Origin of the sequence: Paenibacillus lycopersici (assembly GCF_010119935.1) — a bacterium.
Classification (GTDB): Bacteria; Bacillota; Bacilli; order Paenibacillales; family Paenibacillaceae; genus Paenibacillus_Z; species Paenibacillus_Z lycopersici.
The window spans coordinates 1,585,858-1,643,528 of the sequence record NZ_CP048209.1 but is presented as its reverse complement, the minus strand read 5'-3'; the positions used below and the strand labels follow the sequence as shown (position 1 = coordinate 1,643,528).

Sequence of the window (57,671 nt, the reverse complement as noted above, 5' to 3'; positions counted from 1 at the left end):
CAAGGGCAAAGTGATCCAGACGCCCGCGACCGCCAAGAAAACGGACGATGACGCGGTCAACCGGAGCAATGCCAAGTCGCTCGTCATCGCGGTGGACCCGCCGAAGCCGACGCTCAAAATCGGCACTTACGCCGACATCAAGCTGTTCCTCGACAAGCGCGACGACGTGCTGATGGTTCCGCGGCAGGCGCTGAAGTCGATGTTCGGCCGCAATTACGTCGAGACGATCGAGAACAACCGCGTCAAGGAAGTCGACGTCGAGGCAGGCCTGAAGACGAATGACAGCGTTGAAATCATCAAAGGGCTTACGGAAGGGCAGAACGTCGTCATCGACAATTAGCCCATTGCGCCGACCGGGATATGTAATAAAGCGGCCGTTCGGAACGAGAGACCTCGTTCCGAACGGCCGCTTTGCTGTCATGCAAGGCCGCTCATGCTTCGCGATTAAGGAAGGCGCCGCCCGAAAGCATCGCTTCGGCGTCCACGACGGCACGGCGAAACAGTTCGTCGGCAAGCGCGATGCGATCGGCGATCTCGCGGACCGTTCTTACGCCGTACAAGTTCTCCAGCCGGGCCGTCACCTCGTCCGGAAAGTCTCTCGTCGCATGAACGAGAAAGCAGTCGGCCTGAAGCGGCGTATGGACGATTCGCAGCACGTCCACCAGCGGATTCAACACGTATTTGTGATAATAGATCAACGATTCGAGGAAGAGGCCGCGCTTCGTATATTTCTCGGCGCGGCTCTTCTGACCGAACACCGCCTTAGCTTCCGCTACCGTGCCGAGCAGCTGTGCGCGCAGCTCTTCGGGGTCGACGGAGCGGAAGCACACGATCTCCGCTTTATCGACCAGAACAACCGGCACGACGGTGCGGTCCTCCTCGATGAAGGAAACCGGGAAGCTTTCGCTCTGAATCGTCGCATCGATCAAGAGACTTTCCGGCGTCTGCCGCAGGTGATACACCTTATAGCGGTTATTGACCGGGCGGCCGGGCTGCTCGTAATCCAGATCTACGTCGCCTAATTGCTTCAGGCAGGCATCGAGCCGCGCCATGGCTTCATCCTCGCATCCGGCTCTGGCATAGCACACCAGATCGATATCCGAATACTCGTCAACGCTGCCCGTGCCGTCCGAGCCTTCCAGCCAGAGCGCCAGAATGGAATCCTCGCTTCCCATGCTCGCGGCAATATGCGAAATGATCGTTTCGCGGGTGATGGTCATTCATCGTTCCTCCTTAGGTCGGACGAGAATTATCGTGCAAGAGCAGAAGCGCCCGAGCGGGCCGGATGATGCATGCCGGCCCTCCCGGGCGCTTCTGCCGTTAACGGGACGCGGTGCCGTTCAGCGTGAAGCGGAACGCATACGGCCGGTTCGCATGCAGCACGTATTGCGGATGCGTCCGCGCGCCCCAGCTGTCGTCGCCGCCGACGCCCATTTGCTTATGGTTGATGCGCACGACCGTTTTGCCGCTTGCCGGCAGCTTGTAGACATGGTCATGGGCTTCCAGCTCGAACGGCGTGTACGGCAGCGCGTTCAGCTCGATCAGCGGCTCGCCGGCGATCAACAGCGATGCGCCCGCGGCGTTGCCGACCGACGCGCTGCGCACGGCGACCTTGTTGCCGCATTCCTGCGGGCGGAGATACGGCACGAACTGCTCCGCGACCGTACCGCTGTAGCGCCCGAGCTTCGCGCCGTGCTGGCGGTCCCAATACGACTCATGCGGTCCTTTGCCGTACCACTCCAGCCGGTCGAACGAGCCGTCCATCGTGAGCATCATGCCGATTTCCGGAATTTCCGGAAGGCCTTCGCCCGGCGTCAGCTGCATCGCCACCTCGACGGCGCCGCCGTTCAGGATGCCGTACGCGACGGCGCATGACGATTCCGCCGTCGTCGGCAGCGCAAACTCGGCATGGACGATCACGCGGTCCTGCAGCTGCTCCCAGCTCAAGGCCCGGAGCGAGCGCTCTTCGCCCGCGGAACGCCAGGTCGCGCAGCGCACATGGTGCTGGTTGCCGCGGTCGTTGTCCGTGTACGCCCGCCAGAAATTCGGCGCCAGGGCGCCCTGGATCAGCTCGGTGCCGCCGACGTTGTACGAGACGAGGCCGCCGTTGCCCTTATCGATCGCGACGGAGAATGCCGCGCCGCGTACGAGCAGCCTGCCCTCTTCTTCGATCAGCTCGATCGGCGCATGCGACTGCGCCGCACGTCCCGCCGCAGCCGCAAGCGCGGCACTCGGAAGGACGAACTGCTGGAACGCGACTTCATGGCCGGCATCCGCCCAAGGCGCCGCTTCTGTCGTATGCAGGCTTACCGTCAGGACAGCTTCGCCGTCGCCTTGCCGCCGCTCCGGCAGCGGAATCGCGGCCTCGGCCGTTTCGCCGGGCGCGGCCGACACGCGGAGGCTGCCTGCGGCGCTCGCCACTCCGTCGAGCGCGACCGACCACTGCAGCGCGAACGCGTCCAAATCCGTAAAGAGGTAGTTGTTCTTCACGCTCACGACGCCTTGCCGCAGATCGACGGCCGCGATCGCCGCGTTCTGGTAGCACCGCTTCACCTCCAGCAGCTTCGGCGACACCGAACGGTCGGCGAAGATAAGACCGTTGCCGCAGAAATTGCCGTCATGCGGCTGCTCGCCGAAATCGCCGCCGTACGCCATATAGGAGACGCCGTCCGCGTTCGTCGTCCAGATCGCCTGATCGACCCAATCCCAGATGAAGCCGCCCTGGATGAGCGGGAACTTGTCGAACAGCTCCGTGTAATGATGCAGGCCGCCGTTGGAATTGCCCATCGCATGGCTGTATTCGCACAGAATGAACGGTTTCTTCGACAGCGGATTGGCCCCGTACTCCTGCACCTTCGAAGGCGGCGAGTACATCTGGCTCTCGACGTCCGACGCGGCATCGGAAGCCCGCCACTGCTGGACGCCTTCGTAGTGCACGATCCGCGACGGGTCCGCTTCCTGCAGGAAATCGTGCATGCGGATAAAGTTGTCTCCGCCGAACGATTCGTTGCCGAGCGACCACATGAGGATCGACGGATGGTTCTTGTCGCGCTGCAGCATGGAGTTGGCGCGGTCCAGCACGTTGGCCGTCCATTCCGGATGGCTGCCGGGAACCGTCTTATGCGGCAGCTCCTGCGAGCCGTAATCCCAGCTGCCGTGCGTCTCCAGGTTCGTTTCGTCGATCACGTACAAGCCGTACTCGTCGCACAGCTCGTACCAGAGCGGATGGTTCGGGTAATGCGAGGTCCGCACCGCGTTGATGTTATGGCTCTTCATCAGCTTGACGTCCGTCAGCATGTCTTCATAGCCGAGCGCCCGGCCCGTATGGCAGGAGAACTCGTGGCGGTTGACGCCCTTGAACACGATCCGCTTGCCGTTGATCAGCATCAGCTTGTCCTTGATCTCGAACTTGCGGAAGCCGATCCGCGCGCTGACCGCTTCCAGCAGCCGATCCGATTCGTCCTTCAGGCTGATGACGAGCGTGTACAGATTCGGCTGCTCGGCGCTCCATTTCAGCGGATTGTCGACGGCTGCCGATGCTTCGATGTCCAGCTCGCCGCTGCCGCTTCCCAGGCTCGCGCGAACGATAATCGGCTGCGGAAGCGATGCCCGGCCGTCCTTGTCGTACAGCTGGGCTTCCAGGGTCACCGTGCCCAGCCGGCGCTCCCAATAGTTCATGATCGTCGCGCTCAGCTTCAGCTCCGCGTTCCGGTAATCCGCGTCCAGCTCCGTCGTCGCGAAGAAATCGTACACATGCGCTTGCGGCGCCGTATACAGGTACACGTCGCGGAAGATCCCGCTCATCCGCCAGAAATCCTGGTCTTCCAGCCAGCTGGCGTCGCACCAGCGGTAGACCTCCACGGCAAGCTTGTTCTCTCCCGCGCGCAGGTACGGCGTCAGATCGAATTCCGCCGGCGTGAACGTATCCTCGCTGTAGCCGGCAAGCTCGCCGTTCACCCAGACGTAGAACGCGGACTCGACGCCCTGGAAGCTGATGAACACCGGCTGTCCCGCCCAGCCCTCCGGGACGGTAAACTGGCGGACATAGGAGCCGACAGGGTTGTATGTCGTAGGCGCGAACGGCTGCACGAGGCTCTCCGACGCTTCCCACGGGTAACGGATATTCGTATATTGCGGATAATCGTAGCCCTCCAGCTGCCAATGCGCCGGCACTTTGATTTCCGCCCAATCGGTATGGTCGTAGCCGTCTTGATAGAAGTCGACGATCCGTTTCGACGGATTCTCGGCAAAAGCGAATTTCCACATGCCGTTCAGCGACAGATAGCTGCGGGATGCGGCGCGATCGCCTTGAATCGCTTCTTCGACGGAGTCGAACGGCATCAGCGTCGCATGCGCTTTCATACGGTTGAGCTCGAAGATGTCCGGGTTGTTGTTCCATTCCGGGTAGCCGTTGGCCGGCGGCGTGTACGTGAATTTCGCCTTCACAGGAAGCACCTCTTTTATCGGGGGATGAACGTTCATTTCATAGCGTAAACGAGCCCCGGTAAGGCGTAAATATAAAAAAACGGCAGCAAGTAGCTAAAAACGGCCTTCCTGCCGAATGGAAAAAGCCGGACGAGGATTGGCATCCTGTCCGGCCTCGGCCTTGCTGTATATATGCCGTATTCCTTGCCGCCCGCGCGAAACCTATTCGAAACGCAGCGCTTCGATCGGCCGCAGGCTGGAAGCCTTGTTCGCCGGGAAGAGGCCGAACACGACGCCGATGAAGACGGAGAAGCCGAACGCCAAGCCCATGATCGGGATGGACAGGACGACGGTCATGCTCGCGAACTTCTCGACCAGCTCCGCGGCCCCGATCCCGATCCCGATCCCGAGCACGCCGCCCAGTCCGCTGAGCGCGATCGATTCGATCAGGAACTGGATCATGATGTCGCGCTTCTTCGCGCCGATCGCTTTGCGAATGCCGATCTCCCGCGTCCGCTCCGTGACCGACACGAGCATGATGTTCATGATGCCGATGCCGCCGACGAGCAGGGAAATCGCCGCCACGCCGCCGAGCGCCAGCGACAGCGTATCCGAGATGCTGCTGAAAGAATCCAGCAGATCCTGCTGGTTGAATACCCGGTAGCTGTTCGTATCGCCGCGGAATTTCTTGCCGAGCGCGGTTTCGAGCTCCGTCGTGACCGCGTCCATTTTTTTGCTATCCGCGACCTGGACGTTGATCGACTTGACCCCTTTCGACTTGAACAGCCGTTCGGAGGTCGTAATCGGAATGATCACGATTTCGTCGTTGGAGCCCGTCAGCGAGCTGCCTTTCGTCGCCAGCACGCCGACGACTTTGTAGCGGACGCCGTTAATGAGGAACGACTGGCCGACGGCATCCGCCGTCCCGAACAGATCCGTCGCCGTCGTCGAACCGAGCACCGCGATCTTCTGGTAATAATCCAGGTCGATCTGCGCCACGAACCGCCCTTCGGCGATGCTGTAATCCTTGACGTCAAGGTAATCGGCCGTCGTGCCGACGACGCTTACGCTCGTGCTTTCGCTGCCGTTCTTCACGGTCGCGTTCGATTGATTGTAAGGCGCGGCGAATTCGATGTCCGGCGTGTTCGTAATCTCCTCGGCTTCCTTATAGTCGAGCGTCGTCTTGGAGCCGCGGCCCGTAATGCTGACGGTCAGCAGGTTCGTGCCGAGACTTTGCACCTGGTCGGTGACGGATTTCGTCGTGCCCTGTCCGACGCCGACAAGCGCGATAACCGCCGCGACGCCGATGATAATGCCGAGCATGGTAAGCAGGGACCGCATTTTGTTCGCGAGTATGCTTTTAGCCGCCATTTTGAAGGCTTGACTGAGGTTCACGTCGCTCACCGCCTTCTTCGCTGATTTGGCCGTCCTGGATCCGAATGACCCGCTTGGCCTGCTTGGAAATGGCGATATCGTGCGTAATGAGCACGATCGTATGCCCCTGTCCGTTCAAGTCTTTCATGAGCTGCATCACTTCGGCGCCCGTGCGCGTGTCGAGCGCGCCGGTCGGCTCGTCCGCGAGCAGGATCGGCGGATTACCGGCAAGCGCCCGCGCGATGGCCACGCGCTGCTGTTGTCCCCCGGACAGCTCGCTCGGCTTGTGGCGCACGCGCCCTTCGAGGCCGACCTTCGCCAGCGCCTCGATCGCCTGCTGCTTGCGCAGCTTCGCCGGAACGCCGCGGTAGATGAGCGGCAATTCCACGTTCTCCAGCGCCGACAGCTTGCTGAGCAAGTTGAAGCCCTGGAAAATAAACCCGATCTTGCGATTGCGGATTTCCGCCAGCCGGCCTTCGCGAAGCCGGCTCACTTCCTCGCCGTCGAGCCAGTATTTGCCCGAGCTCGGACCGTCGAGGCAGCCGATGACGTTCATAAGCGTCGATTTGCCCGAGCCGGACGGCCCGATAATGGCCAGGAAATCGCCATGATCGACGCGAAGCGTAATCTCGTTCAGCGCATGAACGGTTTCGCCGCCCATCTTGTACAGCTTCGACAGCGTTTCGATTCGGATCAGCGGTTCACGATTGGCTTCCATTACCGTGTACCTCCGCCGAATCCGCCTCCGCCGCTGCCTCCGGTGCTGCGCGCCCCGGACGTGGTGGTACGTTGGCCGCCGCCTCCGAAGCCTCCGCCTCCGCCGCCAAAACCGCCTGCCGGAGCGACGAACCCGCCGCCTCCGCCAAGGGCGCCGCCGAAGCCTGCGCCGCCGAAGCCGCCAGCCTGTTGTTTGGTCGAAGTAGCGGATACGACCGTCGGAAGAATGACGCTCTCGCCTTCCGTCAAGCCGGAAAGCACTTCAATATAGTCTTCGTTATGCGTGCCGACCGTAATCATGACCGGCGTTCCGGCGCCGAAACGGTTGTTCGCTCCGCCGCCGCGCGCCCCGGAGCCGCTCCGTCCGGTGTAGCCGCCCGAGCCGCCTTGGCCGCCGCCGAAACCGCCGCCGTAGCCGCCTCGGCCTTGTCCGGCTCCTTGACTTTGACCGCCGCCTTGCGCGCTAGGCGTCCCTTGGCCTTGGGTTCCTTGGCCCGGCGCGCCTTGCGCTCCCGATTGCCCGCTGCCCTGCGTTCCTTGCGTGCCTTGGGTTCCTTGCGCGCCTTGGGTACCTTGAGTGCCTTGACCGCCGCCATAGCCGCCGTAACCGCCGCGGCCTTGCGCGCCTTGCCCCCCTGCAGCACCCGTGCCGCCCGTCGCGGACGGTACGAATACCATGTAACGGCCGCCGATCGACTGAACCGCATCGATCGGAAGCATCAGCGTGTTCTCCTTCTTCTCGACCTCGATGGTAGCCTCGGCCGACATGCCGCTCTTCAAGCCGTCGACTTTGTCCAGCGCGACCGTGACGTCGAACGATGCCACGCCGTTGCTCGACGTGCCTTCGTCCGCGATTTTGACGACCTTGCCGGTGTACGCTTTGTCGGAGAGGGCCTCGACGGAAATCGCCGCGGTCTGGCCCTTCTTCACTTTCGCGATGTCGAGCTCGTCGATGCCGACGACCATTTCGAGCTGCGCGTAGTTCGAGATGCTCATCAGCTCCGTGGACGGATTGAGCGTATCGCCCTCAGCCACGCTGAGCGATGTAATCGTGCCGTCGATCGGCGCGGTAATCGTATCGCCGGCTTCCGCTTCCTGCAGGTCGGAGATGTTCTCGCGCGTCTGGTCGATTTGCAGCTGCAGCTTCTTCAGGCTCAGCTTGACGTTGTCCACGCTGGCGTCATCCGCCGCGGTTTTCAGCTTGTTTTGCGTATCCTGCAAATCCAGCAGCTGGCTTTCCAGGTTCAGCTTTTCGGATTTGATCTTATCGCTGTTGTCTTCGCCTTCGATCGTGAGGAGCACGTCGCCCTTCTTCACGACGGCGCCTTCGGTCACGTTCACTTTGTCGACCGTGCCTTGCGACGAAGCCTTGACCGTCGCCGTATCGATCGGCGCCAAGCTGCCCGTGCCGCTGACGCTGACCTCGATCGTGCCTTTCGTCACGCGGGTCGTCTGCACCACTGGCGCTGCCGCCGTTTCCTTCGTGTCCCGCTTCAAATAATAAACGACGCCTGCCGCAACGATCAGCACGCCGAGTCCAAGCAGCCACCATTTCTTCATTGTCCGTTACCCGCCTTTCCAGCATCGCCCGTGCTGCCTGCATTCCCCGCGCTGCCCTGGGCGTCGGCGCCGCCGGCTGCCCGGTTAGGCATCCCGCCCATTTCCGCAGGATTGAATTGCAGACGAATGTACGTCGCCGTTGTATTGTCCGTCCCGACCCACACCATCAGAATATCGCCCGCCTTCAAGTCGGACGCCTTCAGCGCGTCGGTCGTCATGCCGTTCTGTCCGCGACCGAATTTGACGATCGCGGTATCCGCATTAACAGGAACGGTCACCTGCTCGTCGGCAAACTGCATCTGATTCATGAAGCCGCCGCCGCCGAACCGGCCGCCTTGCCGGCCGCCGCCTTGGCCGGCTGCGCCATCCGCGCCGCCTGAGCCGTTCGCAGCTCCGCCGTTCGCTCCGCCTTCCGGCGGCTGCCAATTGCCCTTCTGCCCGCCGCCGCCGTCGCCTTGATTGCCCTTCGGACGCTGTCCGCCCTGCCTTCCGCCCCCGAAGGACGGCATGTCGGCCGGCGACATCGTCGATTTCTGCACGATTATGGCGTCTTCGGACACCTTCACCACTTTGGCAAAATAATCCGCCGTCCGGTCGGGCTGCTGCGGCCCGCTGCCGCTGCCGGCATCCTGCGACGCGGCTTGCCCGCCCGCATTCGCGGCTTGTCCGCCGTTCGCGGACTGCGCGTCGTTCTTATCGCCGCAGCCGGTAAGCATGACCGAAATGAGCATCGCGGCGGCCATTAATTTTATGCTTGAGCGTTCCATAAGATCCGTGATCCACCCTTCTGATTGATCTGTCCGCTACCACAATACCAAACCTAAATGAACTCTATATGAAGATGACGTTCGCGTATCGATCAAACACTAATAAGCGGATACCGTATGGTATCCGCTTCGCTTGGTCTCCGCTTACCAGGCCGTTGAAAAGGCGTTCGGGCCGAGGCCCGCGGCTGACAACGTTACCGCTGGTATAACGTACTTCGTGAGACGCGTACCTCCTCCACGAACAGACATAGGCAGACGGACAGAGGATCCGCTATTTGATCGATGTCGGCGCTTTGGAGGCAGCGATCGGACAGAGGATGCGTTATTGGCTCCTGAATGCAGCCAAAACCCGTCTTTCGGCAGAAATAGCGCATCTCCTGTCCGGCAGCGTGCGAAAAAACGATGAATACGAGCAAATAAAGGATCTCATGTCCGTTACTCATGGGCGTTCTCGACATGCTGGAAAAACCGGCAGAAGCCTAGGCTTCTGCCGGTTTGTTCGAAAGCTATCGTCCACGGTGAATGCTGCTTCTCCCGACATCCGTCGGCGAACGCCAAGCAATCGTCCTCGACGAATGCTGCAATCCCCTTCCGGGCCTTGCAAACCAATCGTCCTCGACGAATGCTGCAATGCCCTTCCAGGCCTTGCAAACCAATCGTCCTCGACGAATGCTGCAATCCCCTTCCGGGCCTTGTAAACCAATCGTCCTATACAATCGTGAATTCCGGATGCGCGCGGTCGAAATGCGGATTCTCGCCGCATACCATGAGGCCCATGCCCCAGTCGAAGTGTTCCTTCGTCGTCGGGAAGTCCGTCGCGCTGCGGTATTGGAACAGCACGTTGCGGCGGTTGCGCTCGCTGCGGTTCTGCGGCGAGCCGTGGATCGTCAAGTAGTTGAAGAAGAGCACGTCGCCCGCTTCCGCGATGCATGGCACGCCGTCGGATACCGGATATTCCTTCGCGTTCAGATAGTGTCTGCCCACGTGCGGCAGCATCCCTTCCTTATGGGAACCCGGCATGACGTGCAGGCAGCCGTTCTCGACGTTCGCGTCGTCGAGGTGCACGCTCGCCGCGAGCATCGTGTGCTTCTCGTGCGGGAAGTACGGCGCATCCTGATGCATCGGGAACGCTGCGCCGTTTTCCGGCGGCTTCACGAGCATTTTGGAATGGTGAAGCTGGACGTTCGGCCCGATCAGCTGCGACAGCACCGCCGCCATGTTCGGATGCATCAGCGCGCGAAGGAAAGAGGCATCGTGGTAATGCACGTCATGGAAGCCTTTGAGCACCAGCTTCTTCAATTCTTCCGGCGGCAGGAAGTCGCCTTGCCATTGCGCGTTATGGTCGCGGTTCACTTTCGCCGCGCGGTCGATGATGGCGCCGACAGCCGTGCGCATCTCTTCCACCTCTTGTTTATTGAATACGCCTTTCACGAGCAGATAGCCCTGTTCATTGTAAAAATCGACGTCTTGTGGTTTAATCATCACTGTATCCTCCTGTGTGGGAATCGCTTTCTTATGGCTTTATTATAGATGATTCAAGGGTTTATGATCTTTAGCCGAAGAAGCCACCTTTTTGTCTTCTAAGGACATTGTATAGGCTGGAGGTAGAGGCATCATGTACTTATGGAGTGAAACCGATACGTGGCTCAACCAATACGCCCTGCGGCTCGCGACGGCCGACGCGGCATTCACCGTTCATTATTGGGGCGTGGCCGAGCATATGTCCTCGAATTTCCTGCACAAGCATTCCTTCTTCGAAATTTGCTACGTGCTCGGCGGGAACGGGACGTATCTGGACGACGGCAAGCTGTACCCGCTGTCCAAGGGGACGCTGTTCTGCTCGCGGCCGGGCATTACGCACTATATCGAATGCAATCCCGAGCTCGCGCTCCTCTTCGTCGCATTCGAGCTTGAAGAGGGCGCCAGCTCCGAATCCGTGCGCGGCGCCTTCCAGGCGCTGGCCGAGACCCGGAAGGTCGTCATCCAGGACGGCGACGATCTGGCCGCGGCCCAGCTGTGGCGCGCGCTGCTCCGCAGATCCGGCGACAACGCTTCGCTGCCGGAGTCGGTGCTGACGCAGCTCGCGGTTTCGCTGCTCCTGTCGTTCCCGTCCGTGTTCAGCAAGCCGCTGCAAGCGGAATGGACCGCGCCGCGCCGCAGCGCTTCCGCGCTGCTCAGGCAGGCGAAGCTGTTCGTCACCGACAACCTGAACGACCACGATCTATCGCTGGAGAAGGTGGCGGCGCAGATCAGCGTCTCGCCGCGCCATCTCTCGCGCCTGTTCGCTTCCGGCGTCTTCGAGTCGTACACCGACTACGTCCGCAAGCAGCGCATCCGCCGGGCCGCCGACATGCTTCGGTACACCGAAAGCTCGATCAAGGAGATCGCCGAAGCGACGGGCTTCGGCTCGGTTCACTATTTCACCCGCACGTTCAGCAGCCTGATGAAGGTGTCGCCGGCCCGTTTCCGCGAGGATGCGCGGATCCATGATTGATCCGGCCGCGCTCCGGATCGCAGCTGCGCAATAATCGGATAAAAAAAGACACAACCCCGTCTTCTTCGATATGGTAAATTGGAATCCATAAGGTAAGGAATACGCGAAGGAGGCGGCAATGAATGGCTGTCGATATCGAATCCGTCGGCAATCCTGCCGGCTACAAGCCAGAATTCGTTCCCAAAGCGCTCCAAGCCATGGAAGACGCCAGAACGAATGCCGCCGAAGCCGCGGAGGGCGAAGCTGCAAGAGGAGCCATGCATGCAAACGGAGAGGGACGGGATGGGATGAACGGACAAGCGGCAACAACAGCCCATATTACGGGCGCGGCGATCGTCTTGCTGGTCGCGGACTTGCAAGCGTCTTCGGATTTCTATCGACGCCTGGGCTTTACCTATGAGGAAATCGGCGGACCCGATGTTTCGCATGTCCATGTGTCGCGGGGCAGCCTGACGTTCATTCTGCATCCTGCCAAGCGGCGGGCGGATGTCCGTCCGGCGTCCGCGCTCGAAGGCGGGCTTTATTTCGACGCCTACGCCTATACCGATGCCGTCGATCTGCTGGCGGAGCAGTGCAGGGCGCTGGGCGTGGAAATCGTGAACGGCCCGCACTACTCGGAGCATTGGAGCGAGTTCACGATGAGAGACATCGACGGCTACCGGATCACTTTCGGCGGAGGCGTCAGTACGGCATCCGGCTAGGCCGGACATGCCTTTCAAGCCGTCCAGCCGGTTAAACCGCTCTGGCCGCTTAGACCGGCTAGGCCGTACAGGGCGTTCTGGCCCCTCAGGCCGCCCAGGCCGCCCAAGCCGCTCAAGGCCGACGAGGCCACCCAGGCCAGCTAGGCCTTCCAGCCCGCCCCTCAGGCCCCTCAGGCCAAGCTAACAACGGGACAAGCGATCTCGCCTTCCGCCTGCCAACGATCAAGAGCCTTCCCATCCATGTGCTGCATGGATGGGAAGGCTCTTCGTTGTCGATTCCGCCTGCGCGGACATGGCGACGGTGGCGGCCAGTTTCTCCGGCTGCTGCCGGCAGCCGGCTCTCCTCGGCGCTCCGCCTTCCCTCGGACAAGCCGCAATCAGGCGCGATGCAAGTGCCTATCCTGCATCAACATAGAAAGCAGCTATCGACACTATGCTCGATAACTGCCTGCGCCGCCCGCATAAGGCCGCGAGTGACGTTCACGACGATCCTTACCCGTGCTTTTCCTTATAGTCCTTCGGCGTCACGCCGACGATTTTCTTGAACAGCTTATTGAAATATACCGGATCGTTATAGCCGACGAGATGCGAAATTTCGTAGTTCTTCAAATGCGGGTGATCCGTCAGGAACTGCTTCGCCTTGTCAATGCGCGTCTGAATGAGGTAGTCCGTGATCGTCATCGACGTCTTCGCCTTGAACAGGCGGCTGATGTAGCTCGCGTTCATCCCGATCGTATCCGCAAGCCGCTCCAACTCGAAGTTCTTATCGAACTCGCGGTCCAGAATCGCCTTGATCTCGTCGATGATATAATGCTCGTGCTCCGCGCCCGGCGCCGTTTCCTCCGGCTCTTCGGCGGCCGCCTGAGCCTGCCCCCGTTCCTGACGCAGCCGGTTCAGCGTGTCGAACAAGGCGCTCTTGTCGACCGGCTTCAGCAAGTATTCCCGCACGCCGTAGCGGAGCGCCGTACGGGCATATTCGAAGTCGCTGAACCCGCTCAGCACGACGATCGAGACATCGCCGTATTTCTCCCGCACGATCTCGATCAGCTTCAGCCCGTCCATCATCGGCATCTTGATATCCGTAATGATGACGTCCGGCCGCCGGTCGTCATGCTTGGTCAGGAAGGCCAGCGCCTCCTGGCCGTTGCCGAAGGCGCCGAGCATTTCAATCGTCGGATCCATCTTCGTAATGATTTTCTCCAGCCCCAGCCGAATAAACTGCTCGTCGTCGACGATCATGATTCGCATGCCGCTTCACCGCCCGGTCTTTCAGAATACGTTCATTTAGTATACCGCGCTTTCCTTATTTTACGGCTCCGCTGGTGACGCCGGCGAAAATATACTTCTGGAGGAACAAATAAATGACGGCCGTCGGAATCATAATCATAATGATGGCTGCGGAGACGCTCTGCCAATCGCCGCTGTTGACGCCGAAGAACCGCATGAGCGACGTCGACACGACGACCAGCTCCGGCTTCGGCATGTACAGGAACGGCGTATACATATCGTTATAGATGCTGATCGTCTTCAAGATAATGATCGTTGCCGTTGCCGGCGCAAGCAGCGGGAAGATGACCTGCCAATAGATGCGGAACAGCGACGCGCCTTCGATCATCGCGCATTCGTCGAGATCGTAAGGAATGTTGCGGATAAACTGCAGGTAAATGTAAATCTGGAGAATGTCCGCCCCGATGTACAACAGAATAGGGCCGCCGAGCGTGTTCGTCAAATGCAGGTGCTGGATCGTCTTGTAGTTGACGACCTGCGTCGTAATGGACGGGATGACGGTCGCCATCAGGAACAAGCCGACGAGCAGCCCTTTCCCTTTGAAGCTGAACCGTCCGACCGCATAGCAGAACGCCGAACCAAGCATGATATTGAAGATAAGCGTAACCGCCACGATGATAAGCGTGTTGCCGAATGCCCGGCTCATGTTCGCCTGCTCGAAGGCATGGCCGAAGTTGGCCAGGTGCAGGAACGAATCGGGCAGCGACATCGTCGATTTCGTATTGAATTCATCCTTCGTTTTGAAGGCGTTCACGATAATGATGTACGGCGGGAACACGACAAGGAACGAAGCGAAGAGCAGCGACAAGTATTTGACGGTAGTCCATACCGGATTTCGCGCGACCATGCTTTAGTCCCCCTTTCTGCTGAAGATCAGCCGCTGAATCGAGAGCACGATGACGACGAACAGCAGCAGCACGACGCTCATGGCCGAAGCCAGGCCGTAATTGTTGAACTGGAACGCCGTTTCGAGAATTTTCATGACGTACGTTTCGCTGGCGCCGGCCGGTCCGCCGTTCGTCAGGACGAACGGAAGGTCGAACACTTCGAGCGCGCCCGTTACCGTCAGGAAGAAATTCAGCTCGATGATCTTGTAGATGTTCGGCAGCGTAATGTACAGGAACTGCTTCCAGCCCGTCGCGCCGTCGATGCTTGCCGCCTCGTACAGATCGGCCGGAATGGATTGCAGCGCCGCCAGATAGATAACCATGTTGAAGCCCATGAACTTCCAGAAGCCGATGGAGGCCAGCGTATAATTGACGAAATGCTCGCTGCCGAGCCAGCTCGTGTCGCCGCCGAGGCCGATCGCGTGCAGCAGCAGGTTCAGCGAGCCGTTCGTGGTGTCGAAGACATAGCCGAACAAGTACGATACCGCGACGCCGTTCAGGATGTATGGTAAAAAGAGCAGCAGCCGGAAGAACAGTTTCCCCTTCAGCTTGCCGTTCAAGACGATTGCGAAGTAAATGGCCGCGATGTTCTGGACGATGCCCACCGCGAAATAAGCGAAGTTATGCGTGAAGACGCCGAAGAGCTCGGAATTCGAGAAGACTTCCCGATAATTGTCCCAGCCGATCCAGCTTTTATCCGGGCTCATGCCGTCCCAGCTGGTGAAGCTCAAGTGAATCAGTTCCACGGTCGGATAATACGAGAAGGTCAGAAGCAGAATTAACGGGATGATCGTAAAGCCGAGAATTATGATCAATCGCTGTTTCTTGAACGATAAGTTGCTTAGCACGGTGCATCATTCCTTTCGGGCGCCTGACGGAACCGAGCGCCCCCGCCTTGCTTGGCGGGAGCGCTCGTCGCCTGTCATCGGGCGAGAGTGGCTGGATTATTTAACGATTTCTTTTCTCGCTTTCGCCCATTGGCCGTTCACTTTGTCGAATACTTTCTGCGGGTCCTTGGCAAGCACGAACTCCTGCACGAGGCCGTCCATGTCGATTTGCGCTTTGTTCTGAATGCTGAGCGCCGTGTCGTCGGTCGGCAGCGCTTCGACGAACGTCGGGTTGTAGCCGTTGAACTCGTTCAGCTGCGCCAGCTTCGGCTCTTTGCTCTTCAGCGTCGGAATGAAGCCCGCGAAGTCGTCGTAGCCGGACTCTTCGATCATCCATTTGATGAACGCTTTCGACGCGGCGACGTTGCCGTCCTTGTTCACGCCGTAGAACCAGTCCGGGTTAAGCGGCGCTTTGGCCTGGCCGGAGTTGTCCGCAGGGAACGGGAAGAAGCCTACGTCCTCGGATTTCGCGCCTGCGTCCACGACTTGGTTGATGACCCAGTTGCCGAGCAGGTACATGCCGAATTTGCCTTGCGCGACGTCTTTCTTCGACTGCTCCCAGTTCGTCGAATTGACGTCTTTCTCGAGGAAGCCTTTCGTGTACAGCTCCTTCAGGATGCTGAACGATTTGCCGTACGTGTTGTCCAGCGTGAACGGGGTATCCGAGTCTTTGCGGTTGTTCGACGTATCGGCTTTGCCGCTGATAATCGCCGTCACGTCGTTGTACCACGCGCCGAGCGGCCATTTGTCCTTGAAGTTGGACGCGAGCGGCACGATGCCGGCGTCTTTCAGCTTCTGGCACGCGGCCAGGAACTCGTCGTACGTCTTCGGAACGGCCGTAATGCCGGCTTTCTCGAACGCCTGCTTGTTGTAGACGATGCCGACCGTGCTGTTGCCGGACGAAATGCCGTACGATTTGCCGTCGAACGATTTGAAGTCTTTGAAATAGATGTCGCCGTCGAACTTGATATCGTCAAGCGGTGCGAAGTATTTCGGGAAGTCGGAGTTCGGGATCAGCGTGCTCAGCAGGACGACGTCCGGGAAGCTGCCCGACGCGATGCGGATTTTCTCGTTCTTGTCGTAGTCCGTGATCGCTTCGAATTGCAGGTCGACCTTCGGGTACTTCTCTTCGAAACGCTTCTCGTAGTCCTTGTATTCCTTGTCCACCATGTCCGTGCGGTTCGTCAGGAATACGACCTTGCCGCTGATGTCCGCGTCTGCGCCGTCGCTCGCCGTGGCGCCGTCGTTCGCTGCCGCGCTGTCGTTGCCGGACGCCGCGTTATTCGTCGCCGCGCTGCCGCCGGCGTTATTGGACGCGCCGTTGTTATCGCTTCCATTATTGCTGCCGCAGGCAGCCAGGGATGTAACCGTGAGGAGTGAAACCAATGCGTATGCGATTGCTTTTTTCATTTCTTCTTCCCCCTGTTTCTTATGATTGCGCTTACTGTTTGCGCTTACAGGGTTAATAGTAACGCTTTCTCCCCGAGGGAAAAATGGTTTCAATTGTGATTTGTAGTCTTCAATTTACCTCCTTTCGCGATGTTATAAGGCCGCAAGAGCGGATCTGCATCGGGATTAAAGCTTGGGCCTTTGGCACAGCTTAGATGGTGACAATCAATAGCGGCCCCGAAAATTTCGCGATTGGCGCATATGGCTGTTGACATAAAGTCGACTTTACGTTGTAATCTTGAAACCGCGAGGTGAGGACAGCTTGTATCGAATTTCCGAAGTATCCGAACGAACCGGCCTGCCGATCCCGACGATTCGTTATTACGAACAGCTGGGATTAATCGACGAGCCCGCCAAAAACGCCCGAGGGTATAAAGATTACGATGAAGTAACCGTGGAATATCTGACCTTCATCAGCAACTTGAAAGATACGGACATGCCGCTTGAGCGCATCAAAGCCTATGTGGATGCTTATCGGGCCGGCGACTACGCGCGCTGCCATGACATGCTTCGGGAGCATGCGGAGACAATGGAGCTCGAGCTGATCAAGCGGCAGCGGATTCTGGAGAAGGTTCGATACAAGGTAACCCACTTCAGCACACTTAAAGGCGGCGGTATATAATGCAAAAGCCTATTCCATCCGGGTATTCGGCTAGAACGACAGTGGACGATATAATGAAAGATGTCGATTTGACGGGGAAAACGATCATCGTCACGGGGGGATCCGCAGGCCTCGGACTAGCGTCTGCCAAGGCGCTTGCCGGCGCGGGAGCGAAAGTGATCGTGCCCGCTCGGAATCTCGCAAAAGCGCGCCAGGCACTCGCCGGCACTAACATAGAACTCTATCCCGAAGAGATGGATTTGAGCAAACGGGAGACGATCGAGGCATTCGGCAAGTGGTTCCAAGCGCGGCACGATAAGCTCGATATTCTGATTAACAGCGCGGGTATCATGGCCGTTCCGCTCTCCAGGGACGAGCGGGGCAACGAAATGCAGCTATCGGCCAATTACTGGGGCCATTATCGCTTGATCCAGCTGCTTCTGCCACAGCTGAAGAAGGCGAACGGGGCCCGGGTCGTAAACTTGTCTTCCCGCGCCCACCGCTATGCGGCCTTTCGGTTCGAAGATCCGCATTTCAATCATTCCGCGTACGACAAATGGGCGGCATACGGACAAGCCAAGACGGCTGTCTCGCTGCTGAGCGTCGCCATAGACGAGCTCTACAAGCAAGATCGCATTCGATCGTTCGCCGTTCATCCCGGCAGTATCGTCACCGGCCTGTCCCATGCGTTGTCGGAGGAAGAGCTGGCCGCCTTCGGAGCGATCAAATCGAACGGGGAGCGCGGCTACGAGCAATATGACAACGATAGGAAGACGGTCGCGGAAGGCGCGGCCACGATCGTATGGTGCGCGGTCAGCCCTCAACTGGAGGGGTACGGCGGCGTTTATTGCGAGAATTGCGACATCGCGCCGATCCACGTCGACGAGGCTATGGCCGAAGGCGTTGAAACGTGGGCAATCGATAAGCGTGCCGCGCTTAAGCTATGGGAAGAAACGCCGCGCTTGTTTGCATGATCGGATAGCAGGAACGGACGGCAGGAGCGGACAGCAGGTTAGGCTATCAGGTTAGGCCGGCAAGATCGGTTGGCAGGGTAAGGTAACTTGGAGTTCAAGAATTCTACGCGGTCTATACGCGGTCTATAAGTAAAGCGGTCAAAGCGATAAGAGGGCAACCGGCGTTTTCCAGCCGACTGCCCTCTTATCTGTGTTCGATGACCAAGTTTCATGAGCTTAACATCGCTCAGCGAGCCGTTCGCATAGAGCCATGAAGCTTTCTTCCGCCGTATGATGCGCGGTGTCAATGACGATGCGGTCCCGATCCCAAGCCTCGTAATGCCGGTTCACGACCTGCTCCCACGTCGGCAGCGCCAGGTTGGCAATATCGACCGTACGCGTTTCGATGCGCCGCCTGTGTTCGCGTTCGTCGGAGCAGACCACTTCGATTTCCGCGAATCGCGCTTCAACGGACTCCGCCGCGCTGCGCCAGGCTTGGCGCGTGATCGGAATGGGATTGACCGTGTCGGCAACCACGTCCAGACCGAGCCGGAGCTGCTGCGATGCCAATGCGTAACATACGAGGTAGCCTTCGGGTCCGTTGACCGTCATCTCGGCATCCCGCATCGCCTGCTCCACGACGTCGACCCGAAGATAAGCGGCCTTTAGCCTCTTGGCCAATGCCGAAGATAACGTAGACTTGCCCGTGCCTGGCAGCCCGCCGAATATATAGAGCATGTTCCCTCGACTCCCTTCCTGCGATCGGCAGCCGAATTACGGCTTGCCTGCTATTTGCTTGCCTGCTATTTGGACATGGCGTTCAAACCGAGCACCTCGTGCCGGGCTTGCTTCCACAGCTCGTTGTAGGTCTGGAACGCCGTCTTCAGATCCTTCGCGACCGCCCATTTCTGGATTTCGTCCCCGGTCCAGAACGTAATCTGCACCTTCGCCGAGATGTTCAGGAAATCGTCGGACGGCGGGCGACGCTCGATGTATATCGGCGTGTACGCCTCGAACTGGCGGATTTGCGGCATGGACGACGTCTTCGTCTCGTCGACCGGAAGGAAGCCGGAATCGTTCACGTAGCCGGATTCGTTCACGAAGAAGTCCACCCACGCTTCGGCCAGCTGCTTATGCTCGCTGAATTTGCTGACGCCGAGAAAATAGTCCGGGCTAAGCTGCGCATAGCGCTTCCCCCGCTTGTTGTCGTACGGAAACGGAATGAAGCCGATATCCTCCGACTTCGCGCCGGCCTCGATCACCTGGTTGATTACCCAGTTGCCGATGAAATACATCCCCGCATGCCCGCTTGCGACCTCGCTCTTCGACAGCTCCCAATTGTTCGTGATCAGGTCTTTCTCCGTATACCCCTTATTGATCAGCGTCCGCAGAATGCCGATGGCCTGGCCCCACGTATTGTCGACCTGCCACGGCTGATCGCTCTGCGTCATCTGATTGAGGTAATTCGGGTTCCCGGTCATGAAGCCGACCAGGTTCTCGCCCCAGGAAGACAACGGCCACTGCGCGCCGTAGTTCACGTAGACCGGAATAATGCCGGCCTGCTTCAGCTTCGCGCACGCTTCGTAGAACTCGTCCAGCGTCTCCGGCAGCGCGGTAATGCCGGCCTTCCGGAACGCGGCCTTGTTGTAGACGAGCCCTTCCGTCGAAGCGCCCGTCGAAATGCCGTACCGCACGCCGCGGTACGCCTTGAAATCGGCGAACCGGATATGCCGGAACATGCCGTCCGAGAGCGGCTCGAAATAATTGACGAGATCCTCGTTCGTGAGGTTGTTCGGCAGCAGCAGCGCATCGCCCATGCTGCGGGTCGACAGCCTCGCCATGATCTCGCTGGCGTAGTTCGTCAAGCCTTCGAACTCCACGTCCGTGCCGGGATGCTTCGCCTCGAACGTATCCGCGTAACGCTGCAGGACGCCGTTCTCGATCAGATCGACCCGGTTCGTCAGCACGGTCAGCACCGTATTCGCCGCCGGCGCGGGCTGGCTCGGCGCGGGCTTCTTCTGCGGCGCGCCGCCGCCGGCGGAAGCGCAGCCCGCCAGCAGAAGCGCGCTCGTCAGCAATAGCGCGCTCGTCAGCGCCGTCCCCGTGACGCCGGCCGCGCCCGGCTTTCGTTTGTTGCGCATCGCATTCCTCATTCGTTCCGTCCTCCCCAAGCAGGCAGCGATAGCGTAACCTGCGTTCCGATTCCAAGCTCGCTTGCGACGGTCAAGCCGAAATTCGCCCCGTAGTGCAGCCGGATGCGTTCGTTCACGTTTCGCAGCCCCATGCCCGATCGCTTGAACGGCGCATAATTGGTGCCCGCTTCCTCATGCGCCCCGCTGAAGGAAAGACTCAGCCGTTCCAGCGTGTCCTCGTCCATGCCGATGCCGTCATCCGTCATGCGGATGAAGACGGCCTGCTCCGTCTCCCATGCCGCGACGGTCAACGCCATCCGCGGCTTGTTGTCGTCCATGCCGTGATAGATCGCGTTCTCGACGATCGGCTGCAGCACGAGCTTGAGCAGCTCGTACGCCTCCAGCGTATCCGGTACGTCGACGGTCAGCGCGAATCGTCCCGGATAGCGGTAATTAAGCAGCTCCACGTAATAACGGACATGGTTCAGCTCGCTGCCGAGCGTCACCTTCTCGTTCAGGTCGCTGATGCTGTAGCGGAGCAGCTTGCCGAGAATCGCCAGCATGTCGGCGGCGTCCGTATCGTCGTTCAGCTCGGCGGCCATGCGGATCGATTCCAGCGTGTTGTACATGAAATGCGGATTGATCTGGCTCTGCAGCGCATGCAGCTCCGCTTCCTTCTTCTTCGTCTCCATGCCGTATATATCTTGAATCAAGTCGTCGATCCGCACGATCATCCGGTTGAACTGGTTGCCGAGCTGACCGATCTCGTCCCTGCGCTTCACCTGAAACTTCACGCTGAAATCGCCGTCCTGCACCCGTCTCATCAGCCGCATCATGGAGCGGAGCGGCTTCGTCAGGGCGAACGAGAAGAAGATCGAGATCAGAAGCGCGATGCCGATCGTCAGGAACGTCAGGATCCAGGTCACGTTCCGGATGACCGCCGTGTTCCGCGTCAATTCCTTGACCGGTATGGACGTCATGACCGTCCATTTCGTATTGGCCGACGTCGTGTAGATGTACAGATGCTGCACGCCGTCCTCCGTCATGTAGAAGCTGCCTTCCCCGCCGCCCGCGCGCTGCACCATCGGCATGCCGACGATGTTCGTCGCCAGCAGCTTCTTGTCGCTGTCGTAGATGACGTTGCCCCGCGAATCGTAGATGAACGATTTGCCGCGCGTCACCTTGTCCAGCTTGGCGATCTGGTCTTCGATGACGCTGATGTTGGCATCCACCGCGATCAGGCCGATGTCGTGCAGCGAATTGTCGATGACTTTGCGCACGACCGTGAAGGCGTAGCGCGTGCTCTTCAGGTTGCTCGTATACTTCTGCGTGCCGATGAGCAGCGCTTCGCCGCTCGTGCGGGCGGCTTTCTCCATCCATGTCTGGTAGCTGTCCTTGACATTCATCCGGATGCCGCCCGATTTCGCCGAGTAATACCCGTTGCCGTATTTATCGAAAATATAAACCGAGGTCGCCCCCCGCTTAATATTGTTGATGAACGAAATATTCCCTTCGATGCCGCGCTGGATCGTCAGCAGCAGATCGAAGTTGTCGTTCTGCGCATGCTGCTCGTGATACTTGTTAGACGCGAGCAGATTCGACTTGATCTCGTCCTGATACGCCGGAATCGAGGAGATGCGGCTCATGTCGTCGATATAATCGTCGAGGTTATCGAGCATGTTGCCCAGCGTCGTCGTCGAATAGGCGATCGTGTTCCGTTCGATCGAATGCGCGTAGTTCCGGTAGGAGACGGCGCCGATGAACGTCAGTGGAAGCGTTATCAGAAGCAGGAAGACGAGCAGCAGCTTGCGTTCCATCCGCATATCGCGAAATACGGACCATAGCTGACCGATCTTGATGACGGACTTCACGTTCTTCTCCCCTTCGCTGCATGCCTTATCTTCATGAAGATGATTATAGCATGCATATATATCCTCGTTTCAACTCGCCGTTCGGGGACCTCCCGCACGATCAAAAAAAGCGCGCCAACCGGCCGGCCGGTTCGCACGCTTCATGACGTTTACGGGTAACTCTCGATCTGTCGCGCCGATAGTTCGCGTCCCGCCGCTTCCGATCCGCTCGATCAGAAGAAGCTGAACAGCAGCAGGGAATAGATCAGCAGCGTCTTGCCCCACCGCTTCTTCATGAAATCCTTGCCGCGATGAATGCGCGACTTCACGGTATTGACGGGAATGTTGTTCGCCAGCCCGATGTCTTCCATCGACATGTCGAGGACGTAGCGCTGGTAGACGACGTTCTTGTACTTCTCGGGCAGCCTCTCGATCAGGTCGGCCATCGTGGAGGCGAGCTCGCGCTCGATCACCTGGCTTTCCGGCGTCAGCGAGGCGTGCGGAATGACTTCATGCAGCGACAGCTGCTGGTCGGAGTTCGCCGTCACGGGCTGATCCAGCGGCAGCGGCGGCGTCTTGCGGCGGCGCAGCAAATCGAGGCAGACGTTCTTCCCGATGTGGAAAATCCACGTGGAGAACCGTTTGTTCTCGTCGAAGCGATTCAAATTCAAATACACCTTCAGGAACGTTTCCTGCACGACGTCCTCGCATTCCGTCTTGCTGCGGAGGATGCGATGGGCCATATGAAACAGTTTATCCTTGTAGAGCTCGACCAGCTTATTGAAGGCCGATTCGTCGCCTTGCCTTGACAACATCACTAATTGCGCCTCGTTCACCGCGATTCTCCTTTGCCGCCCGTCATCCTTCTACCTTCTATTATAACAGGAAAAAAAAGAAACGCATCTGTAAAAGCATGCGTTTTTTGTGACTGTTTGCGCGAAAGTCTATATAAGGCGGTTATGCATGGGATGTACTGCGAATGGACGTTGTATATGCCGAAACCGCCGGCGGTCGGTCAGCCTTAGCGCCGGCGATCGGCGAACGCGTAACGGACGCTCGGAAGGGCGAGCGCGATAAGAGCGCGCTGACCTTGGATGAGCGCGATCAGCGCGTGATGGCCTTGGGCGAGCGCGCGCTCAATGCGTGAAGGCCTTCGGCGAGCGCGCGATCAATGCGCGTCTGCCTTCGGCGAGCGCGCAATCAGTGCGTGTCTTCCTTGGGCGAGCGCGCGATCAATGCGTGACGGCCTTCGGCGAGCGCGCGATCAGTGCGTGTCTGCCTTGGGCGACCGCGCGATCAATGCGTGACGGCCTTCGGCGACCGCGCAATCAGTGCGTGTCTGCCTTGGGCGAGCGCGCGATCAATGCGTGACGGCCTTCGGCGACCGCGCGATCAATGCGTGTCTGCCTTGGGCGAGCGCGCGATCAGTGCGTGTCTGCCTTGGGCGACCGCGATCAATGCGTGACGGCCTTCGGCGACCGCGCGCTCACGATCCGCGCGCCGTACCCGCTTGCCTTGTACGCCTGCATCGGGTCGGCCGGCAGTCCGGCTTCCTCGCGCACCGCCTGCAGCAGTGGCGTGACGTTCTGCTCGAACGCTTCGCGCACGGCGGCTTCGGCTTCCAGCACATCGCCCGCGCGCTGCGCTTCGGCCAGCGCGTCCCAGTTGATGAGCAGCGCCTTCGCGTACTGCGTCTGCACGTTCATGACGGAGCGGATCATCGCCGGCACCTTCGCTTCGATGTTGTGGCTCTGGTCGATCATGTAGGCGATCCGTTCGGCCGTCCGCTTGACCGCCGGATGCGCGCGGTCGCGTTCCGCAAGCGCGATCTGGGAGAAAATCAAGAACAGCTCGTACGGATTCGCCGACCCGACGATGAGGTCGTCGTCGGCGTATTTGCGCGCGTTGAAGTGGAAGCCGCCGAGCCGTCCTTCGTCGAGCAGGTAGGCCACGATATGCTCGATGTTCGTCCCTTGCGGATGATGCCCCGTATCGACGAGCACTTCCGCCTGCGGGCCGAGCTTGAGCGCCGTGTTGTAGGCCATGCCCCAATCCGCCAGATCGGTATGATAGAACGCCGGTTCGAAGAACTTATATTCGATCAGCATCCGCATATGCGGATCGAGCCCCGCGTACAGCTCCCGCAGCGACTCCTCCATCCATCCTTTCCGCTGGCGGAAGTCGGCTTGGCCGGGGTAGTTCGTGCCGTCCGCGAACCAGAGGCTGAGGGCGTCGGAGCCCGTCGCCCGGGCGATGTCGACGCATTCCAGCAGATGCTCCACCGCCCGTCGGCGGACGGCGGGATCGTGATGGGTGACGCTGCCGAGCATGTACGCGTCCTCCTGGAACAAGTTGGGATTGACGGCGCCGATGCCGATGCCGAGCGATCTTGCGTCGGCGGCCAGCTTGCCGTAATCGTCCGTATGGTCCCATGGGATGTGAATCGCGACGTTCGGGCAGGCGCCCGTCAGCCGGTGCACCATCGCCGCGTCTTCCAGTTTCTCCGTCACGGTCCGGGCCGCGCCGGCTTTCTTGAAGGTTTGAAACCGCGTGCCTTGATCGGCGTAGCCCCAGGAGGGCGTCTCGATCTTGAGCGCGTTCAAGCTTGCTTTCACCTGCGCGATATCGATGCCCCGTTCCCGCTGCTCCCGCTCGAACCAGGCGTATGCGCTGTCCGTCATGCATGATTCCCCGCTTTCCTTAAGATAAGGTTGTGTTGCAAGGTACGTATGCGTTTACCAATTAGGCAATCGATTTAGGCAATCGAGGACGTAATCGAGGCGCGGAACTTCTCGGTCAATTCCAGCAGGTCCGCGTCCTTCTTGAAGATGCTCGACGTGCCCGCGACGAAAATATCCGCGCCCGCCGCCTGCATCTTGACCGCGTTCTCGTACGAAATGTTGCCGTCGACCTCGATCTCCACCCCGCCGTAGCCCATTTCCGCCAGATGACGCTTCATATTGGCGATCTTGCGGAGGGTAGCCGGCACGAGCTTCTGCCCGGCGAAGCCGGGGTTGACGGTCATGACGAGCACGACGTCGAGATCGTCGAGGATATCGTCGACGGTATAGATCGGCGTCGCCGGATTGAGCGCCACCGACGGCCTTGCCCCACGCGACCGGATCTCCTGCAGCGTCCGCTGCAAGTGGACGGACGCCTCTTGATGCACGGACACGATGTCGCCGGGCTGAATCGGGAACAAGTGCAAATGATCCTCCGGCCGCTCCACCATCAGATGCAGATCGATCGGAATCGCGGTCATTTCGCGCAGCGTCCGGACGAAATCCGGACCGAGCGTGAAGTTCGGCACGAAGCGGCCGTCCATGATGTCGATGTGCAAATACTCGACTCCGGCCTGCTCGAACGCGCCGATCGTCTGCTCCAGCCGCCGGAAGTCCGCGCACATCATCGAAGGAGAGATTTTGCCTGCCATGCGCTGTTCGCCTCCTTATGGCCTACGGCTTGACGATGACCCGCATGCCGACATGGCTTTCCGCCGTGCGGATCGCTTCCTGAATGTCGTCTAGCGGGAACGTGTGCGAGATGTATTTCTTCATGTCGATTGCGCCGGATGCGATCAGGTCGATCGCCTTCTGATGATGCGACGGCAGCGAGCCGTGGGCGCCGTGCACGAACAGCTCCTTGTAGTGGATGATGTTCGTGTCCAGCGTCACGAGCGATTTGCCCTTCGGCAGGCCGCCGAAGAAGTTGACGCGCGCGCGATTCTTCGCCATGTGGATGGCATCGACCTGCGCTTCCGGCGACGGGTTCGACGTGATGACGACGTCCGCGCCGAGGCCGCCGGTCTCTTCGAGCACGCGCTCGATCGCGTTCTCTTCGTTCGAGCAGATATAGGCGTGCGCGCCGAACTGCTTCGCCAGCTCGAGGCGCGGGCGCGAGCGCTGGACGAGGATGACCTTGGTCGCGCCCATCATTTTGGCGACCTCGACGAGCATGCAGCCGATCGGGCCGGCGCCGATAACGACGACGGTGTCGCCGAGCCGGATATTCGACAGCTCCAGCGCGTTGATGACGCAGGCGAGCGGTTCGGCGAGCGCGGCTTCCTCGTGGGAGACGTGGTCAGGGATGTTGTGAATCGGCCCGAAGTTGACCATCATTTTGTTCAGCAGCACATAGTCCGCGAAGCTGCCGGCGAACTGGTAGCCCATCGCGTAGTTGATCTGGCAGTTGTTGCCGATGCCGGCTTCGCAGAAGACGCATTCGCCGCACGGGACGTCGGCGCCGAGCGACACGCGGTCGCCGACCTTGAACTTGGTCACGTTCGCGCCGACCGCGACGATCCGGCCGGACGATTCGTGGCCGAGAATCTGCGGCAATTCCACACGGCTGTTGCCGTGGTGGTAGATTCGGATGTCGGAGCCGCAGATGCCGACGGCTTCGACTTTCATGAGCATGCTGTCGTCGTCGATGGACGGCAGCTGGACTTCTTCGACGACCATGTGGTCGAGTGCGTGCAGTACGGCCGCTTTCATATCGCCTAGCCCTCCTTTTTAATCATCCGGCATTTGGTGTGTCCTGCGGACGTTGCGGGTCTCCGCTCGCTGGCGTAGATCGGATTTCCTTCATTTGATTATGTAGAGGCGGAAATCCGACTACAAAGGCGACCGTTTAAGGCGATTGGTTTGCGTTCGCTGTCGGATGACAGGGAATGCAGCACTCACCTTCGATGTTCCGATTTCGCAACCCCTCGGGGCACTTCTTGCCGGATGCTTAAACCTTATCAAACATGGGGGAACTCCATCGTTTGGATTTCGATTCCGTATTTATTCGAGCCTGTCGGCTTTGGCCTATGGCCTGGCATGCCTGAACCCTTAAAACCGTTGAACCTGTGAACCCGTGAATTCATGAACCCGTGAACCCGGAACCTCTGAACCCATGAAAACCGTGAAATCCGTGAGCCCGTGAAACCTGTGGACCCGCGAACCCGTGAACCCCGTGAGCCCATGAAACATGTGAACCCATGAAACCTTTGAAGCCATGAAACCTCTAACCCATGAAACCTCTGAACCCATGAAACCTGTGGACCCGCGAACCCGTGAAACCGTGAAACCCGTGAGCCCATGAAACCTCTGAACCTGTGAACCCATGAACCCTTTGAACCCATGAAACCTCTGAACCCATGAAACCCAGGAACTCGTGAACCTGTGAACCTGTGAACCCGTGAATCCAGGAACCATGATCCTGTGAACCATGATCGCGTGAAGCCTACGAACCATTCATCGCCTCTTCTCCGTACTTCGGTCTGGCTTCGCTGACCTAGGGGTCTGCCGACGATAGGATTCGTGGCCTTTGAGTGCAGACTATCGAAGCTAACGAATCTGGTTCACGCTATTCACGCCTTATGGGTGCATTCTGCAGCGTAACGAATCTCAGGCACGCTATTCGGCAGATTTCCCCTAATGGCTTGCCGTTGGCACCAAGATAGCACGTGTCAGATTCGTTAGCTTGCGTGAGGCGAGCTTTTCGTTCGTTTAAGGCGTATACGGTTCGTAAGGCTTCTTCCTCTACGCATATCCCCGTTTAGCGTGGATAATGCTGGATCACCCGGTTGGCACGCAGCAGGAAGTTGACGAACACCACTCTCTGTTGCACTCTAGCCCATTCCCAGTCTGGCGTCTGGCTTCGCTGATTTCGGTTCCTTGCCGACTGCGATTTCTCGCCGATTCTGATTCCTCGATGACTCCGGTCCCTTGCCGACTTCGGCTATTTGCTGTCTCCGGTTCCTTGCCGACTTCGGCTCCTTGCTGACTCCGGTTCCTCGATGACTTCGGCTCTTTGCTGTCTCCGGTTCTTTGCCGACTCCGGTCCCTTGCCGACTTCGGCTATTTACTGTCTCCGGTTCCTTGCCGACTTCGGCTCCTTGCTGACTCCGGTTCCTTGCCGACTTCGGCTCCTTGCTGACTCCGGTTCCTCATGTCTCCGGTTCCTTGCCGACTTCGGCTCCTTGCTGACTCCGGTTCCTCGATGACTTCGGCTCTTTGCTGTCTCCGGTTCCTTACTGACTTCGGCCCCTTGCCGACTCCGGTTCCTCATGTCTCCGGTTCCTCGCCGACTCCGGTCCCTTGCCGACTTCGGCTCTTTGCCGACTTCGGCTCTTTGCTGTCTCCGGCCCCTTGCCGACTCCGGTCCCTTGCCGACTCCGGTTCCTCGCCGACTTCGGTTCCTTGTTGACTCCTATTCCTCGTCTACTCCGGTTCCTCGCCGACTTCGGCTCTTTGCTGACTCCAATTCCTCGTTGACTCCGGTTCCTTGCTGACTTCTATTCCTCGTCTACTCTGGTTCCACGATGACTCCGGTTCCTTGCCGACTTCGGCTCCTCGATGACTCCGCTTTCTCGCCGACTCTGGTTCCTCGATGAATCCAGTTCCTTACTGACTTCGGCTCCTTGCTGACTCCGGTTCCTCGATGAATCCGGTTCCTTGCTGACTCCGGTTCCTTGCCGACTCCGGTTCCTTGCTGACTCCGGTTCCTTGCCGACTCCGGTTCCTCGATGAGTGCGTTCGCAAAGTCTGATTTCCTTAATAAGTAACCCGCCTGTGCGAACAGCCCTTTCTTCTACACCTTATTCCCCGACGGCAGCACCATGACCTTATTGAAGAACTGCTTCCGGTCGCGCATCATGCGGAGCGCTTCGAACGCTTCGTCGAGCGAGCAGCGGTGGCTGATCAGCGGCTTCAGGTCTAGCCTGCCGGAGGCCATGCTGTCGACGACGAGCTGCCATTCGCTGCGCGGCGATGCGGCGTACGCCGAGTTCCAGGTGCCGCGGACGGTCAGCTGCTTGCGAAGCATCTCCCAGTATCCATCCTGGGAGAGCGCCATGCCGCCCGCCGGATTGCCCATCAGCACGACGCGGCCGAGCTTGCGGACGGCGCGCAGGCAGTTCTCCCACGACGCCGAGATGCCGGCGCCTTCGATGGCGACGTCCGCGCCGGCGCCGCCGGTCAGGCCTGCCGCCCAGTCGGCGACGCTGCCCTGGAGCGGATTGAACGTATCCGCGAAGCCGAGCGCATTCGCGAATGCCAGCTTCGTCTCGTCCACGTCAGCCAGCATGACGCGCGACGCGCCCCATGCGCGGGACCAGTATGCGAGCATGAGCCCGATCGGGCCAGCGCCGCTGATCAGCACGCTGTCACCGATGTCGAGACCCGCCTGCCGTAGCGCATGGACGGCGACCGCCGCCGGCTCGGTCATCGCGAGCTCCTCGAAGCTGAGCGAATCCGGTGCGAGCACGAGGTTCCACACCGGCGCGGCGATGTATTCGGCGAACGCGCCATCGCGCCGCGAGCCCATGTAATCGTAGTTGTCGCAGAGGGCGAATTCGCCGATCTCGCAGTACGGACAGCTGCGGCACGGCAAAAGCGGGAAGACGGCCGCTTTGCGGTTCAGCAGCGCCGGGTCGACGCCTGTGCCGAGCTCGACGATGCGCCCCGCGAATTCATGGCCGGGCACCGTCGGGAACCGGTACGTGCCTTTCGTGAATACGCGCGGGATGTCGGAGCCGCATACGCCGCAGGCGCCGATGCGCAGCAGCACCTCGCCCGCGTCCGGAATGGGCCTGTCGATGTCCGCGATGCGCAAGTCGCCGAGCCCGTAGAGCACGTTTGCTTTCATCCTCGACACACCTGCCTTGCTTGCGGCTGAACGGTTTTCGGACTATTCGCGGTCCGCAGCGCTTTCAGCCCGATGGAATGACTTGCTTTCATCCTCGCCACACCTGCCTTGCCTGCGGCTGAACGGCTTTCGGACTATTCGTGGTCCGCAGCGCTTTCAGCCCGATGGAATGACTTGCTTTCATCCTCGCCACACCTGCCTTGCCTGCGGCTGAACGGCTTTCGGACTATTCGTGGTCCGCAGCGCTTTCAGCCCGATGGAATGACTTGCTTTCATCCTCGCCACACCTGCCTTGCCTGCGGCTGAACGGCTTTCGGACTATTCGTGGTCCGCAGCGCTTTCAGCCCGATGGAATGACTTGCTTTCATCCTCGCCACACCTGCCTAGCCCGCGGCTGAACGGTTTTCGGACTATTCGCGGTCCGCAGCGCTTTCAGCCCGATGGAAGGAGTTGCTTTCATCCTCGCCACACCTGCCTTGCCTGCGGCTGAACGTCTTTCGGACCACACGTGATCCGCAGCGCTTTCAGCCCGATGGAAGGAGTCGCTTTCATTGCGCTCACCCGCCTTATTTCCGAACGAATTGCCGCCAGTAGTCGACGGATGCTTTGTGATCCTCGATGATGCGGAATTCCGTCGACCACGCCTCGCGGTGCGAAAGCTCGAAGACCAGTTCGGCTTCCTCCGCCCCCGACGCTTCAATCGCCTCCAGCAGCGGCTCGCCGTGAATGATGCCGAGGGCGTTGTACTCTTCGGTGAACGGCCAGTGGCGGCTGTGGTTCATCTCCGTCTGCTGGATATGGATGATCGGCGACACCTTGCCCAGCTCGCGCACCCAGCGGTACGGGTCGCGGTCATTGGGATGCGGCGCATGCCCGACGTCGAGCACGAGCTTGAACGGAATGCCCGCGCCTTCGTTCAGCCGTTCCAGCAGCTCCTTCGCGTCCTCGACCGTATTGGCCATCTCGCGCGGGATGGACATCGGCTCGAAGGTTAGGTACGCCATGCCCTTGTCCTTCGCATACCAGCTCAGCTCGCGCCAATGCTTCAGCGCTTCGCCGATGATGAATTCGCGGCGCGCCGGATCGTCGTAGTCGGCGAACGTCAAGATGCCGAAATGGCTCCCCGTCGATTGCGCGCCCATCGCGGCCGACATGTCGACGAACCGTTTGAACCAGTCCAGCCACGTGCGGCGCGTATCCGCGTCGGGATGCATGAAATGATTCACCCGCGTGAACGAGCTCGTGAACGTGCTTGTGATCTGCAGGCCGTATTTCGCCGTATTTTCCTGAATCTGCTCCAATTGCCGCTGGATGATCGCTTCCGGCAGGAACGCGTTCAGCAAATCCGCGACGAACTGGACATACGTCAGTCCCAGCTCCTCCGCCACGATGCGGGCCCACACATGCGGCTCCACGTACTTGTTGACGGCAAACCCCAAATTGATGCCAAGTTTCAAATCGACGGCCATTCCGCTCATCTCTCCTTGTGGACAAACCAATTGAACTCCTAATACATAATCTAATACTATTATGTGTCAGTGACACATTCAATTCATTTTTTCGAACGTCCTCGCAGAAACGCAAAAAAGCCCGGCACGCGGCCGGACTCATTAGGAACGGGCTGTCCTATTATGTTAAAATCAACCTAATTCACTTCATACCGCAAGGAGGTCCCTATGCTTCATCCTTCGATTAAGAGCAGAGCCATTATCGTTCTGGCAAGCGGCTTGTTGTTTCTGGCCGTCTCGCTGTCAACCGCCTATGTCCTTGAAACGAACAAGAACAGCCAGCATCTCAACTGGATGATGTCGGTGGATATCGCGCTGTTCGTCATGACGATTCTCAATGCGGCGACGCTGCTCGCGAAACTGAAGCGGCGGTAATCGGTTCCGGCAGCGAACCGTATATCTTGCAGAAAAGCAGGTACGCCATTGAGCTATGACGTCATGTTTTTCAAGCTTCCGTCCGGCATGATGGCCGATCTCGATCTTCTGGGAGAGGAAGAAGAGGACGGAACGTCGGCATACCGGGATCAGCTGGATCCGCTCGGTGCCCCGGAGGAGATCGCCGCCCGGTTGCAGTCGATTTTCCCTGAAGCGGATTTCTCGGACTTCGAAGCATCTCGCGAAGGCTATTTGTTCACGGACGACTACGCCGTCACGTTCTTCCTGCCGGAAGCGGCCGATATCCGCGTCCTATACCTGTCGATTTCGGGCAGCGAGGAGGCCTTCGCGGTCATCCGGATGCTGCATGATCGCACCGGCTGGCGCGCCGCCGACGAAGAAGAAATCGATTTCGGCGCCGATCCCTCCGAAAGACTCCGCTATTGGACGAGCACGCTGCGCATGCTGCGCGAACATAGCCGGGCGAAGAAGAAATGGTGGCAGTTCTGGAAATAACCCCGCATGCATGCAGGCTTGCCCGGTCGGAGCGGCGAATCTGGCGTTCGCGAGGGCTGCAACGCCTGAGGCGGCCAGCGGCGCGAGCGCGGGATTACGCAAGTACGTAAGCACGCAACGCATGCCCACGAATCAACAACCTCCGCCAAACGACCGGCAGTGCCAGCCAGCAAATTCCAAGCGTTCCCCTCGCTTATTCCCCCGTTACCGCCGCTGCAGCTCTCTCGCAATGACGCTTTCCCGCACGATCAGCTTCGTCGGCAGCTTCACGGACGGGATATCCGTGCCTGGAGGCGCGTCGATCATGCGCATCAGCAGGTCGATGCACGCTCGTCCCAGCTCGCCGGCCGGTTTCCGGACGCTCGTCAGCGGCACCGGCAGCAAGCCGTTCATGCGGGAATCGGTGAAGCCCGCGACGGACAGCCGCTTCGGCACCTCGATGCCGAGACGGTGCGCGGTCTTCATCACTTCAAGCGCCACGTAATCGTTGGAGCAGAATACCGCCGTCATTGCGGCCGCTCCGCGTATGAACGCTTCAAGATCGGCTTCCGCGTTGCTGTAATCCGAATAGATCAGCGCCCGGTCCAGGGACAAGCCCGCGTCCAGATGCGCCTGCATATAACCCTGATAGCGCTCCTCGCGGCTCATGACGCCGGCCATCTCCTCGGAGACGAAGCCGATTTGCGCATGTCCCGCTTCGATTAGATACCGCGTCAATTCGTAAGCGCCGCCGTAATGGTCATGGCATACGTTCGCGAGATTGAGCTCCCGGAATGCCCGGTCGATAATAACGATCGGGTAATGCGCCAGATGGAGGCGCAGCACTTGATGGCCGCAAGCCCGCCTGTCGCCAGGGAACAGGATGATGCCGCTGATGGCCTTGTCCTCCGACAGCTCGCGCAGCAGCGCTTCTTCCCGCTCGTGATCGTCCCCGGCAACGCGGATCAGAAGCTCGCAGCCCGCCGATTGCGCAGCCGGCAGCGCGGCGGTAATGATCTGGCCGACGAAATCGTCGATTGCCGGCACGACCATCGCGACCATCCGCCCCTGCCGCCGCTCCGGCGGCTCGCCGCCTTCCCCGCGCTCGGCCAGGAACGTCCCCCGGCGCGGCATCCGATAGACGACGCCCTCCTTCGCCAGCGCCAGCAGCGCCTCCTTGCTCGTCCGGCGGCTGACCCCGAACATGTCGGCCAGTTCCCCTTCCGAAGGCACCGGGTCATGCGGCCGCAGTCCGCGCTCCTCGATCAGCTCCATGATTTTGAGCCGCATCTGCTCGTAGAGCGCGAACGGCCCTTTGACGAGCTTCTCCTGCGTGCCTGATTTGCCTTGATTCCGTAGCTTCTCTGTCTGTTCGTTCCCGTTCAATGCCTGAAGCCCCCTTGCTGCAGTTCCCATGTATCAGTGATTCGTATAGTGTATAACTGAAACGGGCGATTATCAATAGGAACGGCGGGTATGAGGTTGACAGCCGTCATGCGCCATCGCACTTCGCGCAGGGAGCTGCGCGAAGTGCCGAAATGATCGGACGCTTCCCCTGCCAGGCGCGCCGCATGCATTCCTGGCCAGCGTCATGCAAAAGCTCCCCGCATCACGACAGGTGCGGGGCAGGGGACGCTTGGCTCGCGGAACGTTTGGCTCGCGGGGGCGTGCTTGGCTCGCGGGCCGCCGGCACTCCGCGCCATGACGAGACAAGTAGTAGAAGACCGATTGATTGTCAGGCTACCCGCTTGTCCAGGCTCGGACAGGAGATCCGCTATTTCGGCAAAATTGGCCTCTTTTCCATATTGGACGGACACAGGATTCGCTATTGCCTGGAATTAAATGTGATATGAGACTTTCAAGGCAAATAACGGATTCTGTGTCCGCCGCCATATCTGCGACCGACCGCCCCCTCTCTCTCCGTCCTTCTCCGCATACGATCCGTAACCGCTGCCCGACCTTATTCGCTTTCGCTTCGTCGATCGTCTTCCTTACCTGTGCCCAATTTGGTATTGCCGCTAGTAATGAAGTTGACAGCCGTCATGTGCCGTCACGCTTCGCGCAGGGAGCTGCGCGAAGTGCCGAACGAAAAAGGCGGCATGCAATCCAGAATGCCGGATTCTTGCCGCTTTTTGCTTTTTTTACATTGCCAAACGTTAACCTCAGGAAACCTTCTGAATCTTGAACGTGAACGACCATTTGGCGGTATTGCCCGAATAGCGGCCGCGGTTCTCGACGACGTTTACGGTCAACGTCTTGTCCGTCGTTTTCGTGATGGAGGACGCCTTGACGGAGGCATTGGCTTGACCGTTATCCGGGTACTTATCCTGCTCTTGCGCCTCTGCTTTCAGCTTGATGACGTCGGTCGGCTTGACGGTTAAGGTCACGGAGCTGCCTTCCGCGATTTCCTTGCCGTTGACGTACCCGCCCGTCCACCATTCGTTGCCGACATGATTGTTCGCCACGAGATCCGCGCTGGCAAACGTAATTCGGATCTTGCTCGTCTGGCTCGTCTTGGACGCCGCCGCGGCAGGCTGCGCCGCCAGCAGCAGGAGGAGCAGGAGCAGGAACATGCTTCTTGCCTTCTTCATATAAACCACTGCCTTCCCCGATCGTATGTATACCGGATAATCCGCTCTCATTATAGTCTAGTTTCCTATTTGCGGCAGCAAATCAATTTCGACGTTATTCGAAGCTTCGCCCGACCGGGACTAGCCGCTTCCGCGATTCAGCAGCCGTCAGACGAGGCAGCAACAGGATGCATCCGACCGGGATCCGGCCGCTTCCGCTATTCCCCAGCCGTCAGACGAGGCAGCCTGATCATGACGCGTCCAGCCTTCTGCGAACTGCCGAGGCCTGCGCTTCAGACGCTATACTTTGGCTAAGTAGGTATACTTCCGATCCGTACATAACCCTATTTTCACTACTTCTCAACCCCGGCCGGCTGATTCATAATGGGACATGCACACAGATCACGCTTGCAGCATACGTGGTTGATTTCAAAAAACCATTCATGGAGGGCTCTATGACGAAACCAATTCCGCTTCAAACACGGGGCATCCCCGCAAGCCGGCTCGTGCTCGGCTGCATGCGCCTCGGCGGCGACTGGGACGCCCGAAATCCCATCACGGCTGAACATTATAAGGAAGGTCAAGAAGCGCTGGAAGCGGCGCTCGAAATCGGCATCAACATGTTCGATCATGCGGATATCTACACGCGCGGCAAGGCGGAACGCGTCTTCAGCCAAGTGATGAAGGAACGTCCGTCGCTGCGGGAGTCGATCATTCTGCAATCCAAATGCGGCATCCGCATGGCGGATGAAGGCGAGCCGGCTCGCTACGATTTCTCGGAATCGCATATTTTGCGCAGCGTCGACGGCATCCTGGAGCGTCTCGGTATCGAGTATCTGGACATTCTGCTGCTGCACCGTCCGGATCCGCTCGTCGACCCCGAGGAAGTGGCAAGCGCCATCGGCAAGCTGAAATCGTCCGGCAAAGTGCGTCATTTCGGCGTATCCAACATGAGCCAAGGGCAGATCCGCCTGCTGTCCGCCTACGCCGACGAGCCGTTCATCGTCAATCAGCTGGAGATGAGCCTGCTCAAAACCGGCTTCGTCGATACGGGCGTCACGGTGAACCAGGAGGCGGCGCGCGCCAACGTGTTCCCGGAAGGCACGCTGGAATACTGCCGCCTCGAGAACATTCAGCTGCAATCGTGGGGACCGCTCGCGCAGGGCTGGCTTTCCGGCCGTTCGCTGGACGGCCAGAGCGAAGCCGTCGTCAAGACGGCGAAGCTCGTCGCCGACTACGCCGAGCGGCTGCACACGACGCCGGAAGCCATCGTGCTCGCCTGGCTCATGATGCACCCGGCCGGCATTCAGCCGGTGATCGGCACGATCAATCCGGCGCGGATCCGCGCTTGCAAGGACGCCGAATCCATCAAGCTGACGCGCGAGGATTGGGCGTGGCTGTACAACGCTTCGAAGGGCAAGTAGGCCGATCGATGCGAGCAAACGGCGCTTTGCACCAACAGGCAGCTCGGGACGCGGCTTCGCGCCTCAGGCTGCCTGTTGCCTATCCGTGCTTGGCACCGAGGAGAAGATTCAGCCTGTACAAGCCCTTCACGCGGCACGTATACAGGGAATAAATTCTAGATCAGGTGGGATGGGGAAACCGCTATGAGAAAATCATTGCTCGTCTTCGCAAGTCTGCTCCTCGCATGGTTGTGCCTGCAGGTGCCTTCAGCCAAGGCCGCGCCAACGCCCTCGACGCAAGCGTCGCTGTACATCGACGGAGTCAAGGCCGACTTCCGAACGATCCCCTACAAAGGGAAGAACGAGAACATGATTTCGCTGCGCGCGGCAGCCTCCGCATTGAAGCTTGCATTGACCTGGATGCCCGCCAGCAAGGAGTATCAGAGCGCCGATGCCAGTCACACGATGCGATTCAAGGCCAATGCTGCCGTCGCCCAGGTTGACGGCAAGGCCAAGACGATGACCGCCCCGGCGCAAGTCGTGGACGGGACGCTGTACGTCCCGCTGCGTTTTATCGTGGAGGCCGGCGGCGGGAAGCTTCAGGCGGGCAGCAGCCAGGCAGGCCCGATCTATTGGGCGAACTCCGGGCGTCAAGTGGCGTTGTCTTCGGCTGTCATGCGGGATCGAACGGATATCGCAAGAGCGCTGTTGCATGACTGGAGAGCGCTGACGATCCCGATGGGACTGGACGGCATACAGCCGTACGAAATGGCGAAGAGCGTCGCTATGCTTCAGCTCTTCCTTCAAGCCGGATTTCCCATCGATTATCAGGAGGCGCATTACGAAGGCATCGTCTATAGCGAAAGCGGAGATACGCTGCTGCATTGCGAAGCCCGATTCGGCCGCTACGAGCTGGTCGAATATTTGCTGGATCAAGGCGCGGACGCCAATTTGCTCTCCCTTGGCTCTAAACCATTGGGGGAGGCCATCCTCGGCAAGAAATTCGTGCAGGAAACTGGCGCCTCCTTCGACGGGAGCGATCCGACCACCGCCCTCGCCAACTACGACCAAACCATCGGGCTGCTGCGCGCGCGCACGAAGATGGACCTCTATTTCAAAGACGCCCGCGGCAACATCCTCGCCGAGGACGAAGACATCGTTCCGGATTCCGTGACCGTCCGCCAATCGCTCGGCAGCCCGCTGCGCGGCCAGCGCATATTGTTCCAGCAATTGCGCTGCGATGCGTTGCTCGTACATGTTGCCTCCTCGCCTCGTTAGGCTGGCAGCCTCGTCATACTCATGCGTCCTTTCCTCGCAAACCGGCTTTGAATAGCTGCTTCAACGCCGCTCGTGCCTTCTCCCCTTCTCCCTCGGGCCACTTGCCGAGCTTTCGGAAATCCGTGCTGTCGGTAATCTGGTCGATGCCTCCGATCAACCGGTTCCCGGCTAACCGCCGCATGGCCGCATCCTCGATGCGACTTGCGATGAGACCCGCGATCGTCTCGCCCTTCGTGACGTGAAAGGGGCGATCATAGAAGGGCGATGCATCGCCCGGAATCCGCTCCGTGATCCCTGATCCGTTGTGCATATGCGCGAGATGCCGATACGCATGATTCAATGCATGCTCGCGTTCTCTCCACGTCGCTGCCGTTTGGGCTGTCCACAGGGACGGATACAGGCTGTCCGCGCAGGCCAAACGTTTAAACGCGGTGCCGAACCATTTGGGATAAGGCGCATACTGCCGCTCCATCAGAAAACAGAGATTCATCATGTCGCGGACCAGGCGCGAGGCGATAATCGCCGAGCCCAGCTCGTCGCCGGCAAAACCCGCGCGAAGCATCAGATGTTCCTCTTGGCCGATTCGCTGCCAGACGGATGCCAGGATATATAACCAACTATCGCGCGGGTAGTATTCGAATCGGCTGCGCAATGCGGCCAGCTGGCCAAGCTCGTCCCTATACACGTCTCCCTGCGTCATCTCAAGCAGCGACTGCGAAGGAAACGTCAGCCAATCGGCCGGCTCCAATCGTTCATCGCGGCTAACGCCCAGGTGACTTTCAAGGAAGTCCGGTACTGTCGTAATGACGCTTCTGCCGATATCGACGGGGAAGCCGTAGAACCGTTCCGGCGCCACTTCGCGCAGCGCGGCCTCGATGCGTTCCGCATGCCCGTAATCTTGCCGGTCCAGAAACAGATACACCCGGGGAAACCAATCGTGATCCGTCGACATCTCCGTATCGTAGCCGAGCACCTCGCTGCCCGGTCCCATTAACGCCGCCGAATAAGGCAAGCGCGCGAACGTATCCGCCATGGCGGGTTCGACGATTTCGTTATGGAACCGGCGGCATAATTCGCTTCCTCTCATGAACGGCATTCCCATTCCTCCAATTCCGTAATCAGGCTCCGTAATCGGGCTATCCTCCGAGCCTATCGCTCCCGGCTCCTTGGCAGCTGCGGTGAATAACGGATGCTCATGACTGCAATTATGCATAAATTTCTCGCAACTGGAAAGCCTAACCGCACCTCGACCGTCGGGAGGAGCAACCGGTTTGAACGACAAAATCACCCCTTTCCAGCTGTCCATGCTGTTGATTACGTTTATCGGCATTTCGAATCACGTCATTCTCATCCCCATCCTGCTCGATGCCGCGAAGCGCGACGCATGGATTTCGGCGTTGGCCGCCGTCGTCCCTTCGCTGCTGCTCGGCCTGCTCTTCGTCTTTATTTATAAGCATATCCCTTCCTCGCTCTCCACTTGGGTGAACAAGAAAACGAATTGGCTCTGGCTGCCGTTCACGCTGCTGTTCACGGTATACTTCTCGGCCCAGGCGAGCATCAGCATACGGGATACGATCGTGTGGTCGAATACGACTTATTTAACGTATACGCCGACCTGGGTCGTGGGCATGTGTCTGCTCGGCATCTGCTATTACACGGCAAGGAAGGGACTGGCGGCCATTGCGATCACCAACGGCATACTGCTGCCCTGGATCGTGCTGTGCGGCTTCTATGTCATGTCCGTCAATTTTCAATTCAAGGACTATGCCTACTTATTCCCCGTATTCAAAAATTCCGCGGAGTCGATCACGCGCGGCGCTTGGTACACGACCTCGGGCATTACGGAAATCCTCCTGGTGTTCTTCCTGAAGGACGATGTCAAGGGGAAGCTGACGCCGACGAACATGTCGCTGGTCGTGCTCATGCTGATCGAGCTCACGTTCGGGCCGCTCGCCGGCATTATCGCCATGTTCGGGCCGTTCGAAGCCGAGCTGATGCGCTATCCGGCCTACGAACAGTGGCGGATGGCATCGATCGGAAGCATGCTGAGCCAGACCGACTTCTTGTCCATTTATCAATGGCTGGCAAGCGCTTTTATACGCATTTCGCTGGCGATCTATATCATTCACACGCTCTGGGTGAAGAAATGGAAGCGTCCCGAGCTATTGTTCATTCTGATTTCCCTGTTTCTGTTCGGGTTCAATCAGCTGAAGCTGTCGGATGTCCGGTTCCACGAGCATGTGAAGTCGTACTATACCGCTTCGACGCTGCTGTGCGGCTGCTTCTGCGTCGTGCTCTTGATTTGCATCTGGGCGGGAAGAAACAAGAAGGCGGTGAAGCGAAATGGCTAAGCTGAGCGAGAACGACCTGCGGATGTTGTTCGACAACTGCGCCGACGTGATTTTCGAAACCAACGGCGGTTTTCTGTTCGTCTATTGCCTGGGCATGTCCAATCGGGAGCAAATCAATGAGCTGAGCACCTATGGCGCGGACTTGTGGCGGCAGCATCCCGTTCCCCTGTCGGCGCAGTGGAAGGATGACCTCGCCGCATGCGTGTTCGGCGGCAACCTGCTTCTCTTCGATCGGGGATCGGCTTGCTGCTTCGTGCAGTACGTCTCCGATCCGCCGCAGCGCGACCCGGAGGAGTCCGTCATGGAGACGTCCTCGAAGGGCGCGCGCGACGGATTTACCGAGAGCCTCCAAACCAATGTTGCGCTGATCCGCAAACGGCTGGGTTCGCCGACGCTGAAGGTGGAATCGTTCACGATCGGGGTCCGCAGCCAGACGGCGATCAGTCTGCTCTACATTCAGGACATCGCGAATAAGGGCGCCGTCGACGAGGCGCGGGCCAGATTGCGGAAAATCCAGATCGATGCGCTCATTTCGAGCTCCCAGCTGGAAGAGGCCATCTCGGATCGGTCGCTGGCGGTCGTCCCGCTGATCGACAATACCGGACGGCCCGATTTTGCCGCGGAGTATCTGATCAGCGGCCGCTTCGTCATTCTGCTGGACGGCTCTCCGCTCGCCATCATTGCCCCCGTTACGTTCACGTCGCTCATGAAATCGCCGGAAGACGGGTATTACCGTTCGGTCATCAGCTCTTTCCAACGGCTATTGCGCTTGTTCGGGCTGCACCTGGCGCTGTTCCTGCCCGGATTCTACATCGCGCTGCTCGGCTTCAATTTCGAACAGGTGCCGCTGCCGCTGCTGGCAACCATTGCGACGAACCGTATCGGGCTTCCGGTATCGCTGCCGTTCGAAGCGATCGCCGTGCTTATCCTGTTCGAGCTGTTCAAGGAAGCCGGGCTGCGGCTGCCCAAATCGGTCGGGCCGACGGTTACCGTCGTCGGCGGCATTATCATCGGGGATGCCGCCATTCGGGCCGGCATTACGTCCCCGACCGTTACGGTCGTGGCGGCGACTACCGTGATCTCCGGCTATACGCTCGTGAATCCTACGCTCAGCGGCGTCGTGTCCATCGTCCGCATCGCCGTCATGGTGATTTGCGCGGTTCTGGGGATGTTCGGCTTCTTCATGTCCATCTTCCTCCTCGTCGCCTATTTATCGGATCTCAAGTCGTTCGGCGTACCGTATCTCGCTCCGCTGTCGCCGCCGACTTGGTCGGATATCACGGGAGCGCTGCTGAAGCGGCCGGCGAACCGGCAGCGCAAGCGGCCGCAGCATCTCCATTTGCAGGACGATACGAAGATGCGGGGCGATAAGCAATGAAGATCGCCTGGAAAGCGGTCATCGTCGGCTGTCTGATGCTGTTCTCCTGCGGATGCTGGGACGTCAAGAACGTCCAATATTTCAACTTCGTCAACATGATCGGCATCGATTACGTCGATGGCAAGTATCACCTGTACGCGCAGATCAACGAGCTTGCCTCCATGGCGAAGCAAGAGGGGGGCGTACCGGTGCCGAACCCGATCGTCGTTGCCAAAGGCAAAGGCGAGAGCATCGGGATGGCGATGTACGATCTGCAGAAGGAAAGCCAAATGCGTGCCGACTGGACGCAGAACAAGGTGTTTATTTTCACCGACCGCTTGCTGGAGCAGGGCATCTTGGAAATCGATGACGAAATGATGCGAACGCGCGACCAGCGCTATACGCCCTGGGTATTCGCGACGGACGAGGATCTCGCCGAATTGTTCAACACGAAGCCGATTACCGGCACCTCTTCCGTGAACACGATGTACTTCCAGCCGAACCTCTTGTACAAACAGATGCAGTCCTCCTTCAAGCCGATAAACTATCAGAGCTTCATCCGGTCATCGCGCGAACCGTACGAGACGGCGCTGGTCGACCATATCAAGCTCACCGAGAACTGGGACAAAGACGGGAAGCCGATGACGCTGCCGATCGTGAACGGCCTTGTCGCCTTGAAGCAGGGCAAGCGCCAAGCATTGTTCACCCGCGAAGAAGTAAGCGGCAGAAAATGGCTGAACGAGCATACGCTGCGCGGCCTGCTCCCCCTCAAGAACGAACGGGGGAAGATCGCCGGGGGCGTCTCCGTCAAGGACAACAAGGTCAAGATAACGCCGGCGTACAAGGACGGCCAACGAATCGTCAAGCTGTACATCAGCATGGACGCCTTCCTTCGCGCGCAGCGGCAGCCGTTCAAGCTGGACCAGATCAACGCGATCGTCAAGAAGAACCTCGAGGACGAAATCATGAAGACGTATGAGGCCGGGAAGAAGCGAGGCGTCGACCTCTACTCCTTGAACGAGGTCTGGTATCGCAAAGGCCTGGCCGTCGATGACGACATCCCCGGGCTCGAGCTGCATATCAAGGTCAGTCTGTTGGCTACGAATATGTTCGAGCTGCGGGAGCCGCCTGCCGGGAAGTAAGCAGGAAGTCCGAGGCAGCAATGCCGAACGGTTGTCCGATGGACAGGAATCCTTGGCATAGCGTCTGCTGCGGCCGCACCGCCCGCCGGTTGCCGGTTAGCCAAAAAAGAGACCTGCGGCAACGGGCCGCAGGTCTAACGTGTATTACATTTGCCCCGATCGGCCGATTTCGCGATGCGGACTGTCCGTTTCGCGGCGTTTATCCCCATTCCCCAATGGTCATAATAGGAAGGCATTCCAACGATACGGAGAAGGCAGCGACCGACCATGCAGCGAAGATTCACGCGAACAACATCACCGGAGCCGGGCGGACAAGCCCGCCGCCTGGAGGAATATGCCGGCATCCCTGTCGATGGCGACGTTACGCAAACGATAACGCGCATTCGTAAGGACCTGGGCGCCAGCGACGATTTGGCGATCCGCGAGCTTCGGACCGACGAAGCGGAGCGGCCCGAAGCCGCAGTTATCTATATCGAAGGTCTTACGGATGCGGACGCCGTGAATGACTATCTGTCCGACCTCCTCTGGCGTTCCTTCAAGGAGACTGCGGAAGCGGCAGGCGACGAAGGCGCGCGAATCGCGTCGGAAGCCAGAGAACTGCTGTACGGCGTCGGCCCGGTGTCGGAAGCATCGGATATGGCGGCGTTGTACGGCTATTTGTTGTCCGGCGAAGCCGTCGTCCTGTTGGACGGCGAGGCCCGGGCGTTCTGCGTCGATATCTGCCATTGGAAAGGGCGGGACGTCACGGAATCGACGAACCAGACGTCCATCCGCGGACCGAGGGAGAGCTTCACCGAGACGCTGCGGACCAATACGTCGCTCGTCAGGCGCAAAATCAAAGATCCGCGGCTGCGGCTGGAGAAGACGATTATCGGACGCTCCACCCAAACCCACGTCGTTCTCCTGTTCATCGAAGGTCTGGCGAAGCCGTCCGTCGTCGAACAGGCGCGTTCCAGGCTCGGCGCGATTGACATCGACGGCGTACTCGACAGCGGCTATATCGAAGAATTGATCGAGGATGCCCGCTACTCGCTGTTCCCGACGATCTACAATACGGAGCTGCCGGACAATGTCGCGGCGCAGCTGCTGGAAGGCAAGATCGCGATCATGGCCGACGGCACCCCGAACGTGCTGATCGCGCCGACCCAGTTCATGGCGTTCTTCCAATCGGCGGAGGATTATTACCAGCGTTATCACTACGCGAGCCTGCTGCGCCTCCTTCGTTTCATGAGCTTGTTTATTTCGCTGCTGTTTCCATCCTTCTATATCGCCATTACGACCTTCCACCGCGATATGCTTCCGGCCTCCCTGCTGATCAGCTTGGCGGCGCAGCGGGAAGGCGTACCGTTCCCCGCGTTCGTGGAAGCGCTCGTCATGGAGGTGACGTTCGAAATTCTACGCGAAGCGGGCGTGCGCATGCCGCGCGCAATCGGGCAAGCCGTGTCGGTCGTCGGCACGCTCGTCATCGGCCAGGCCGCGGTGCAGGCGGGCATCGTGTCCGCGGCGATGGTCATCGTCGTCTCGGTCACGGCGATTTCCACCTTCACGCTTCCGGCTTACAGCATGTCCATCCCGATCCGGATCCTTCGGTTCGCATTCATGGCCATCGCGGCCAGCTTCGGCTTGTTCGGCATCTGCATGGGGCTGTTCGTGCTGCTGCTTCACTTGTGCGCGCTTCGTTCCTTCGGCGAGGCGTTCATGTCGCCGCTGGCGCCGTTCCGCGACGCGGGATTGGAGGACACGCTGGTGCGCCTGCCCCGCTGGCTGTCCTTCAAACGACCGGCCACCTCCGCGGGCGACGGCAGCGGCCGATACAGGAGGCGGTGGTGACCGTGAACGGATGGACCGGATTGCGGCGCATGGCGGCCGCCATGCTCTGCTTGCTGTTGATGACGGGCTGCTGGAGCAGGCGCGAGCTGAACGAGCTGCTGATCGTGATCGGCGTCGGCATCGATTGGTCGGACGGCGAATATCTCGTTTCGTTCCAGGTCGTGAACCCGGGCGAAATATCGTCTCAGCAGAAGGGCGGCCAGCGCCCGCCCGTTACGCTGTATCAGGGCAGGGGCAAGACCGTGTTCGAAGCGGCCCGCTCCATGACCGCGGAAGCGCCGCGCAAGGTCTATATGGGCCATCTGCAGCTGTATATCTTCAGCGAAGAGCTGGCCAGGCGAGGCGTGAACGACATCATCGACAACATGCTGCGCGATAACGAGCTTCGTCTGGATTTCAACTTGATCGTCGCGAAGAACACGTCCGCGCAAACCATGATGGAATTGTATACGCCGCTCGAGAAGCTGCCTTCGAACAACATGTACCTCTCGCTGCAAACGTCGGGCAAGACATGGGCGCCGTCCGCTCCGGTCACGCTCGACGAGGCATTGGCCAAGCTCTCCGCCGACGGGGACGAACTGGCGCTGACCGGCATCGAGCTGATCGGCACTCCGAGGATGGGGAGATCCAGGAGGAACGTGGAAGCGTATCTGCCTCCGAGCCGGTTTCGTTATACGGGCATTGCAGCGTTCAAGGACGACCGGCTGGTCGGCTGGCTGAACGAGAAGGAAAGCAAAGGGTATACCGACATTACCAACAGGCTGGAAAGCAGCTCGATCGAATTGGCCTGCGACGAGAAGAAGAATTATATGGGAATCGAAGTGACCTCCGCGCACACCCATCTATCCGTAGACATGAAGGGCGGCAAGCCGACGGCGGCCATTCATTCGAACGTGGAGGCCAATATCGTCGATCGCCCCTGCACGAACGTGGATCTGACGGATCCCGCGACGATCGAACGGCTGGAGAAGCGCGCGGAGCGCCAATTGCGCAGCAATGAGGAAGCCGCGGTCAAGAAAGCCCAGCAGTTCAAAACCGACATTCTCGGATTCGGCAGCCAGCTGGGCAAGGAACATCCCCAGGCATGGAAGAAAATCAAGGACAAATGGAACGATGTCTACTTCCCGGAACTTGACGTCCGGTACGACATCAAGCTAAATATCCGGAAAACGGGCACGACGGGCAATACGACGTTGAAGCCGACGATCGGGAAAGGCGGTTAACGGTCATGGCATCGATCGCAGCCGTGTTGGCGCTGGCAGGAGCTGCCCTGCTGCTGGAACTGCCCGCTCTGCGGGCAAGAAAGCATAAGCGCGAAATCGCCGTGTTCATCGTGTTCCTGATCGTGGGAACGGCCATGTATGCCGCGATGGCGCTGCATGTCAAGCTCCCGAATCCGTTCATGCTGATCAAGCGGATGTATAGTTAAACGAGCGAGGCCGGTAATGAAGGCGGCCAACGACCGGCGGAAGGAGACAAGACCGAGAAATGAATGATCGGTACGGCAATTTCACCATATCCGTTCGCCAATTCACCATACTGATCATGCTCGGGACCATCGGCGATTCCATTCTCGTATTGCCGGTGATACTGGCTGACAAGGCCAAACAGGATGCATGGCTCTCCATGCTGCTAAGCATCGTATTCGGCATGGCAATCGGCGGAATCTTCGCCGCGATCGCCAACCGGATGGGCCGGCGAAGCATATTCGACGCCGTAAGCCAGGCGGGAGGCAGATGGCTCGGCAGTATCGTCGTGCTGCTCTTGCTGTTCGAGTACTTCATGTGCAGCCTGTCGCTGCTCAGCGAAATGAGCCAATTCATGACCACGCAGCTGATGCCGGAAACGCCGGTCAACGCGATCATGCTGCTGTTCCTGGCCGTCGTGATAATCGCGTGCCGCTACGGAGTCGAGGCATTCGCCCGCATGGGAGAACTGCTGTATCCGTTCATGGTGGGTCTGTGCGCGGTCCTCGTGATCCTGCTGCTTCCCCAGGTGAACGTCGCGAATTTGAAGCCGTATGTGACGGCCGGCCCGGTTCCGATCATGCACGGCGGCTTCATCGCGTTCACGTTCGTGTTCACGGAGATGGTCATTCTGCTGTCGCTCGTTCCGCACGTGAGCGCGAAGGACGGCGCCAAGCTGACGAAGCCGATTCTGTCGGGTCTTGCGTTCGGCGGCGCGGTGCTCGTCGTGACCGTGCTCTTCTGCGTGCTGGTCTTGGGGCCGAGCCTGATGGTGACCAAATATTACTCCACCTTCGTGCTTGCGCAGAAAATTCAAATCGGTCATTTTCTGGAGCGGCTGGAAGCCATCTTCGCGTTTCTATGGATCATTACGGTCTTCTACAAGACATTGCTGCTGTTTTTCTCGATGACGGAAGGCATCGGGTGCCTGCTGGGATTGCGGGAAAACCGGATGCTGACCATTCCTCTCGGCATGATGCTGCTCGTCTGGACGAGCGCCGGGACGCCGAACATTACGGTCTACAACGCGATCCTCACGACGGCGTATCCCTGGTTCGACTTGACGTTCTGCGCCGGCCTGCCCGTGCTGCTGCTGGCGATTCTGCTGATCGGCGGCCGATCGCGCCCGCGGACGGCCCAAGCATCTCCTTCGGACGGACATGGACGGGATCAGCCGCAAGGCCAACCGTAAGGCCAACCATAATAAAGCCGCCGAATCCATCAGGATATCGGCGGCTTTGTCGGCTATGTCGTTCAGATGGCTGCGAGCGGCTCGCTTGTTCCTCGTCGCGGGCGAATCCCGCAGCCCTTATGCTCTGACCTTAATCAATCGAAGTCGAAGTTCTTCCACTCGTCTTCCGGCATTTCCGATTCCGGTTCGGAGAACCGCTGTTCCTGGAACGGCTCCGCCACGTTGTGGAAACCGTTGCGCTCCCAGAACCCCTGGCGATCGGATGCCATGAATTCGAACCCGCGCACCCATTTGGCGCTTTTCCAGAAATACAGATGCGGCACGACGAGCCGGAGCGGACCGCCGTGCTTCGGCGAAAGCGGCTGGCCGTCGTAAGCGTGGGCGACCATGACCTGCTCGCCGAGCAGATCCGCAAGCGGCACGTTCGTTTCATAATCCTGGTCGGCATGCACCATCACGTAACGCGCCTCGGGCTTGATCTTGAGCTGCGCGAACAGATCCCGCAGCAGGACGCCCTTCCAGACCGTGTCCGCCTTGGACCAGCGCGTGACGCAGTGAATGTCGCATGTGATCTCGGTCTGCGGCATCGCCATCAGGTCCTCGAACGATAGCGAGAGCTCCTGCTCGATTTCCCCGAACAGGCGCAGGTTCCACTCCGCCATGTCGTATCTTGGCACTTCGCCCTCGTGCAGGATCGGGAACCGTTCCGTCCAGATTTGTCCCGGCGGCAGCCGGTCGGCCAGTTCCGGTATCGACGCCGCCTGCGGCGATTTCGCTTGCTGCAATCGCTGCGCTTTGTTATGCATATGAGCGTTCTCCTTCGCGTGTAAAATCCTGTCTTGTATGCCACTATCCTAGTTGAAGCATGGGCAGCCGTCAATGGGGGGATTCATGATCCCGGCGGCGGGAGGGTCTTCTCCGGCGGCGGATTAGGTTACAATAAGAAGGATCGCCATGAACAGCAAGGAGTACGAGACGGTGGACAACCCCTCTGTGAACGAATCGAAGAAGGACAAGCATCGCCTGTTCGTAGCGGTGCCGCTCCCGGACGAGCTCAAGCTCGCGATCGGCGAATGGTCGCGTAAGCTTCGGGCAGCGCAGCCCTTCCGCAAATGGACGGAAACGGCGGACCTGCATGTAACGCTGCAGTTTCTGGGGGATACGGAGCCGGAACGAATCGAAGCATTGAAGTCGGCTCTCGCGGCCTCGGCCGGCAGAATCCAGCCGTTTCGCCTGACGCTCGAGGGCGCGGGCGTCTTCGGCAGATCCGAGCAGCCCCGCGTGCTCTGGGCGGGTATCGGCGGCGAGCCGGAATCGCTGCGCCTCCTGCAGCGCGCCGTCGTAGAAGCGACGGCGCCGCTCGGGTTTCAAGCCGAGGCGCGTCCCTACAGCCCGCATCTGACGATTGCCCGCAGCTATGCGGGAAGCGCGTCGTTCAGCCTGCCGGAGCTGCTTGGAGACGGGGACAGCGCCGGCAGCGATCCGCAGCCCGCATGGCGGGCGGACGAGATCGTCCTGTATCGCACCCATATGCACCGGCGGCCGATGTACGAAGCCGCGGCCCGCTTTGCTCTGGGCTAAAGCGCCTGCGCCGCATGACGGCCCGGCAGCGTATCCGCCCGTCCGCCTTCACGCGAGCATACGAGGCAATGCCACAACACCCCGCGCAGCTAATCGCCGCACGGGGTGTTGTCGTTGCCTAGCTTGTCCGCTTACTTGCCCAGCGTTTCCGTCAGAACCGGAACGATTTGCGATTTGCGGGAAACGACGCCTTTCAGCACCGCTTTGTTGTCGTCGAGCTTCACGTTGTACGCTTGCTCCACTGCGCCAGCCTTGCTGCCGAGCGCGAGCGCGACGGAATCGTTGTTCAGGATGTCCGTCACGACGAATACGAACAGGTCGAGGCCTTTGTCCGCGATGATCGCGTTCAAAGCCGCTTCCACTTCCGCTTGGCGGTTCAGCACGTCGTTCACGTCAACCGCGTTCACTTGCGCGATTTCGACTTTGCTGCTGCCCATCGAGAACTCCTTGGAATCCAGGGAGATCAGCTGCGCGATCGTTTTCTGGCTCAGGTCGGCGCCGGCTTTCAGCATGTCCAGACCGTACGTGTCCGCGTCCACGCCCGCGATTGCCGCAAGCTCGCGAGCGGCCGCAACGTCTTCAGGCGTGCAAGTCGGCGATTTGAACAACAGGGAATCGGAGACGATCGCGGAAAGCATCAGGCCCGCAATGCCGCTTTCGATCGCGATGCCGTTCTCTTTGTACATTTTGTTCAGGATCGTCGCCGTGCAGCCAACCGGCTCGCAGCGGTAGTACAGCGGGTGAGCCGTCTCGAAGTTCGCGATCCGGTGGTGGTCGATAACTTCAAGCACGCGTACTTTATCGATATCGCTGGCGCTTTGCTGGCGCTCGTTATGATCGACCAGAATGACCGTGCCGGTCTCGTTCGACACCGTCTCGACGAGGCGGGGAGCCGCCGCTTTGAACGTATCGAGCGCGAATTGCGTTTCGCCGTTCACTTCGCCGAGGCGAACCGCTTCGACCTCCTGGCCGAGCTTCGTCTTCAGATCCGCGTAAGCAATCGCCGAACAGATCGTGTCCGTATCCGGGTTTTTGTGTCCAAAAATCAATGTTTTTGCCATGAGTATGCTCCTTACACCGATAAATTTTTGGGTGCCGGCGACGTTAAGCCCTCCGCCCTCGAAATCCCTAAACGCTATTATACCTTCAAATGCCGTGAATTCCTATTCCATTACAGGTAAAAATATGGACAATCCATAATTTTTGCGTTAAGCGTCCGAATCCTGTTCTCCGGCGCCGACGAATCAATGATAGTCCCGGTATTCCTGCGGCGTGCAGCCGACGAGCTTCTTGAACAAATACGTGAAATACGCGGATGTCTGGATGCCGACGCGGTCCGCCACCTCGTACACCTTGATGCTCGGATCCTTCAGCAGCTCGCGCGCATGCTCGATGCGGGTGTCCTGCACGAATTCCGAAATCGTCTTCCCCATCTCGCGCTTGAACAGGACGCTGAGGTAGCTCGCGTTCAGCCCGAACGTCTCCGCCAGCTGCTTCACCGTCCAATTCTCCTGCAGCCGCTCCTCGATATGACTTGCTACGCGCCGGATCAAGTTGTGCTGCTGGTTCGTGCGTTCCTTCTTCTCGATCTCCATGTAGCGGTCCACGTAATCGACCAGCAGCAGAATAATCTGTCCCGTGCTGCCGCAGTCGAGCATTCGCCGCCACATGATGATGTTCATATCGCCGTCCGCGTCGTCCTTCCGCTTCAGATTGCGGATCAGCTCGCTCAGGAAGCTCATGCCGAAGGCCTGCGCATACGAGAACGAGGCCGGCTCCTGGACGAGCAGCACGTCGAAAATCCGGTTCATGTAGGCCCCGACCTTCGCGGAATCGCCCGCTTCCATCAGCTTCACGATCGTGGGCATGAACTCCTCCCGCAGACGGAAATCGCGAAATTCGCTCCGGTCCGCGTAATCGTGACGGACGATCTGCCCGTCCGAGACGAGCCGCGCCTTCGCCATCATGAACTTGATTTCCTTATAATGGAGCGGCACGTCCTCCCATCGGCTTCCGGCCCGGCTGCAGCCGACCGTCACCGTGGCGCCGTGCTGCTCAAGCAGCATGCGCTGCACGAACGGCAGTTGTTTCTCGATCGCCGCCAGCGCCGCCGGCGTCTGCCCGAACAGGAGAACGGCGATCTCGTCCGGCGTGATCTGCGCCAGAAACATCGGCTCGGCGTCCGACATGCCGATCTCGACGGTCTGCTTGAAGCCGCTCGCGAGCAATACCCGATCCTTGGCGGCCTTGCCCGGCGAGAGATAATGATCGAGGCCGAACACGAGGAGCCGGAAGCCGCTTGCGACGTCCGGCAGCGCCATAAGGCCGTTCCAAGACGCGAGCATGTCGTCCGTCTGCGGAACCTCCGCGATCAGATCGGTCACGAACCGTTCCTTCACGAGCCTGAGGCTCTCGGACACCTTCTTCTTCAGCTCGCTCGTCTGATCGACGATGCTGCGCATCTTCTCGAGCGTCTCCCGGAAGCCCGCGAGGCGGCCGGAGACCTCGTCCGTCTTCAGCGGCTTGAGCACGTACGCCTGCGCGCCGACGTGAATCGCGTCCTGTACGAACTCGAACTCGTTGTATCCGCTGATCATGAGCACCTGCAGCGGGGGATGCAGCTTCTTCGCCTCCGCTACCAGCTCGATGCCGTTCATGCCGGGCATGGAGACATCGGAGATGAGCACGTCGAAGACCGAAGCTCGCATCGCCTCCAGCGCCTCCTCGGCCGACTCCATCGTCGCCGGATTGTCGTAGCCGAGCCCGCGCCAATCGACATGCCGGACCAAGCCCTGAATATTGGAAGGCTCGTCGTCCACGATGAGCACTTTAAGCATCTATGCTTCCCTCCTGATCGCCGGCTCGTCGGCGCTCGCCGGGAATGACACGGCCACGTTCGTCCACGCGCCCGCCTCGCTCTCGATCGTCAGCGCCGCATCGCTGCCGAAATACAGCGCGAGCCGCTCTTTGATATTGGTCGTGCCGAAACCGTTGCCCTTGCCCTTGCCGGCATGCGATCCTCTCCCGATCTCCCGAAGCACGGCGGCCGGAATGCCTTGGCCGTTGTCGAATACGGACATCCGGATGCGATTCCCTTCCATTGCGACCGCAATGCGAATGACCGCGTCCGGCCTTCGCGTAATCGCGCCGTGCAGGTAGCAATTCTCCACGATCGGCTGCAGGACGGTCTTGATCGTATAGCATGCCAGCGCCTCCTCGTCGACTTCCCATTCCACCCGCACCTTGTCCGGATACCGGAACTGGCAGATGTCCAGGTAAGCTCGGACATGCTCGAGCTCGTCGCGGATGCGGATGACGCTGATGCGGTTGTTCAGCGTAATGCGATAGAAGGTGGTCAGCGCGTCGATGATCTGTATCTGCTCCTGATCGTCCGCATCCATCGCCCGCCAGCGCAGCAGGCCGAGCGAGTTGTAGATGAAGTGCGGATTGATCTGCGCCTGCAGCGCCTTGAACGCTTGCTCCTTCTCCGCGAGGCTCGACTTCGTGATGTCGTCGACCAGCTTGCCGAGCCGCTCGGACATGGAATTGAAGCGGTTCTCGAGCTCGCCGAGCTCGTCGTTCTCGCTGTAGCGGACCGTCGCTTCGAACTCCCCGCGCGATAGATCGCTCATGCGCGTGCCCAGCTTGCGGATCCGCCGGACGATGTTGCGGACGATCGTCGTCATCAGCGACATCGACAGCAGCAGGAAGAGCGTAATGATGCCGACGATCAGAACGAGGATCATCCGGTTCTGGTTATCGAGATGCTTCGTGCGCATGAGCGCCACGAGCGTCCAATGCGAGGACAGCGGCTGCGTCATCAGCATGTCCTTCGTGCCCGACAAGTCCAGTGCGCCGGATGTCCCGGTGACGCCGGGCGCCGCGGACATGTCGGGTGTCACGGATGTTCCGGATGTTCCCGTGGCGCCCGGCGTCACGTTGCTTCCGGACACATCGGATGTCCCGGTTGTGCCGGATGTTCCGGTGGCGCCGGTCGTCACGTTGCTCCCGGACACATCGGATGTCCCGGCGGTGCCGGATGTTCCGGTGGCGCCGGTCGTCACGTCGCTCCCGGACACATCGGATGTCCCGGCGGTGCCGGATGTTCCCGATATCTCGGATTGCCCGGCGGTGACCGGCGCATCGGCGCTCCGGGACATCTCAGCGGTCCCGTTGGTACCGGCTGTCACGGACATCCCGGATGGCCCGGCGGTGACCGGCGTCGCATCGCTCCCGGGCGCATCGTCTTGCGGCCAGCGTTGCAATTGCAAGCGCTTGCCGATATCCGCGCGATTGGTCGCGGCGAGGACGCGCCGGTTGTCGTCGACGATGTATAAGCTGCCGTCGTTGAACGGATGATCGAGCAGCTCGCCGAAGACGGCATCGTAGTTCAACAGAATATAGACCATGCCGAGCAACTCGCCGGAATTGTCGATGATCTTGCGCGTGATCACGCTCTGGTTGGCCTTGCCCGGAACGTCGCTCCAGAACAGCGGATTCGGCGACTTCGCCGCCGCTTCGTACCATGCCCGCTCGTCCATGCCGGCAAGCCGCCGCCCCGCTTCCGGGCGCCACAGCAGCTGTCCGTCCTCGACCAGCGTCTCGTTCGTATGATAAATGCGAAAATCCGCAATGCCCGGCAAATATTTGCTCGTGATGAGAAACGTCCGGTCCACGTAATTGACCGTGTCCACGTTCTCGGCCATGTCCGCGTATTCCCGCCCGAGCCGGGCGATAAGTTCGCCGTCGGTCGCCGTCCGGACGGCCAGCAGATCGTAGCTTTTCTTGCTGAAATCTACGATCTGCGCCGTCTGCTGCACCGCTTCCTCCGCCGTGTTCATATAGCTGTGATGAAAGCTGCGGATGACCAAATAAACGGCGCCGCTGCTCAGCACGAGCGTCGGCAGCAGCAAGATGAGCACGTACAGCACCACGATCTTGCCGCGGAGGCTCAAGCTCCGGGTGAAGCCCAGAATCCATTTGTCGAGTCTTAAACGCAGTCGCAAGGCTCCCTCCCCTTCCTTAAGCGGAGTATAACACACGGTTGGAACGCGGTAATTGGAAGCCGGTCCCTTATTCGTCCGGAACGCCCGCCGAATCACGCCGAAAGGGAAGCCGTCGTTAGACGGCTCCCCATGCCTGCCCGAAAGCGTGCACAGAGCACCTTCGCCGCATTGGCCGGCAAGGAGCTCCCCTGTGCAATGGACCGACGATCCGTTATTTAGTCCATTTTGGAGATTATGGTTGGCGATCGGACACAGGAGCCGCTATTGCATCCCGGAAGCACCGAAAACTCATCTTACGGGCGAAATAACGGCTCTACGGTCCGCAAGCGTACGAAAACGCATGAAAATCACTCCATAACGGATCTCCTGCCCGTTCCCGGCATCGGGCGTCATCATCATGGTCAGGCGATCATAGACAGGGTGGTTCAACGCGATGCCGACGCACTGGCCTTGGGCGGTTCGCATCAAGCAGCGTCGTACAACGCGCGCTGGGAGCCATGCGCATGCGAAGCGAAGCGCGCCCGGAACCGGCCAAGACTGGCAGTATATCGCATCGATTTCTCTACACTCTGAGGGAAGCCGTCATAAGACGGCTTCCCTCAGATGCATCTGAAATGCTTCGCGATATGGCTGGCCTGCCCGGCAGCCGGCCATGGGCACGCTTGCCGTAAGGCCGGCTTGCCCAGTGACCGCCCGCTTCCCGCAGATGCTCCACGTTTGCTCCAAGCACTGCCCGCTTGTGCAATCACGGCCAACTTGCCCAGTGACCGCCCGTTCCCGCTGAAGCTGCACGTTTGCCCCAAGCTGCCCGCTTGCGCAATCACGGCCACTTGCCGCTACGTCGGCCCGCTTCTCGCTGATGCTGCACGTTTGCTCCAAGTCCGCTTGCGCAATGACCACCCGCTTCTCGCAGATGCTACATGTTTGCTCCAAGCACTGTCCGCTTGCACAATCACGGCCAACTTGCCGCAGTGACCGCCCGCTTCTTCTCGTACAGACAGCCGCACGCCTGGCTCGCGCTTACCCGTTAGCCGCAGCCGTCTGCTCCTGCAGCGTCGCGTTCCACTCCGTCTTGAGATCGCTCCAGTGGGCGCGCTTCTCAAGCGCGGACTGGAAGTCGTTCCACGCCGCTTCGAATCCTTTGTCGTCCTTGGCCATGATGAGCTTCGCCTTGAATTCCTTGCGGACGTTCTCGAGCTCCGGCAAGTATTTCTCCCACTGCCCGCCCGGCTTCGCTTTCACCATATCGTACGGCTGCGCGACGCGGATGCCGCCCATCTTGCCGATCGCCTGCGTGAAGTCGATCGTCTTCTGCCGGCCTTTCGGCTCGGTCAACGCATAGTTCCACCACGGGTACCACTCGTTGCTGTAGGACGAGAGGCCGTACAACGCCGGATTCGTGCTCGCGATTTTCGCCGCATCCCCGGAATCGTGAAGCTGCTGGTAATTGGAATCGATGAATTTCCACAGGCCGAGCGGTTTGTCCACCCAATCCCAGAACACGCCCGGAGGTCCCTCGTTCGCGATCTGCTGCTGCTCCGGCTTCGGCGTCAGCATGTAGTCCACGAATTTCAGAATCGCGTCCAAGTCCTTCGTATTCTTGCTGATGTACAGGTCGTTGCCCGGATACGGGTTAACGATTTGGTTGGCGCCGATCTTGCTGACGCCCGGCGCCTGCGGATACGGAATCGTATCGATATACCACGCCGGTTCCGTCGGACCGTCGAGAATTTCCCAGATATGCGCGTCCATGTTGAAGAATCCGCCGGCGTTCATCGCGATGCGGCCGGACTTCGTCTTCTCCTTGTAGCGCTCCGATTTGTCCGTGATCGCCTCGGGATCGATGAGTCCATCGCGGTACATCTTGTTCATCCATTGGTAGGCGGCTTTGTACTGCGGATTGTCATAGATGAATTCGTAGCTGCCGTCGTCCTTCTTCTCCACCGGAATGACGCCGCCGGCGGTCGCGGTCGACACGCCGAACGTGCTCAAGATGACATTCTCGTCGTTCGCGTCCGACAGGAAGCTGAGCGGAATAAGCGCTTTGCCCGACGCGTCCTTCTGCTTCGCTGCCGCGCGCAGGAACTTCTCGATGCCGTCGATCGTCTTCAGGTCGTCCTTCGTCATGCCCGTATTCTCGAGCACGTCCGTCCGCACGAACCAGCCAAGCGATGCCCAGCCCGGCCAAGGGTCGGACGGATTCTGGTCGAACCAGGTCGGAATCGACCAGATATGGCCGTCCTTATCCTTCATCGCGTCCAGATACTGCTTCGGAATGGACGCGAGCCCCGGGTATTTATCCGGCATGTCGAAATACTTCTCCATCGGCAGAATGTCGCCCGAGCGGATCATCGACGAGTTCACGATATCGCTGCGGCCGAACAGGGCCGCGTCGTCGAAGCCGCCGGTGTTCAGCTTCAGGTTGAGCGCCGTCATGGCGTCGCCCTGGGTCGACTCCAATTGGACGTCGATGCCCGGATCGTGCTCCCGCCAGTATTTCTGCACCATGCTGTCGTTGTTGATCGTCGCGGTCCAGCCGAGCCATAGCTTGAATGTCTTGGGCCCGGCGGAATCGCCCGCGTCCGCCGCGTCTCCCGCGGACGAATTCGTCTTCGTTCCGTTCTGGCCGGCCGCGGCGTTATCCGCGGCGCTGCCGCCGGAAATCCCGCCGCCGTTTCCGCTCGAGCAGGCCGTCAGACCGAGCACGAGCGCCGCCATGCTTTTCCTTGCCGTAAGCATTGTCATGCGTTGCTTTCCCCTTTCTGTCTCTCCATTATATATGGTGTTTCCGTACACCCGTTGAGAAAACGCCCCTTGACGCCACGCCCCTGGCAATCTTAGCCTTTGACGGAGCCGATGAGCACGCCCTTGACGAAGAACCGCTGCAAGAACGGATAGACGCACAGGATCGGGATCGCGCTAACCATGACCGTCGCCATCTTGACAGACATGAGCGTTACGTTCGAGAGGCTCGTGCCCCTCGCAATCGCTTCCACGTTATTATTGGAGCCGAGCACCGCCGAGATGTCCTGCGCGGACAGCAGCTGCTGCAGGAACGTCTGCACCGGAATCAGGTTTTGCTTCGAGACGAAGAACGCGCCGGCGAACCAGTCGTTCCAGTGCATGACGCCGGTGAACAGGCCGAGCGCCGCCAGCATCGGCTTCGACAGCGGCAGGATGATCGACCAGAGCACGCGGAACGGATGCGCGCCGTCCATTTCGGCCGATTCGATGAGCGCTTCCGGAATGCCCTGAATGAACTTCAGCATGACGAACATGTTCCAGGCCGAGAACGCGCTCGGGACGATGTAGACCCAGAACGAGTTCAGCAGCGACAGATCGTGCAGCTGAATGTAGAAGGGAATGAGGCCGCCGCTGAACAGCATCGTCACGAGCACGTAGCCGAGCAGCGTGCCGCGCAGCGGCAGGCTCCGGTACGATAGTCCGAACGCCGCCAGCAGCGTGACGAGCAGGCCGACGACCGTACCCGCAATCGTCCGGGCAATCGTAATCCAGTAAGCGTGCCGGATGATCCGGTTGCCGAGCACGATCCGGAAGTTATCGAGCGTGAACTGGCGCGGCCATAGGTAGACGCCGCCCTTGGCCGCGTCGCTCCCCACGTTCAGGGAGACGGCCAGCATGTACAGGAACGGATAGATGACCGAGAAGCACAACAATAAGAGAAGCGCGATGATGATGAATTGACCCGCGCGGTCGCTTGCCGAACGTTGCATGGATTACCACAGCCCCTCCCCGTTGAATTTGCGCGACAGCTGATTCGTGACGAGCACGAGCACCAAGCTGATGACCGAGGACAGCAGGCCGACCGCGGTCGCCATGCCGAAATAGCCTTGCTGCAAGCCGCTTCGCAATATGTACGTATCGAGCACGTCCGCGACCGGCTGGTTGGCCGGGTTCATGAGCGGGTAGATCTGGTCCATCCCTACCGCGATCAGGCTTGGCATGCTCAGGATGAGCACGATCGCGATCGTCGGCATGATGCCGGGCAGCGTAATATGCCGGATCTGCGCCAGCCTTCCCGCGCCTTCGACCCTGGCCGCCTCGTACAGCTGCGGATCGATCGTCGTGATCGCCGCCAGGTACAGGATCGTGTTCCAGCCCACTTCCTTCCAGAGGCCGCTTGCCACGATCATCGGACGGAACCATTCGGTCGAGCCGAGGAAGAAGATCGGATCCGCCCCGGTCTTGGTCACGAGCTGGTTCACGAGGCCGCCGTCCAGCGTCAGCAGCGACTGCAGGATGTAGGCGACGACGATCCAGGAGAAGAAATGCGGCAGGTAGCTGACGGACTGCACGAACCGCTTGAACCCGCTGTGCCGCACTTCGTTGATGAGCAGCGCGAGAATGATCGGCGCCGGGAAGCCGAAGACGAACTTCAGC

48 protein-coding genes (2 of these 48 only partly in view) are annotated in these 57,671 nt (G+C 59.7%); 18 read left to right on the top strand and 30 right to left on the bottom strand.

Annotated elements, in window-relative coordinates; genetic code table 11:
• Window positions 1–340, top strand: the 3' end of a protein-coding gene (locus GXP70_RS07040; RefSeq protein ID WP_162355795.1) for an efflux RND transporter periplasmic adaptor subunit. The gene continues 707 nt to the left of window position 1, outside the view; 340 of the gene's 1,047 nt are visible here — the last part of the coding sequence; the start codon falls outside the window, past its left edge; it ends in the stop codon at window positions 338–340.
• A 91-nt stretch (window positions 341–431) separates the two neighbouring features.
• Here the strand turns inward: GXP70_RS07040 and GXP70_RS07035 are convergent, their stop codons facing one another.
• The 7 genes from GXP70_RS07035 to GXP70_RS07005 all read right to left on the bottom strand — a co-directional run bounded on the left by GXP70_RS07035 (window position 432) and on the right by GXP70_RS07005 (window position 10,325).
• Window positions 432–1,220 (bottom strand): hypothetical protein, encoded by a 789-nt coding sequence (locus GXP70_RS07035; protein ID WP_162355794.1) that lies wholly within the window; start codon window positions 1,218–1,220, stop codon window positions 432–434.
• 100 nt (window positions 1,221–1,320) lie between these two features.
• Window positions 1,321–4,446 carry a beta-galactosidase, LacZ type gene (locus tag GXP70_RS07030; RefSeq protein ID WP_192043424.1) on the bottom strand — a complete coding sequence of 1,042 codons (3,126 nt, stop codon included), beginning with the start codon at window positions 4,444–4,446 and terminating at the stop codon, window positions 1,321–1,323.
• A 201-nt stretch (window positions 4,447–4,647) separates the two neighbouring features.
• A complete protein-coding gene (locus tag GXP70_RS07025) occupies window positions 4,648–5,820 on the bottom strand; it encodes an ABC transporter permease (protein ID WP_162355792.1) in 1,173 nt (390 codons plus the stop codon).
• A complete protein-coding gene (locus tag GXP70_RS07020; RefSeq protein ID WP_162355791.1) occupies window positions 5,786–6,517 on the bottom strand; it encodes an ABC transporter ATP-binding protein in 732 nt (243 codons plus the stop codon). Before GXP70_RS07020 ends, GXP70_RS07025 begins: the two co-directional genes overlap by 35 nt.
• Complete coding sequence (locus tag GXP70_RS07015; protein ID WP_162355790.1) at window positions 6,517–8,076, bottom strand: efflux RND transporter periplasmic adaptor subunit; 1,560 nt, start codon at window positions 8,074–8,076, stop codon at window positions 6,517–6,519. Before GXP70_RS07015 ends, GXP70_RS07020 begins: the two co-directional genes overlap by 1 nt.
• On the bottom strand, window positions 8,073–8,843 hold the full coding sequence (locus GXP70_RS07010) for a hypothetical protein (RefSeq protein ID WP_162355789.1): 771 nt from the start codon (window positions 8,841–8,843) through the stop codon (window positions 8,073–8,075). The genes GXP70_RS07015 and GXP70_RS07010 overlap by 4 nt, the downstream gene beginning before the upstream one ends.
• Before the next feature lie 708 nt (window positions 8,844–9,551).
• A complete protein-coding gene (locus GXP70_RS07005) occupies window positions 9,552–10,325 on the bottom strand; it encodes a phytanoyl-CoA dioxygenase family protein (RefSeq protein ID WP_162355788.1) in 774 nt (257 codons plus the stop codon).
• A 133-nt stretch (window positions 10,326–10,458) separates the two neighbouring features.
• Between GXP70_RS07005 and GXP70_RS07000 the strand changes: the two genes are divergently transcribed.
• Together GXP70_RS07000 and GXP70_RS06995 are read left to right on the top strand one after the other, a co-directional pair.
• On the top strand, window positions 10,459–11,337 hold the full coding sequence (locus GXP70_RS07000; RefSeq protein ID WP_162355787.1) for an AraC family transcriptional regulator: 879 nt from the start codon (window positions 10,459–10,461) through the stop codon (window positions 11,335–11,337).
• Window positions 11,338–11,459: 122 nt separating this feature from the next.
• Window positions 11,460–12,038, top strand: coding sequence for a VOC family protein (locus tag GXP70_RS06995; RefSeq protein WP_225442700.1), 579 nt, complete (start codon window positions 11,460–11,462; stop codon window positions 12,036–12,038).
• A 492-nt stretch (window positions 12,039–12,530) separates the two neighbouring features.
• Here GXP70_RS06995 and GXP70_RS06990 read toward each other — a convergent pair whose 3' ends face one another.
• The 4 genes from GXP70_RS06990 to GXP70_RS06975 all read right to left on the bottom strand — a co-directional run bounded on the left by GXP70_RS06990 (window position 12,531) and on the right by GXP70_RS06975 (window position 16,509).
• Entirely contained in the window at window positions 12,531–13,286 is a 756-nt protein-coding gene (locus GXP70_RS06990) for a response regulator transcription factor (RefSeq protein ID WP_162355786.1), read from the bottom strand.
• 55 nt (window positions 13,287–13,341) lie between these two features.
• A complete protein-coding gene (locus GXP70_RS06985; RefSeq protein WP_162355785.1) occupies window positions 13,342–14,172 on the bottom strand; it encodes a carbohydrate ABC transporter permease in 831 nt (276 codons plus the stop codon).
• 3 nt (window positions 14,173–14,175) lie between these two features.
• The gene (locus GXP70_RS06980) at window positions 14,176–15,060 is read right to left on the bottom strand and encodes a carbohydrate ABC transporter permease (RefSeq protein ID WP_162355784.1); all 885 of its coding nucleotides are present in this window, start codon (window positions 15,058–15,060) and stop codon (window positions 14,176–14,178) included.
• Window positions 15,061–15,156: 96 nt separating this feature from the next.
• Window positions 15,157–16,509: an ABC transporter substrate-binding protein gene (locus GXP70_RS06975; RefSeq protein ID WP_162355783.1), complete on the bottom strand. Its 1,353-nt coding sequence runs from the start codon at window positions 16,507–16,509 to the stop codon at window positions 15,157–15,159.
• 301 nt (window positions 16,510–16,810) lie between these two features.
• Between GXP70_RS06975 and GXP70_RS06970 the strand changes: the two genes are divergently transcribed.
• Window positions 16,811–17,170, top strand: coding sequence for a MerR family transcriptional regulator (locus GXP70_RS06970; RefSeq protein ID WP_162355782.1), 360 nt, complete (start codon window positions 16,811–16,813; stop codon window positions 17,168–17,170).
• Window positions 17,170–18,123: an SDR family NAD(P)-dependent oxidoreductase gene (locus GXP70_RS06965; RefSeq protein ID WP_162355781.1), complete on the top strand. Its 954-nt coding sequence runs from the start codon at window positions 17,170–17,172 to the stop codon at window positions 18,121–18,123. Before GXP70_RS06970 ends, GXP70_RS06965 begins: the two co-directional genes overlap by 1 nt.
• Before the next feature lie 216 nt (window positions 18,124–18,339).
• On the opposite strand, the gene GXP70_RS06960 is transcribed toward GXP70_RS06965, so the two are convergent.
• The 4 genes from GXP70_RS06960 to GXP70_RS06945 all read right to left on the bottom strand — a co-directional run bounded on the left by GXP70_RS06960 (window position 18,340) and on the right by GXP70_RS06945 (window position 22,920).
• Window positions 18,340–18,840 (bottom strand): P-loop nucleotide/nucleoside kinase family protein, encoded by a 501-nt coding sequence (locus GXP70_RS06960; protein WP_162355780.1) that lies wholly within the window; start codon window positions 18,838–18,840, stop codon window positions 18,340–18,342.
• A 65-nt stretch (window positions 18,841–18,905) separates the two neighbouring features.
• The gene (locus tag GXP70_RS06955; RefSeq protein WP_225442699.1) at window positions 18,906–20,255 is read right to left on the bottom strand and encodes an ABC transporter substrate-binding protein; all 1,350 of its coding nucleotides are present in this window, start codon (window positions 20,253–20,255) and stop codon (window positions 18,906–18,908) included.
• Entirely contained in the window at window positions 20,252–22,105 is a 1,854-nt protein-coding gene (locus tag GXP70_RS06950) for a cache domain-containing sensor histidine kinase (RefSeq protein WP_225442698.1), read from the bottom strand. Before GXP70_RS06950 ends, GXP70_RS06955 begins: the two co-directional genes overlap by 4 nt.
• 212 nt (window positions 22,106–22,317) lie before the next feature.
• Complete coding sequence (locus tag GXP70_RS06945; RefSeq protein WP_162355779.1) at window positions 22,318–22,920, bottom strand: sigma-70 family RNA polymerase sigma factor; 603 nt, start codon at window positions 22,918–22,920, stop codon at window positions 22,318–22,320.
• Between the two features lie 143 nt (window positions 22,921–23,063).
• Here GXP70_RS06945 and GXP70_RS06940 point away from each other — a divergent pair, with 143 nt between their 5' ends.
• Window positions 23,064–23,231 (top strand): hypothetical protein, encoded by a 168-nt coding sequence (locus GXP70_RS06940; RefSeq protein WP_162355778.1) that lies wholly within the window; start codon window positions 23,064–23,066, stop codon window positions 23,229–23,231.
• 307 nt (window positions 23,232–23,538) lie between these two features.
• Here the strand turns inward: GXP70_RS06940 and rhaI are convergent, their stop codons facing one another.
• From rhaI to GXP70_RS06915, 5 genes are all read right to left on the bottom strand, one after another.
• Window positions 23,539–24,765, bottom strand: coding sequence for an L-rhamnose isomerase (gene rhaI, locus GXP70_RS06935; protein WP_162355777.1), 1,227 nt, complete (start codon window positions 24,763–24,765; stop codon window positions 23,539–23,541).
• A 74-nt stretch (window positions 24,766–24,839) separates the two neighbouring features.
• Window positions 24,840–25,517 (bottom strand): ribulose-phosphate 3-epimerase, encoded by a 678-nt coding sequence (gene rpe, locus GXP70_RS06930; RefSeq protein WP_162355776.1) that lies wholly within the window; start codon window positions 25,515–25,517, stop codon window positions 24,840–24,842.
• Between the two features lie 22 nt (window positions 25,518–25,539).
• Window positions 25,540–26,577: a zinc-dependent dehydrogenase gene (locus GXP70_RS06925; protein ID WP_162355775.1), complete on the bottom strand. Its 1,038-nt coding sequence runs from the start codon at window positions 26,575–26,577 to the stop codon at window positions 25,540–25,542.
• A 2,083-nt stretch (window positions 26,578–28,660) separates the two neighbouring features.
• Window positions 28,661–29,716 (bottom strand): galactitol-1-phosphate 5-dehydrogenase, encoded by a 1,056-nt coding sequence (locus GXP70_RS06920; protein WP_162355774.1) that lies wholly within the window; start codon window positions 29,714–29,716, stop codon window positions 28,661–28,663.
• A gap of 566 nt (window positions 29,717–30,282) precedes the next feature.
• Entirely contained in the window at window positions 30,283–31,185 is a 903-nt protein-coding gene (locus GXP70_RS06915; protein ID WP_162355773.1) for a sugar phosphate isomerase/epimerase family protein, read from the bottom strand.
• Between the two features lie 207 nt (window positions 31,186–31,392).
• Here GXP70_RS06915 and GXP70_RS06910 point away from each other — a divergent pair, with 207 nt between their 5' ends.
• Window positions 31,393–31,599: a hypothetical protein gene (locus GXP70_RS06910; RefSeq protein WP_162355772.1), complete on the top strand. Its 207-nt coding sequence runs from the start codon at window positions 31,393–31,395 to the stop codon at window positions 31,597–31,599.
• Between the two features lie 48 nt (window positions 31,600–31,647).
• Window positions 31,648–32,115 carry a hypothetical protein gene (locus GXP70_RS06905; protein ID WP_162355771.1) on the top strand — a complete coding sequence of 156 codons (468 nt, stop codon included), beginning with the start codon at window positions 31,648–31,650 and terminating at the stop codon, window positions 32,113–32,115.
• 204 nt (window positions 32,116–32,319) lie between these two features.
• Here GXP70_RS06905 and GXP70_RS06900 read toward each other — a convergent pair whose 3' ends face one another.
• Both GXP70_RS06900 and GXP70_RS06895 read right to left on the bottom strand, forming a co-directional pair.
• Complete coding sequence (locus GXP70_RS06900) at window positions 32,320–33,480, bottom strand: GntR family transcriptional regulator (protein ID WP_162355770.1); 1,161 nt, start codon at window positions 33,478–33,480, stop codon at window positions 32,320–32,322.
• Window positions 33,481–34,256: 776 nt separating this feature from the next.
• Window positions 34,257–34,685: a hypothetical protein gene (locus GXP70_RS06895; RefSeq protein WP_162355769.1), complete on the bottom strand. Its 429-nt coding sequence runs from the start codon at window positions 34,683–34,685 to the stop codon at window positions 34,257–34,259.
• Between the two features lie 434 nt (window positions 34,686–35,119).
• Between GXP70_RS06895 and GXP70_RS06890 the strand changes: the two genes are divergently transcribed.
• On the top strand, window positions 35,120–36,088 hold the full coding sequence (locus GXP70_RS06890) for an aldo/keto reductase (RefSeq protein ID WP_162355768.1): 969 nt from the start codon (window positions 35,120–35,122) through the stop codon (window positions 36,086–36,088).
• Between the two features lie 183 nt (window positions 36,089–36,271).
• Complete coding sequence (locus tag GXP70_RS06885) at window positions 36,272–37,345, top strand: stalk domain-containing protein (RefSeq protein ID WP_162355767.1); 1,074 nt, start codon at window positions 36,272–36,274, stop codon at window positions 37,343–37,345.
• 19 nt (window positions 37,346–37,364) lie between these two features.
• On the opposite strand, the gene GXP70_RS06880 is transcribed toward GXP70_RS06885, so the two are convergent.
• Window positions 37,365–38,441, bottom strand: a complete 1,077-nt coding sequence (locus GXP70_RS06880; protein ID WP_162355766.1) for a DUF4037 domain-containing protein — start codon at window positions 38,439–38,441, stop codon at window positions 37,365–37,367.
• A 175-nt stretch (window positions 38,442–38,616) separates the two neighbouring features.
• On the opposite strand from GXP70_RS06880, the gene GXP70_RS06875 reads away from it, so the two are divergent.
• The 7 genes from GXP70_RS06875 to GXP70_RS06845 all read left to right on the top strand — a co-directional run bounded on the left by GXP70_RS06875 (window position 38,617) and on the right by GXP70_RS06845 (window position 46,683).
• Window positions 38,617–39,696 carry a GerAB/ArcD/ProY family transporter gene (locus GXP70_RS06875; protein ID WP_162355765.1) on the top strand — a complete coding sequence of 360 codons (1,080 nt, stop codon included), beginning with the start codon at window positions 38,617–38,619 and terminating at the stop codon, window positions 39,694–39,696.
• Window positions 39,689–41,074, top strand: a complete 1,386-nt coding sequence (locus GXP70_RS06870) for a spore germination protein (protein ID WP_162355764.1) — start codon at window positions 39,689–39,691, stop codon at window positions 41,072–41,074. The genes GXP70_RS06875 and GXP70_RS06870 overlap by 8 nt, the downstream gene beginning before the upstream one ends.
• The gene (locus GXP70_RS06865; protein ID WP_162355763.1) at window positions 41,071–42,195 is read left to right on the top strand and encodes a Ger(x)C family spore germination protein; all 1,125 of its coding nucleotides are present in this window, start codon (window positions 41,071–41,073) and stop codon (window positions 42,193–42,195) included. The genes GXP70_RS06870 and GXP70_RS06865 overlap by 4 nt, the downstream gene beginning before the upstream one ends.
• Before the next feature lie 267 nt (window positions 42,196–42,462).
• Window positions 42,463–44,025: a spore germination protein gene (locus tag GXP70_RS06860; protein ID WP_162355762.1), complete on the top strand. Its 1,563-nt coding sequence runs from the start codon at window positions 42,463–42,465 to the stop codon at window positions 44,023–44,025.
• Window positions 44,026–44,027: 2 nt separating this feature from the next.
• Complete coding sequence (locus GXP70_RS06855; RefSeq protein WP_225442697.1) at window positions 44,028–45,248, top strand: Ger(x)C family spore germination protein; 1,221 nt, start codon at window positions 44,028–44,030, stop codon at window positions 45,246–45,248.
• A 5-nt stretch (window positions 45,249–45,253) separates the two neighbouring features.
• A complete protein-coding gene (locus GXP70_RS06850) occupies window positions 45,254–45,454 on the top strand; it encodes a hypothetical protein (protein ID WP_162355761.1) in 201 nt (66 codons plus the stop codon).
• A gap of 59 nt (window positions 45,455–45,513) precedes the next feature.
• The gene (locus GXP70_RS06845; protein ID WP_162355760.1) at window positions 45,514–46,683 is read left to right on the top strand and encodes a GerAB/ArcD/ProY family transporter; all 1,170 of its coding nucleotides are present in this window, start codon (window positions 45,514–45,516) and stop codon (window positions 46,681–46,683) included.
• Window positions 46,684–46,817: 134 nt separating this feature from the next.
• On the opposite strand, the gene GXP70_RS06840 is transcribed toward GXP70_RS06845, so the two are convergent.
• Window positions 46,818–47,489: a sulfite oxidase-like oxidoreductase gene (locus GXP70_RS06840; RefSeq protein ID WP_162355759.1), complete on the bottom strand. Its 672-nt coding sequence runs from the start codon at window positions 47,487–47,489 to the stop codon at window positions 46,818–46,820.
• Window positions 47,490–47,637: 148 nt separating this feature from the next.
• On the opposite strand from GXP70_RS06840, the gene thpR reads away from it, so the two are divergent.
• On the top strand, window positions 47,638–48,264 hold the full coding sequence (thpR, locus tag GXP70_RS06835; protein WP_162355758.1) for an RNA 2',3'-cyclic phosphodiesterase: 627 nt from the start codon (window positions 47,638–47,640) through the stop codon (window positions 48,262–48,264).
• Between the two features lie 131 nt (window positions 48,265–48,395).
• Here the strand turns inward: thpR and GXP70_RS06830 are convergent, their stop codons facing one another.
• From GXP70_RS06830 to GXP70_RS06800, 6 genes are all read right to left on the bottom strand, one after another.
• Window positions 48,396–49,325 (bottom strand): manganese-dependent inorganic pyrophosphatase, encoded by a 930-nt coding sequence (locus tag GXP70_RS06830; RefSeq protein WP_162355757.1) that lies wholly within the window; start codon window positions 49,323–49,325, stop codon window positions 48,396–48,398.
• A 183-nt stretch (window positions 49,326–49,508) separates the two neighbouring features.
• Window positions 49,509–51,101 (bottom strand): response regulator, encoded by a 1,593-nt coding sequence (locus GXP70_RS06825; protein WP_162355756.1) that lies wholly within the window; start codon window positions 51,099–51,101, stop codon window positions 49,509–49,511.
• On the bottom strand, window positions 51,102–53,270 hold the full coding sequence (locus tag GXP70_RS29735) for a cache domain-containing sensor histidine kinase (protein ID WP_225442696.1): 2,169 nt from the start codon (window positions 53,268–53,270) through the stop codon (window positions 51,102–51,104). It lies immediately after the preceding gene.
• A gap of 1,020 nt (window positions 53,271–54,290) precedes the next feature.
• Window positions 54,291–56,015 (bottom strand): type 2 periplasmic-binding domain-containing protein, encoded by a 1,725-nt coding sequence (locus tag GXP70_RS06810; protein ID WP_162355755.1) that lies wholly within the window; start codon window positions 56,013–56,015, stop codon window positions 54,291–54,293.
• A gap of 92 nt (window positions 56,016–56,107) precedes the next feature.
• The gene (locus tag GXP70_RS06805; RefSeq protein ID WP_162355754.1) at window positions 56,108–57,004 is read right to left on the bottom strand and encodes a carbohydrate ABC transporter permease; all 897 of its coding nucleotides are present in this window, start codon (window positions 57,002–57,004) and stop codon (window positions 56,108–56,110) included.
• Window positions 57,005–57,007: 3 nt separating this feature from the next.
• A protein-coding gene (locus GXP70_RS06800) for an ABC transporter permease (RefSeq protein ID WP_162355753.1) crosses the window boundary here: on the bottom strand, window positions 57,008–57,671 show its 3' portion. Its footprint extends 230 nt past the window's final position; 664 of the gene's 894 nt are visible here — the last part of the coding sequence; its start codon lies off the right edge, out of view; its stop codon occupies window positions 57,008–57,010.

Bases quoted from the DNA above. Each gene is read 5' to 3' on its own strand.
- GXP70_RS07035 (WP_162355794.1), bottom strand. From the start codon at position 1,220: ATGACCATCACCCGCGAAACGATCATTTCGCATATTGCCGCGAGCATG.
- GXP70_RS07020 (WP_162355791.1), bottom strand. From the start codon at position 6,517: ATGGAAGCCAATCGTGAACCGCTGATCCGAATCGAAACGCTGTCGAAG.
- GXP70_RS07015 (WP_162355790.1), bottom strand. From the start codon at position 8,076: ATGAAGAAATGGTGGCTGCTTGGACTCGGCGTGCTGATCGTTGCGGCA.
- GXP70_RS07010 (WP_162355789.1), bottom strand. From the start codon at position 8,843: ATGGAACGCTCAAGCATAAAATTAATGGCCGCCGCGATGCTCATTTCG.
- GXP70_RS07005 (WP_162355788.1), bottom strand. From the start codon at position 10,325: ATGATTAAACCACAAGACGTCGATTTTTACAATGAACAGGGCTATCTG.
- GXP70_RS07000 (WP_162355787.1), top strand. From the start codon at position 10,459: ATGTACTTATGGAGTGAAACCGATACGTGGCTCAACCAATACGCCCTG.
- GXP70_RS06995 (WP_225442700.1), top strand. From the start codon at position 11,460: ATGGCTGTCGATATCGAATCCGTCGGCAATCCTGCCGGCTACAAGCCA.
- GXP70_RS06990 (WP_162355786.1), bottom strand. From the start codon at position 13,286: ATGCGAATCATGATCGTCGACGACGAGCAGTTTATTCGGCTGGGGCTG.
- GXP70_RS06985 (WP_162355785.1), bottom strand. From the start codon at position 14,172: ATGGTCGCGCGAAATCCGGTATGGACTACCGTCAAATACTTGTCGCTG.
- GXP70_RS06975 (WP_162355783.1), bottom strand. From the start codon at position 16,509: ATGAAAAAAGCAATCGCATACGCATTGGTTTCACTCCTCACGGTTACA.
- GXP70_RS06965 (WP_162355781.1), top strand. From the start codon at position 17,170: ATGCAAAAGCCTATTCCATCCGGGTATTCGGCTAGAACGACAGTGGAC.
- GXP70_RS06960 (WP_162355780.1), bottom strand. From the start codon at position 18,840: ATGCTCTATATATTCGGCGGGCTGCCAGGCACGGGCAAGTCTACGTTA.
- GXP70_RS06955 (WP_225442699.1), bottom strand. From the start codon at position 20,255: ATGAGGAATGCGATGCGCAACAAACGAAAGCCGGGCGCGGCCGGCGTC.
- GXP70_RS06940 (WP_162355778.1), top strand. From the start codon at position 23,064: ATGGACGTTGTATATGCCGAAACCGCCGGCGGTCGGTCAGCCTTAGCG.
- rhaI (WP_162355777.1), bottom strand. From the start codon at position 24,765: ATGACGGACAGCGCATACGCCTGGTTCGAGCGGGAGCAGCGGGAACGG.
- rpe (WP_162355776.1), bottom strand. From the start codon at position 25,517: ATGGCAGGCAAAATCTCTCCTTCGATGATGTGCGCGGACTTCCGGCGG.
- GXP70_RS06925 (WP_162355775.1), bottom strand. From the start codon at position 26,577: ATGAAAGCGGCCGTACTGCACGCACTCGACCACATGGTCGTCGAAGAA.
- GXP70_RS06920 (WP_162355774.1), bottom strand. From the start codon at position 29,716: ATGAAAGCAAACGTGCTCTACGGGCTCGGCGACTTGCGCATCGCGGAC.
- GXP70_RS06915 (WP_162355773.1), bottom strand. From the start codon at position 31,185: ATGGCCGTCGATTTGAAACTTGGCATCAATTTGGGGTTTGCCGTCAAC.
- GXP70_RS06910 (WP_162355772.1), top strand. From the start codon at position 31,393: ATGCTTCATCCTTCGATTAAGAGCAGAGCCATTATCGTTCTGGCAAGC.
- GXP70_RS06895 (WP_162355769.1), bottom strand. From the start codon at position 34,685: ATGAAGAAGGCAAGAAGCATGTTCCTGCTCCTGCTCCTCCTGCTGCTG.
- GXP70_RS06890 (WP_162355768.1), top strand. From the start codon at position 35,120: ATGACGAAACCAATTCCGCTTCAAACACGGGGCATCCCCGCAAGCCGG.
- GXP70_RS06885 (WP_162355767.1), top strand. From the start codon at position 36,272: ATGAGAAAATCATTGCTCGTCTTCGCAAGTCTGCTCCTCGCATGGTTG.
- GXP70_RS06880 (WP_162355766.1), bottom strand. From the start codon at position 38,441: ATGCCGTTCATGAGAGGAAGCGAATTATGCCGCCGGTTCCATAACGAA.
- GXP70_RS06870 (WP_162355764.1), top strand. From the start codon at position 39,689: ATGGCTAAGCTGAGCGAGAACGACCTGCGGATGTTGTTCGACAACTGC.
- GXP70_RS06865 (WP_162355763.1), top strand. From the start codon at position 41,071: ATGAAGATCGCCTGGAAAGCGGTCATCGTCGGCTGTCTGATGCTGTTC.
- GXP70_RS06860 (WP_162355762.1), top strand. From the start codon at position 42,463: ATGCAGCGAAGATTCACGCGAACAACATCACCGGAGCCGGGCGGACAA.
- GXP70_RS06850 (WP_162355761.1), top strand. From the start codon at position 45,254: ATGGCATCGATCGCAGCCGTGTTGGCGCTGGCAGGAGCTGCCCTGCTG.
- GXP70_RS06845 (WP_162355760.1), top strand. From the start codon at position 45,514: ATGAATGATCGGTACGGCAATTTCACCATATCCGTTCGCCAATTCACC.
- GXP70_RS06840 (WP_162355759.1), bottom strand. From the start codon at position 47,489: ATGCATAACAAAGCGCAGCGATTGCAGCAAGCGAAATCGCCGCAGGCG.
- thpR (WP_162355758.1), top strand. From the start codon at position 47,638: ATGAACAGCAAGGAGTACGAGACGGTGGACAACCCCTCTGTGAACGAA.
- GXP70_RS06830 (WP_162355757.1), bottom strand. From the start codon at position 49,325: ATGGCAAAAACATTGATTTTTGGACACAAAAACCCGGATACGGACACG.
- GXP70_RS06825 (WP_162355756.1), bottom strand. From the start codon at position 51,101: ATGCTTAAAGTGCTCATCGTGGACGACGAGCCTTCCAATATTCAGGGC.
- GXP70_RS06810 (WP_162355755.1), bottom strand. From the start codon at position 56,015: ATGACAATGCTTACGGCAAGGAAAAGCATGGCGGCGCTCGTGCTCGGT.
- GXP70_RS06805 (WP_162355754.1), bottom strand. From the start codon at position 57,004: ATGCAACGTTCGGCAAGCGACCGCGCGGGTCAATTCATCATCATCGCG.